General features: G+C 71.4%; 59 protein-coding genes. 6 read left to right on the forward strand and 53 right to left on the reverse strand.

Annotated features, from left to right (window positions below):
* Positions 1–117 precede the first annotated feature (117 nt).
* The 6 genes from ABZ493_RS17755 to ABZ493_RS17780 form a co-directional block, all read right to left on the reverse strand.
* On the reverse strand, positions 118–1017 hold the full coding sequence (locus ABZ493_RS17755) for a sulfurtransferase (protein WP_430583476.1): 900 nt from the start codon (positions 1015–1017) through the stop codon (positions 118–120).
* Positions 1014–1511 carry a ribosomal protein S18-alanine N-acetyltransferase gene (gene rimI, locus ABZ493_RS17760; protein WP_430583501.1) on the reverse strand — a complete coding sequence of 166 codons (498 nt, stop codon included), beginning with the start codon at positions 1509–1511 and terminating at the stop codon, positions 1014–1016. Before rimI ends, ABZ493_RS17755 begins: the two co-directional genes overlap by 4 nt.
* Before the next feature lie 110 nt (positions 1512–1621).
* Complete coding sequence (gene tsaB, locus ABZ493_RS17765) at positions 1622–2356, reverse strand: tRNA (adenosine(37)-N6)-threonylcarbamoyltransferase complex dimerization subunit type 1 TsaB (protein WP_430583477.1); 735 nt, start codon at positions 2354–2356, stop codon at positions 1622–1624.
* A 69-nt stretch (positions 2357–2425) separates the two neighbouring features.
* A complete protein-coding gene (gene tsaE, locus ABZ493_RS17770) occupies positions 2426–2971 on the reverse strand; it encodes a tRNA (adenosine(37)-N6)-threonylcarbamoyltransferase complex ATPase subunit type 1 TsaE (protein ID WP_430583478.1) in 546 nt (181 codons plus the stop codon).
* Entirely contained in the window at positions 2968–4209 is a 1242-nt protein-coding gene (gene alr, locus ABZ493_RS17775; RefSeq protein ID WP_430583502.1) for an alanine racemase, read from the reverse strand. The genes tsaE and alr overlap by 4 nt, the downstream gene beginning before the upstream one ends.
* A gap of 77 nt (positions 4210–4286) precedes the next feature.
* Positions 4287–5270: a pseudouridine synthase gene (locus ABZ493_RS17780; protein ID WP_430583479.1), complete on the reverse strand. Its 984-nt coding sequence runs from the start codon at positions 5268–5270 to the stop codon at positions 4287–4289.
* Between the two features lie 32 nt (positions 5271–5302).
* Between ABZ493_RS17780 and ABZ493_RS17785 the strand changes: the two genes are divergently transcribed.
* On the forward strand, positions 5303–5785 hold the full coding sequence (locus ABZ493_RS17785) for a glutathione peroxidase (protein ID WP_430583480.1): 483 nt from the start codon (positions 5303–5305) through the stop codon (positions 5783–5785).
* A gap of 36 nt (positions 5786–5821) precedes the next feature.
* Here the strand turns inward: ABZ493_RS17785 and ABZ493_RS17790 are convergent, their stop codons facing one another.
* Positions 5822–7423: an NAD(P)H-hydrate dehydratase gene (locus ABZ493_RS17790; RefSeq protein WP_430583503.1), complete on the reverse strand. Its 1602-nt coding sequence runs from the start codon at positions 7421–7423 to the stop codon at positions 5822–5824.
* A gap of 69 nt (positions 7424–7492) precedes the next feature.
* Here ABZ493_RS17790 and ABZ493_RS17795 point away from each other — a divergent pair, with 69 nt between their 5' ends.
* Both ABZ493_RS17795 and ABZ493_RS17800 read left to right on the forward strand, forming a co-directional pair.
* Complete coding sequence (locus ABZ493_RS17795) at positions 7493–8548, forward strand: LLM class F420-dependent oxidoreductase (protein ID WP_430583481.1); 1056 nt, start codon at positions 7493–7495, stop codon at positions 8546–8548.
* Between the two features lie 4 nt (positions 8549–8552).
* Positions 8553–9383 carry an alpha/beta fold hydrolase gene (locus ABZ493_RS17800; protein WP_430583482.1) on the forward strand — a complete coding sequence of 277 codons (831 nt, stop codon included), beginning with the start codon at positions 8553–8555 and terminating at the stop codon, positions 9381–9383.
* A 6-nt stretch (positions 9384–9389) separates the two neighbouring features.
* Here the strand turns inward: ABZ493_RS17800 and ABZ493_RS17805 are convergent, their stop codons facing one another.
* Genes ABZ493_RS17805 through ABZ493_RS17815 form a run of 3 tightly spaced genes read right to left on the reverse strand, consistent with a single transcriptional unit; the run spans position 9390 to position 10716 of the window.
* Positions 9390–9740 carry a holo-ACP synthase gene (locus tag ABZ493_RS17805; protein WP_429727874.1) on the reverse strand — a complete coding sequence of 117 codons (351 nt, stop codon included), beginning with the start codon at positions 9738–9740 and terminating at the stop codon, positions 9390–9392.
* A 26-nt stretch (positions 9741–9766) separates the two neighbouring features.
* A complete protein-coding gene (locus tag ABZ493_RS17810) occupies positions 9767–10114 on the reverse strand; it encodes a pyrophosphatase (protein ID WP_430583483.1) in 348 nt (115 codons plus the stop codon).
* Between the two features lie 32 nt (positions 10115–10146).
* Complete coding sequence (locus tag ABZ493_RS17815; RefSeq protein WP_430583484.1) at positions 10147–10716, reverse strand: 2'-5' RNA ligase family protein; 570 nt, start codon at positions 10714–10716, stop codon at positions 10147–10149.
* Between the two features lie 187 nt (positions 10717–10903).
* Between ABZ493_RS17815 and coaA the strand changes: the two genes are divergently transcribed.
* Positions 10904–11863, forward strand: a complete 960-nt coding sequence (gene coaA, locus ABZ493_RS17820; RefSeq protein WP_430547513.1) for a type I pantothenate kinase — start codon at positions 10904–10906, stop codon at positions 11861–11863.
* Between the two features lie 28 nt (positions 11864–11891).
* Here coaA and ABZ493_RS17825 read toward each other — a convergent pair whose 3' ends face one another.
* From ABZ493_RS17825 to rplM, 5 genes are all read right to left on the reverse strand, one after another.
* A complete protein-coding gene (locus ABZ493_RS17825; protein ID WP_430583485.1) occupies positions 11892–12581 on the reverse strand; it encodes a DedA family protein in 690 nt (229 codons plus the stop codon).
* Positions 12582–12725: 144 nt separating this feature from the next.
* On the reverse strand, positions 12726–13400 hold the full coding sequence (locus ABZ493_RS17830; protein WP_430583486.1) for a peptide deformylase: 675 nt from the start codon (positions 13398–13400) through the stop codon (positions 12726–12728).
* An 11-nt stretch (positions 13401–13411) separates the two neighbouring features.
* Positions 13412–14776 carry a phosphoglucosamine mutase gene (gene glmM / locus ABZ493_RS17835; RefSeq protein ID WP_430583504.1) on the reverse strand — a complete coding sequence of 455 codons (1365 nt, stop codon included), beginning with the start codon at positions 14774–14776 and terminating at the stop codon, positions 13412–13414.
* 183 nt (positions 14777–14959) lie between these two features.
* Positions 14960–15448 carry a 30S ribosomal protein S9 gene (gene rpsI / locus ABZ493_RS17840; RefSeq protein ID WP_429764736.1) on the reverse strand — a complete coding sequence of 163 codons (489 nt, stop codon included), beginning with the start codon at positions 15446–15448 and terminating at the stop codon, positions 14960–14962.
* Positions 15449–15480: 32 nt separating this feature from the next.
* Positions 15481–15930, reverse strand: a complete 450-nt coding sequence (gene rplM, locus ABZ493_RS17845) for a 50S ribosomal protein L13 (RefSeq protein ID WP_429727867.1) — start codon at positions 15928–15930, stop codon at positions 15481–15483.
* Positions 15931–16416: 486 nt separating this feature from the next.
* Between rplM and ABZ493_RS17850 the strand changes: the two genes are divergently transcribed.
* Positions 16417–16830: a DUF5709 domain-containing protein gene (locus ABZ493_RS17850; protein ID WP_430583487.1), complete on the forward strand. Its 414-nt coding sequence runs from the start codon at positions 16417–16419 to the stop codon at positions 16828–16830.
* Between the two features lie 28 nt (positions 16831–16858).
* Here ABZ493_RS17850 and truA read toward each other — a convergent pair whose 3' ends face one another.
* A complete protein-coding gene (gene truA / locus ABZ493_RS17855) occupies positions 16859–17761 on the reverse strand; it encodes a tRNA pseudouridine(38-40) synthase TruA (protein ID WP_430583488.1) in 903 nt (300 codons plus the stop codon).
* A 30-nt stretch (positions 17762–17791) separates the two neighbouring features.
* Between truA and ABZ493_RS17860 the strand changes: the two genes are divergently transcribed.
* Positions 17792–18622, forward strand: coding sequence for an ROK family protein (locus tag ABZ493_RS17860; protein ID WP_430583489.1), 831 nt, complete (start codon positions 17792–17794; stop codon positions 18620–18622).
* Between the two features lie 3 nt (positions 18623–18625).
* Here ABZ493_RS17860 and ABZ493_RS17865 read toward each other — a convergent pair whose 3' ends face one another.
* The 37 genes from ABZ493_RS17865 to rpoB form a co-directional block, all read right to left on the reverse strand.
* Entirely contained in the window at positions 18626–19372 is a 747-nt protein-coding gene (locus ABZ493_RS17865; protein ID WP_430583490.1) for an alpha/beta hydrolase, read from the reverse strand.
* A gap of 128 nt (positions 19373–19500) precedes the next feature.
* Positions 19501–20046 carry a 50S ribosomal protein L17 gene (gene rplQ, locus ABZ493_RS17870; RefSeq protein WP_430583491.1) on the reverse strand — a complete coding sequence of 182 codons (546 nt, stop codon included), beginning with the start codon at positions 20044–20046 and terminating at the stop codon, positions 19501–19503.
* A 76-nt stretch (positions 20047–20122) separates the two neighbouring features.
* On the reverse strand, positions 20123–21139 hold the full coding sequence (locus ABZ493_RS17875; RefSeq protein WP_430560137.1) for a DNA-directed RNA polymerase subunit alpha: 1017 nt from the start codon (positions 21137–21139) through the stop codon (positions 20123–20125).
* Positions 21140–21299: 160 nt separating this feature from the next.
* Entirely contained in the window at positions 21300–21704 is a 405-nt protein-coding gene (rpsK, locus tag ABZ493_RS17880; protein ID WP_380321664.1) for a 30S ribosomal protein S11, read from the reverse strand.
* Between the two features lie 74 nt (positions 21705–21778).
* The gene (gene rpsM / locus ABZ493_RS17885) at positions 21779–22153 is read right to left on the reverse strand and encodes a 30S ribosomal protein S13 (protein WP_380321661.1); all 375 of its coding nucleotides are present in this window, start codon (positions 22151–22153) and stop codon (positions 21779–21781) included.
* Between the two features lie 195 nt (positions 22154–22348).
* On the reverse strand, positions 22349–22462 hold the full coding sequence (gene rpmJ, locus ABZ493_RS17890) for a 50S ribosomal protein L36 (protein WP_003956441.1): 114 nt from the start codon (positions 22460–22462) through the stop codon (positions 22349–22351).
* Between the two features lie 71 nt (positions 22463–22533).
* Positions 22534–22755: a translation initiation factor IF-1 gene (gene infA, locus ABZ493_RS17895; RefSeq protein WP_012867920.1), complete on the reverse strand. Its 222-nt coding sequence runs from the start codon at positions 22753–22755 to the stop codon at positions 22534–22536.
* A gap of 241 nt (positions 22756–22996) precedes the next feature.
* Positions 22997–23881, reverse strand: a complete 885-nt coding sequence (map, locus tag ABZ493_RS17900; protein ID WP_430583492.1) for a type I methionyl aminopeptidase — start codon at positions 23879–23881, stop codon at positions 22997–22999.
* A 13-nt stretch (positions 23882–23894) separates the two neighbouring features.
* Positions 23895–24557 (reverse strand): adenylate kinase, encoded by a 663-nt coding sequence (locus tag ABZ493_RS17905; RefSeq protein ID WP_430583493.1) that lies wholly within the window; start codon positions 24555–24557, stop codon positions 23895–23897.
* Positions 24554–25852, reverse strand: coding sequence for a preprotein translocase subunit SecY (secY, locus tag ABZ493_RS17910; protein ID WP_430583494.1), 1299 nt, complete (start codon positions 25850–25852; stop codon positions 24554–24556). The genes ABZ493_RS17905 and secY overlap by 4 nt, the downstream gene beginning before the upstream one ends.
* Positions 25853–26157: 305 nt before the next feature.
* Positions 26158–26625 carry a 50S ribosomal protein L15 gene (gene rplO, locus ABZ493_RS17915; RefSeq protein WP_429764752.1) on the reverse strand — a complete coding sequence of 156 codons (468 nt, stop codon included), beginning with the start codon at positions 26623–26625 and terminating at the stop codon, positions 26158–26160.
* A 2-nt stretch (positions 26626–26627) separates the two neighbouring features.
* Entirely contained in the window at positions 26628–26810 is a 183-nt protein-coding gene (rpmD, locus tag ABZ493_RS17920) for a 50S ribosomal protein L30 (protein WP_079573239.1), read from the reverse strand.
* The gene (rpsE, locus tag ABZ493_RS17925) at positions 26810–27487 is read right to left on the reverse strand and encodes a 30S ribosomal protein S5 (RefSeq protein WP_430547438.1); all 678 of its coding nucleotides are present in this window, start codon (positions 27485–27487) and stop codon (positions 26810–26812) included. Before rpsE ends, rpmD begins: the two co-directional genes overlap by 1 nt.
* Positions 27488–27530: 43 nt before the next feature.
* Positions 27531–27902, reverse strand: a complete 372-nt coding sequence (gene rplR / locus ABZ493_RS17930; protein ID WP_429764754.1) for a 50S ribosomal protein L18 — start codon at positions 27900–27902, stop codon at positions 27531–27533.
* A complete protein-coding gene (gene rplF, locus ABZ493_RS17935; RefSeq protein ID WP_429764756.1) occupies positions 27902–28438 on the reverse strand; it encodes a 50S ribosomal protein L6 in 537 nt (178 codons plus the stop codon). The genes rplR and rplF overlap by 1 nt, the downstream gene beginning before the upstream one ends.
* Before the next feature lie 20 nt (positions 28439–28458).
* Positions 28459–28857 carry a 30S ribosomal protein S8 gene (rpsH, locus tag ABZ493_RS17940; protein WP_429764758.1) on the reverse strand — a complete coding sequence of 133 codons (399 nt, stop codon included), beginning with the start codon at positions 28855–28857 and terminating at the stop codon, positions 28459–28461.
* Positions 28858–28930: 73 nt separating this feature from the next.
* On the reverse strand, positions 28931–29116 hold the full coding sequence (locus tag ABZ493_RS17945; protein ID WP_013837851.1) for a type Z 30S ribosomal protein S14: 186 nt from the start codon (positions 29114–29116) through the stop codon (positions 28931–28933).
* A gap of 1 nt (position 29117) precedes the next feature.
* Positions 29118–29690, reverse strand: coding sequence for a 50S ribosomal protein L5 (rplE, locus tag ABZ493_RS17950; RefSeq protein ID WP_430583495.1), 573 nt, complete (start codon positions 29688–29690; stop codon positions 29118–29120).
* Positions 29690–30031, reverse strand: coding sequence for a 50S ribosomal protein L24 (rplX, locus tag ABZ493_RS17955; protein ID WP_416342455.1), 342 nt, complete (start codon positions 30029–30031; stop codon positions 29690–29692). The genes rplE and rplX overlap by 1 nt, the downstream gene beginning before the upstream one ends.
* Before the next feature lie 2 nt (positions 30032–30033).
* Positions 30034–30402: a 50S ribosomal protein L14 gene (gene rplN, locus ABZ493_RS17960; protein WP_079572436.1), complete on the reverse strand. Its 369-nt coding sequence runs from the start codon at positions 30400–30402 to the stop codon at positions 30034–30036.
* Positions 30403–30547: 145 nt separating this feature from the next.
* Complete coding sequence (rpsQ, locus tag ABZ493_RS17965; RefSeq protein WP_429764762.1) at positions 30548–30838, reverse strand: 30S ribosomal protein S17; 291 nt, start codon at positions 30836–30838, stop codon at positions 30548–30550.
* Positions 30839–30845: 7 nt separating this feature from the next.
* Entirely contained in the window at positions 30846–31085 is a 240-nt protein-coding gene (rpmC, locus tag ABZ493_RS17970) for a 50S ribosomal protein L29 (RefSeq protein ID WP_079572432.1), read from the reverse strand.
* Entirely contained in the window at positions 31085–31504 is a 420-nt protein-coding gene (rplP, locus tag ABZ493_RS17975; protein WP_429727849.1) for a 50S ribosomal protein L16, read from the reverse strand. Before rplP ends, rpmC begins: the two co-directional genes overlap by 1 nt.
* A gap of 3 nt (positions 31505–31507) precedes the next feature.
* Positions 31508–32341, reverse strand: coding sequence for a 30S ribosomal protein S3 (rpsC, locus tag ABZ493_RS17980; RefSeq protein WP_430547437.1), 834 nt, complete (start codon positions 32339–32341; stop codon positions 31508–31510).
* Entirely contained in the window at positions 32341–32709 is a 369-nt protein-coding gene (gene rplV, locus ABZ493_RS17985; RefSeq protein ID WP_079572426.1) for a 50S ribosomal protein L22, read from the reverse strand. Before rplV ends, rpsC begins: the two co-directional genes overlap by 1 nt.
* Positions 32710–32767: 58 nt before the next feature.
* Complete coding sequence (rpsS, locus tag ABZ493_RS17990; protein ID WP_075829208.1) at positions 32768–33049, reverse strand: 30S ribosomal protein S19; 282 nt, start codon at positions 33047–33049, stop codon at positions 32768–32770.
* 15 nt (positions 33050–33064) lie between these two features.
* A complete protein-coding gene (gene rplB, locus ABZ493_RS17995; protein WP_429764765.1) occupies positions 33065–33901 on the reverse strand; it encodes a 50S ribosomal protein L2 in 837 nt (278 codons plus the stop codon).
* 29 nt (positions 33902–33930) lie between these two features.
* Complete coding sequence (gene rplW / locus ABZ493_RS18000) at positions 33931–34233, reverse strand: 50S ribosomal protein L23 (protein WP_079572420.1); 303 nt, start codon at positions 34231–34233, stop codon at positions 33931–33933.
* Positions 34230–34928 carry a 50S ribosomal protein L4 gene (gene rplD, locus ABZ493_RS18005; protein ID WP_430583496.1) on the reverse strand — a complete coding sequence of 233 codons (699 nt, stop codon included), beginning with the start codon at positions 34926–34928 and terminating at the stop codon, positions 34230–34232. Before rplD ends, rplW begins: the two co-directional genes overlap by 4 nt.
* A gap of 4 nt (positions 34929–34932) precedes the next feature.
* Positions 34933–35586 (reverse strand): 50S ribosomal protein L3, encoded by a 654-nt coding sequence (gene rplC / locus ABZ493_RS18010; RefSeq protein WP_429764768.1) that lies wholly within the window; start codon positions 35584–35586, stop codon positions 34933–34935.
* Between the two features lie 14 nt (positions 35587–35600).
* A complete protein-coding gene (gene rpsJ, locus ABZ493_RS18015) occupies positions 35601–35909 on the reverse strand; it encodes a 30S ribosomal protein S10 (RefSeq protein WP_013837837.1) in 309 nt (102 codons plus the stop codon).
* Between the two features lie 496 nt (positions 35910–36405).
* Entirely contained in the window at positions 36406–37602 is a 1197-nt protein-coding gene (gene tuf / locus ABZ493_RS18020; RefSeq protein ID WP_430583497.1) for an elongation factor Tu, read from the reverse strand.
* Between the two features lie 128 nt (positions 37603–37730).
* A complete protein-coding gene (gene fusA, locus ABZ493_RS18025) occupies positions 37731–39833 on the reverse strand; it encodes an elongation factor G (RefSeq protein WP_430583498.1) in 2103 nt (700 codons plus the stop codon).
* Positions 39834–39945: 112 nt separating this feature from the next.
* On the reverse strand, positions 39946–40416 hold the full coding sequence (gene rpsG / locus ABZ493_RS18030) for a 30S ribosomal protein S7 (RefSeq protein ID WP_429764774.1): 471 nt from the start codon (positions 40414–40416) through the stop codon (positions 39946–39948).
* Positions 40416–40790, reverse strand: a complete 375-nt coding sequence (rpsL, locus tag ABZ493_RS18035; RefSeq protein ID WP_225564431.1) for a 30S ribosomal protein S12 — start codon at positions 40788–40790, stop codon at positions 40416–40418. The genes rpsG and rpsL overlap by 1 nt, the downstream gene beginning before the upstream one ends.
* Positions 40791–41177: 387 nt before the next feature.
* A complete protein-coding gene (locus ABZ493_RS18040; RefSeq protein WP_430583499.1) occupies positions 41178–45059 on the reverse strand; it encodes a DNA-directed RNA polymerase subunit beta' in 3882 nt (1293 codons plus the stop codon).
* 56 nt (positions 45060–45115) lie between these two features.
* Positions 45116–48628 carry a DNA-directed RNA polymerase subunit beta gene (rpoB, locus tag ABZ493_RS18045; RefSeq protein WP_430583500.1) on the reverse strand — a complete coding sequence of 1171 codons (3513 nt, stop codon included), beginning with the start codon at positions 48626–48628 and terminating at the stop codon, positions 45116–45118.
* Between the last annotated feature and the right edge of the window lie 537 nt (positions 48629–49165).

The following is a 49165-nucleotide window of genomic DNA, read 5'->3' on the forward strand; positions in this document are numbered from 1 at the left end:
CCAGCTCCCGCCGTCCCTCGCCGAGCTCACGGAGATCGCGGAGGCGGTCGCCCGGCACGCCGCCGACGACGTCGTCGTTCCGGTGGGAAGAGGGGCCAACCGCCCGCTCACAGCGTCTCAGGGACGTTCGCCCGTGGCCGCCGGGCGAGCGGGGTCGTTCGACCACTGCGACCAGGAGCCCGCGTACAGCGCGGCCGGGATGCCCGCGCACGCGAGCGCGGCGATCTCGTGCGACGCCGTCACGCCCGACCCGCAGTAGACGCCGACGGCGAGCACGTCGTCGCCCGCGCGGGTCGAGCTCAGCCCGAGGTCGGCGAACCGGCGCTGCAGCGCCGCGTCGTCGAGGAACGTGCCGTCCTCGCTGAGGTTCTCCGACGTCGGGGCGCTCAGCGCACCGGGCACGTGGCCCGCGCGCGGGTCCACGGGCTCGCTCTCGCCCCGGTACCGCTCGGCGGCCCGGGCGTCGAGCAGGGTGCCGGTCTCGGCCAGGTCCGCCGCGTCGTCGGCGTCCAGCACCGGCAGGTGCCCCGGACGGGCCACCAGGTCGCCCGGCGCGTGCACGACCTCACCGCTCTCCAGCGCGTAGCCCGCCCGGACCCAGGCGGGCAGCCCGCCGTCGAGGATGCGCACGTCACCGACGCCGAAGTAGCGCAGCAGCCACCACGCCCGCGCCGCGGACGTGCCGCCCACCGTGTCGTACACGACCACGCGCGACGAGCCCCGCAGGCCCCACGCCCGCGCGCTGCGCTGGAACGACGACGCGGAGGGCAGCGGGTGGCGCCCCTCGGCCGGCGACGCCTCCGCGGCCAGCTCGGACTCCAGGTCCACGTAGACGGCGTCGGGCAGGTGGCCCTCGAGGTAGCGCTCGCGACCGTCCGTCATACCCAGCGCCCAGCGGACGTCGAGCAGCACGGGCGCGCCGTCGGCCGGGTCGGGCCCGGAGCTCAGCCGCAGGTCCGCCGCGAGCTCAGCGACCGTCACCAGCACCCGCGAGCGCGGCGTGTCGTCGCGGGTCACGATGCCGTGCCCTGTGGCGCGTGGTCCCGCAGGTCCAGGCGCATCGTGTACGCGTCCACGTCCTCCGGCTGGTAGTACCGCTTGCGCAGGCCGATCCGCTCGAAGCCGTGCCGCTCGTACAGCGCGAGCGCGGGCTCGTTGTCGACCCGTACCTCGAGCAGGACCGCCTCCGCCCTGAGCTTGCGCGCGCGCCCGACGAGCGCCTCCAGCAGCGCACGACCCACACCGTGCCGCTGGTAGTGCGGGTCCACGCCGATCGTCATCACCTGCGCGACGTCGCCGTCGAACCAGAGACCGGCGTACCCGACGACGGGCTTCGGCCCGACCCCGTACACCGCGACGGCGTCCGGGCCGGCGGGCTCGGCCACGACGTACCAGCGGCCGAGCGCGGCCAGCTCGTCGGCGAGCATCCCGTACGTCCACGCCCCGGCGCCGAACAGCACCCGCTCGAGCTGGAGCACCCGGTCGAAGTCCGCGCTGGCCAGCGGGCGCAGCCGGCACGACGGCTCGTAGACCTGCTGCACCGTGCGGGGCAGGCCCGTGCCGGCGGCCGGCGCCGCCGGCCGCTCGGTCGTCGGCTCCTCCGCCGTGGGCTGGTCGGTGGTCACGCCGGGCTCCCGGTGGCGGGCACGAGGCGGGCCGGCGCCGGCTCCTGCACGTCGGGCCGGCGCAGGTACAGCGGCTCGGTGGGCAGCTCCTCGCCGGCGGCGCGGCGCGCGAGCGCGACGCGGGCCAGGACGGCGGCGTCCGGGACGAGCGGGGCGTCCTCGTCGGCGGGCAGGTGCTCCGGGTACAGGGTGGCGCCCTCCCCCACGACGACCAGGCGGCCGCCGTCGGCGGGCGCGTCCGCGAGCCGCGCGGCGACGTCGGCGGCCTTGTCCACCCCTGGACCAGCCAGGGTCTCGACGACGGGGACCCCGTGCGGGCCCTCGTGCGCGACGACGCGGTAGTGGGCCCAGTAGACCTCCTTGCGGCGGGCGTCGGTCGCGACGAGCACCTCGTCGCCCGGCGTCAGCCCGAGGTCGGCGACCGCCTGCACCGCGACGGCGTCCACGCTCGGCACGCCGAGCACGTCGATGCCGAGGGCCAGGGCGAGGGTTCGCGCCGTGACGAGCCCCACGCGCAGGCCGGTGAACGGCGCGGGGCCCGTGCCCACCGCGACGGCGGTGAGGTCGGTGCGCGTCAGGCCGGCGTCGGCGAGCACCGCGTCGACGAGCGGCGCGAGCGACTCGGCGTGCCGGCGGCGCTCGTCCGCCGAGCGCGAGGCGAGTCGGGCGCCGTCGGCGTCCACCAGAGCGACGGCGACGGCTGCGGAGGTATCCAGTGCGAGAACTGCCACGGCCTCAGCCTACGTTTCCCACGAGACAGAGAGGGCACTTCGACGAGATAGAGAGCGCGTGGGCGCTCTCTATCTCGCGGTGAGGGCGGCCAGATCGACGCCGGCCCAGCGGGGGCCGACGCCGCGCAGCGTCGCGTGGCGCGTCCCGGCGCCGGGGTCGGCCTCGTCGTCGTCGGGCGCGCCGGCGGCGGTGCCGCGCGGGCGCTCCAGGTCGATCTCCAGGCGGTCGTCGGTGAGCGCCTCGGCCAACCCGCGGCCCCACTCGACGACGGTGACCGACTCCTCGAGGGACGAGTCGAGGTCGAGCGCGTCCAGCTCCCCCAGGCCGCCGAGCCGGTAGGCGTCCACGTGCACGAGCGCCGGCCCGCGGGAGCCGTCCTCGCGCGGCAGCGGCGGGTGCTCGCGCGCCACGATGAACGTGGGCGACGCCACCTGGCCCCGGATGCCCAGCGCGGCCCCCAGGCCCTGGGTGAGCGTGGTCTTGCCCGCGCCCAGGTCGCCCGTGAGGATCACCAGGTCGCCCGCCCGCAGCACGCCCGCCAGGGCCGCCCCCAGCGCGCGGGTGGCCTCCGCGTCCGGCAGGTCCGTCTCCGTCCGCACGACGACGTCGCTCACTGCTGCACTTCCTTTCCCTGCTCCGTGTGGTCCGCGTCGTCCAGGCCCGTGTACACGCGCACCGCGCGCGCCCCGATGCCCGTGACGATCTCGTAGCTGATGGTGCCCGCCGCGCGGGCCCAGTCCTCGGCGTTCGGCCGTGCCGCGCCGCGCTCGACGCCGTCCGACTCCCCGAACAGCGTGACGACGTCGCCCGCGCGCTCGGTGGCGTCCGGGCCGAGGTCGAGCACGAACTGGTCCATGCACACGCGCCCGGCCACGCGCAGCACGCGGGCGTCGGCGCCCCGGCCGACGCCGACCGGGCCGCCGACGCCGAGGCTGCCGCCCGAGGCGTGCCGCTGGATGCCGTCGGCATACCCGAGCGGCACCACGCCCAGGCGGGTGTCGCGCGGCGTCGTGTAGTGGTGCCCGTAGGACACGCCGTGGCCGGCGGGCACGTCCTTGACGGTCGCGAGCCGGGCCTGGAGCGTCATCGCGCCGCGCAGCCCGTAGTCGCCGGGGGCGCCCAGCTGCGGCACGGGCGAGTGCCCGTAGACGGCGATGCCGGGGCGCACGAGGTCGTAGTGCAGCCGGGGGTCGGTGAGCACGGCGGCCGAGTTCGCGAGGTGCCGCACCTCGAGCGACGCGCCGGAGGCCTCGACGACGGCCACCGCGGCGTCGAACGCCGCCGCCTGGAGGGCGATCGACGGGTGCCCGGGCTCGTCGGCGCACGCCAGGTGCGACATCACGCCCACCACCCGCAGCACGCCCTCGGCCTCGAGCGCGGCCGCCCGCCGCACGACGTCGGGCAGGTCGGCGGGCACGATCCCGCTGCGACCGAGGCCGGTGTCGACCTTGAGGTGGACGCGCGCCGGCTCGCCCGCGGCCCGCGCGCCCGCGGCCGCCTCGTCGAGCGCCCACGGCGCCGCGACGCCGACGTCCACACCCGCCGCGACGAGCCGGTCGAACGGTGCCCCCGGCGTCGCGAGCCAGGTGAGCACCCGGGCGTCAGCGGTCGTGACGCCGCCGGCGCGCAGGGCGAGCGCCTCGGCGGGGACCGCCGTGCCGAGCCAGGTCGCGCCGCCCGCGAGCGCCGCCCGCGCCACCGGCAGCATCCCGTGCCCGTACCCGTCCGCCTTCACCACGGCCATCACCGCGGCGCCGGGGGCGTGGCCCGCCAGCGCGCGCACGTTGTCGCGCACGGCGGACAGGTCGACGACGGCACGCGCCAGCGCGTCGTCGGGGAAGTCGTCAGGCACGGTCAGGTCGGCCGGCGCGGCGGGGATGTCGGTCGGGACCTCGGAGGGGACCTCGGTGCTCACGGTCATCGATTCTCTCACCGTGCGATCTCGCCAGTGCCCTCCGGCCAGGCGGCCAGGCGGCGGCCGGAGCGGAACTCGCGCGGCTCGCCGCTGAGCGGGTCGACGAAGGCGAGCGAGCGGGCGAGCAGCTGCAGCGGCCGGTCCGGGTCGTCGGGCGCGTCCTCGAGCAGCACCGGCCAGAACGGGTCGTGCAGCAGCGGCAGTCCGAGCGACGCCATGTGCAGGCGGAGCTGGTGCGTCTTGCCGGTGTGCGGCTCGAGCCGGTAGAGCCCCAGCCCTCGGGCGTCGTCCCGCGCGAGGAGCGTCACCCGCGACTCCGCGTTCGGCTCCCCCGGCTCCTCCTGGGCGCGCACGACGCCGCGGCGCTTGACGATGCGCGAGCGCACCGTCGTCGTGCCCTCCCGGTCCAGGGCCGAGCCCGACGCCGGCAGCGGGGCGACCGCCTCGTAGACCTTCCGCACCGCGCGGTCCTGGAACGCCGTCTGGTACGCGCCGCGCACCTCGGGCCGCACCGTGAGCACGAGCACGCCGGCGGTGGGCCGGTCGAGCCGGTGCGCGGGCACCAGCTCGGGCAGGTCGAGCGTGGCGCGCAGGTGCACGAGCACCGTGCGGGTCACCCAGCGGCCGCGCGGCATCGTCGCGACCAGGTGCGGCTTGTCCACGACGAGCAGGTCGTCGTCCCGGTGCAGCACCTCCAGCTCCGCGAGCGCGGGCACCTCCGGCTCGTCGGAGGGCGGGTCGCGGTACAGGTAGAGGAAGTCGCGCGGCTCGAACGGCGTCGCCTCGTCGACGACGACGCCCTCCCCCGTCACGACCTCGCCCGCGGCGAGCTTCTCGTGCAGCCGGGCGGCGTCGTGCGCGAACCGCTCGAGCAGGTACTGCGCCGCCGTCGCGTACCGGGCGACGCTGGCCGCGTCGTGGGGCAGCACCAGGCGGGTGGGGTTGAGGCCGTCCCGCACGGGCAGGGGCGGGACGTGCTTGCGCGGACCGGGGGGCACCGGACCATTGTCACGCGCGGCATGATGGCGGCATGAGCCTCTACGACATCCCGTTCGAGCGCATGGACGGCACGACGACGACTCTCGCCGAGCACCGCGACGACGTCGTGCTGGTGGTCAACGTCGCGTCGCGCTGCGGGCTCACCCCGCAGTACGAGACGCTGGAGCAGCTGCAGAAGACGTACGCCGACCGCGGGTTCACCGTGATCGGGTTCCCGTCCAACCAGTTCCTCCAGGAGCTGTCCAGCGACGAGAAGATCGCCGAGTTCTGCTCCACCACCTACGGCGTCACGTTCCCCGTGGTATCCAAGGTCCGCGTGAACGGCCGGCACACCCACCCGCTGTACGCCGAGCTGAAGAAGACGACCGACGCCGGCGGGCACGACGGCCGCATCCGGTGGAACTTCGAGAAGTTCGTCGTGCTGCCCGGCGGCGACGTGCACCGGTTCTCCCCGCAGACCGTCCCCGACTCCCCCGAGATCGTCGGCCTCATCGAGAAGGCCCTGCCGAGGTAGCGCCCGGCACGGCGAGGTCGTACCCGGGGTGGCGCGTCATCGACCGCCCAGCAGCGCGGCGACCTCGCCGGGCACCGAGGCCGCGACGTCGAGCGCCGCCACAGGCCCGCCCGGGTTCGCGCGGTGCGCGGCGCGACCGTGCACCAGCGCCGCCGCGGCGGCGACCTCGGCCGCGAGCGCCGGCTCCTCGACGACGTCGCGCGACCGGGCGGCGAGCATCGCGCCCAGCACCCCGGCGAGCACGTCCCCCGCGCCCGCAGTGGCGAGCCAGCCCGGGCCGTCGGCCTGCGCCCACGCACCGCCGGGTCCGACGACGACGGTCACGCCGCCCTTGAGCAGCACGGTCGCGCCCGTGAGCTCGTGCGCACGGCGCGCCCACCGCAGCGGCTCGGCCTCGACGTCGGCGCGGCGCACGTCCTCGCCGCGCGAGCGCAGCAGCGACGTCAGCTCGCCGGCGTGCGGGGTGAGGACGAACCACGGCGGGACGCGCTCGTCGAGCAGGCCCAGCCCGCCGGCGTCGACGACCGCGGGCACGGGCCCGCCCGCGGTCCCGGCGAGCCGGCCGGCCGCCGCGGCGAGGCAGGCCCGCCCCCGCTCGTGCTGGCCGTCGTCCAGGCCGTCGGACTCCCCCTCGTGCGCGGCCTCCGGCCCCCCGGGGACGCCCGGTCCCACCACCCACGACTGCACGCGGCCAGGAGCGGTGACCACCTCGGGGCGGGCGGCCAGCACCGACCGCCCGACGGCCTCGGAGCCCCGGTAGCGCACCATCCCGGCCCCGGTCCGCACCGCGGCCGTGGTGGTGAGCACCGCGGCCCCGGGGTACGTCGCCGTGCCCGCGACGACGCCGACCACCCCGCGCGTGTACTTGTGGTCCGCGGGACCGGGCACGGGCCACGACGCGGCGACGTCGGCGGGCTCCAGCCGCCGCACGGCCGGCCCGCCGGCGAGGCCGAGGCCGATGTCGACGACGCTCACCTCGCCCGCGAGCCCCGACGCCGGCGGCAGCAGCAGCCCGGGCTTGGCCGCGCCGAACGTCACCGTGCGGCCCGCCGGCAGCACCGGGCCGGGCACCGCGCCGTCGTCCACGCCGACCCCCGACGGCACGTCCACCGCCACCACCCACGGCCGCCCCAGCCCCGACGCTGTGAGCGGGCGATCGGCCCCGACACGCCGGTCGATGCGGGCCAAGAGCCCGCTCACCACATCCTGGGCGAGGCCACGCAGCGGGCCGCGCGCTCCGATGCCGACGAGGCCGTCGAGCACGACGTCGGCGCGGGCGGCGCCGTCGGCCGCGGCGTCCAGGCCCTCGGGCGCGGCGAAGAGCTCGACGACGCGGCCCCCGGCACGCTCCAGCGCCGCCCGGCCGCCCGCATGGAACCTCTCGGCGACCAGCACCGCCGTCACCGCTAGCCCGCGCCGCGCCAGCACCGCGCCCGCGTGCAGCGCGTCGCCGCCGTTGTGGCCCGCCCCCGCGAGCACCACGACCCGCGCGCCCCGCACCGGGCCCCGGCGGGCGGCGACGTCCCGGAGCACGTGCATCGCGAGCGCGAACGACGCCCGCTCCATCAGCGGCACGCCCGCCATGAGCAGCGGCTCCTCGGCGGCACGGACGTCGGCGGCGGACCAGGCGGAGATCATGGGACGCATGATGCCGCGCGCCGCCGCGCCCCGCAGCGTCGCCGCAGGTCCGGGCATAGGCTCGAGCCCATGCGATTCGGACTCTTCATCCCGCAGGGCTGGCGCCACTCGCTCACCGACGTCCCCCCGGAGCAGCACTGGGAGACGATGCTGTCCCTGCTCCACTACGCCGACAACGCCGCGGCCGGCGAGCCGATCCCCGGCGGTCCCTGGGCCTGGGACTCGGTCTGGGTGTATGACCATTTTCATACGGTTCCGGTCCCCAGCACCGAGGCGACGCACGAGGCGTGGACGCTGATGGCGGCGTTCGCGGCGGCGTCCCAGCGCGTGAAGCTGGGCCAGATGTGCACGTGCATGTCGTACCGCAACCCCGCCTACCTGGCGAAGGTCGCCTCCACGGTGGACGCGATTTCCGGCGGCCGCGCGCAGCTCGGCATCGGTGCCGGCTGGTACGAGCACGAGTGGCGCGCCTACGGCTACGGCTTCCCCCGCGCGGGCGAGCGCCTGCGCGCCCTGGACGAGGGCCTGCAGATCATCACCCAGATGTGGCGCACCGGGTCGTCCGGAAAGTTCGACGGCGAGACGTACCAGGTGGACGGCGCGCTGTGCTATCCGCAGCCGCTGCAGCAGCTCCCCGTGGGCGACGGCGGCGCCGAGGTGCCGAGCATCCCCGTCTGGGTGGCGGGCGGCGGCGAGAAGAAGACGCTGCGCATCGCCGCACGGTTCGCGCAGTACACGAACTTCGCGGGCGACGCCGAGACGTTCGCGCACAAGTCGTCGATCCTGGAGCAGCACTGCCGCGACCTGGGCCGCGACTTCGGCGCGATCACGCGCTCGGCCGACTACAACGTCGTGATCGGCGAGAACCAGGCGGAGGTGGACGACCGCTTCGCCTGGATCGAGTCGCACTTCCGCAAGCACGCCCCCGGCGAGCGGGGCGAGCAGGAGATCGCGAACTGGCGCAACGCCCCACTGGTCGGGACGCCCGAGCAGATCGTGAAGAAGCTCTCGGGGCTGCGCGACCTGGGCATGACCTACGCCATCACGTACTTCCCGAACGCCGCCGGGGACCGCGACCAGATCGAGCTCTTCCAGCGGCAGGTCATCCCCGCGCTGCAGGACTGACGGGATGCCGCGGCACGAGCTCGACCTGCCCGACGGCCGACGACTGGTCGTGCACGAGGACGGCCCGCCGTCGGCGGACACGCTCGTCTGGCACCACGGCTCGCCGCAGTCCGGCGAGCTGCTGCCCCCGGTCGTCGACGCCGCACGGTCGCGCGGGCTGCGGGTGGTCTCCGCGGCCCGCGCGGGGTACGGCGGGTCCACCCCTCGACCCGGGCGCACCGTGGCGGACGCCGCGTCGGACGTGGCGCACGCCCTGGACGCCCTCGGCGTGGCCCGATGCCTCGCCGTCGGCGCCTCGGGCGGCGGCCCGCACGCCCTCGCCCTCGCCGCGCTCCGGCCCGACCTGGTGATGGGCGCGGTCACCCTCGCCGGCGTCGCGCCGTACCCCGGCCGCGGCCGCGACAGCCTCTGGTTCGCCGGGATGGCCGACGACGGCGGCCTGCGCTCGGCCCTCGACGGCCCGGAGGCCCGCGCGCGGCACGCCGAGACTGCCGAGTTCGACGAGTCGAGCTTTACCGCGGACGACTACGCGGCGCTGGCGGGGACGTGGGCGTCGCTCGGCGCCGACGCCTCGCGGTCCGGCGACGCGTGGCCGGGCGGGCAGGTCGACGACGACCTCGCGTTCGTGCGGCCGTGGGGCGTCGCGCTGGGCGACGTCGCGCCCCCGACCCTGGTCGTGCAGGGCGGCGCCGACCGGGTGGTGCCCCGCCACCATGCCGACCTGCTGGTGGACGCCCTGCCCGCCGCGGAGCTGTGGCTGCGGCCCCGAGCCGGGCACGTCAGCGTGCTCACCGCGCTGCCCGTCGCGCTCGACTGGTGGCGTTCCGCCGCCTGACCGTCGTCAGCCCTCCGCCACGACCATGGCGGACGCGATGCCCGCGTCGTGGGAGATGGACAGGTGCCACGCCTTCACGCCGAGCTCGTCGGCGCGGGCCTGCACGGTGCCGCGCAGCTCGACCTCGGGCGGTCCGCCGACCGTGCGGTGCACGGTCGCGTCGTGCCAGTGCAGGTTCCCGGGGGCGCCGAGCGCCTTGGCGATGGCCTCCTTGGCCGCGAAGCGCGCCGCGAGGGACGACGCCGGCAGGTCCCGCTCGGCCTCGGTGAAGAGCTTCTCGCGCAGGCGCGGCACCCGCTCCACCGTCGCCATGAACCGGGCGACGTCCACCACGTCGATGCCCACGCCGATGATCATGCGCCCCACTCTAGGTGGGGCGCCGATCAGTCCCCGGCGCGCACGCCCGCCTCGTCAGCCGGCTCCACCAGGTGCCGCCAGCGGAACCACTTGCGCTCGAGCTCCGCCTCGAGGTCGACGTCGAACCGGCGCGCCACGAGCAGCACCTGCGCGAGCACGTCGGCGAGCTCGGCGCGGAACGCCGCGTCCACCTCGCCGGGGCCCGCCCCACGGTCCCGCGACCGCCCCGACCGCGCGAGGTACGCCTGCGTGAGCTCCCCGACCTCCTCGTGCAGCTTGAGCACGAGCCAGTCGTCGGTGCGCGGCACACCGAACCGACGCTCGTACACCCGCGAGATGATCTCGACCTCGTCGCCCAGCTCCGTGAGTTCCACACGCCCACCCTAGGGACGACGACGGCACGCCGTCAGGGCCCGGCGGCGTCGGCGTCGGGCGACAGCGGGAAGTCCGCCCGCCGCCGCCAGCGCTCCCCGTCGAACACCAGCAGCGTGACCTCGCGCACCCTCGTGCGGACGGGCAGGCGGGGCGCGACCGCGGCCGCCGCACCGTCGAGGACGTCGGGATCCTGGCCGTCCGCCACGGTGAGGTGGGGCACCACGTCGTCGAACGCCCCGCCGTACGGCGGCGCCTCGGGGAACCGTGCGGCCACCGCGGCGAGCAGCGCCCGCCACGAGGCGTCCGGCTCCGGGACGAGGTACAGGACGCCGGGGAAGCGTCCGCACCCCGCGAACGTCGCGTCGAACGGCGCGTGGGCACCGACGACGTCTCGCAGGGCCTCGAGCACCGTGGCGTCGAGCGCCTCCGCGGGAAGGAACGGGAACAGCACGGTGACGTGCGCGGGCACGCCGTACGCGGCGGCCTCGTCGAGGTCGCCCCGCAGCCAGCCGACGACGGGCTCGGCCTCGGGCACCACGACGACCAGCGCCGTCTGCCCCGTGCCGAACCGCGCGGAGGGGTCGCGCGTCGCGTCGGTCATCGCCTCGGCCCCTTCCCTGACGGTGCCGCGCACGGTCGCGGCGCACCCGGCGGCGAGCCTACCGACGGCGACGTCCCGCGTCGCCCGAGTTGCAGGTCGAACCCATGACTCGGGCAGAATCGTGCAGGTGGCACCGCAGTCCCCCGACACCGCACCCGGCACAGCACCCGGCACGGCACCCCAGCCCCTGGGCGAGCACCTCACCCGGCTGGCGCCCGCGTCCCCGTACGTCGACCTCGACCGCGCGGCGTGGAGCCGCCTGTCGGCGTCGACCCCGCTCCCGCTGACGGATGCCGACGTCGAGCGGCTGCGCGGCCTGGGCGACCCGATCGACCTCGCCGAGGTGGACGCCGTCTTCCGCCCGCTGTCGCGGCTGCTCAACCTGTACGTGGCCGCGAGCGCCGGGCTGCACCGCGCCACGTCGACGTTCCTGCACGAGGAACCGCCGCGCACCCCGTACGTCATCGGCGTCGCGGGCTCGGTCGCGGTCGGCAAGTCGACGACGGCGCGCATCCTGCGCGAGATGATGGCGCGCTGGCCGGACACGCCGCACGTCGAGCTGATCACGACGGACGGCTTCCTGTACCCGAACGCGGAGCTGCAGCGCCGCGGGATCATGGACCGCAAGGGCTTCCCCGAGTCGTACGACCGGCGGGCCCTCATCCGCTTCCTGTCGCGCGTGAAGGCCGGGCAGGCTGAGGTCCGCGCTCCGGTGTACTCGCACGTCGTCTACGACATCGTGCCCGGCGAGGAGGTCGTGGTGCGCAAGCCGGACGTCCTCATCGTCGAGGGCCTCAACGTGCTGCAGCCGGCGCGGCCGTCGGCGATCGACGAGTCGACGGTGGCGGTCAGCGACTTCTTCGACTTCTCGATCTACGTCGACGCCCGCACGCGCAACATCCGCCAGTGGTACGTGGAGCGCTTCCTGCAGCTGCGCCGCACGGCGTTCAGCCGCCCGGAGTCGTACTTCCGGCGCTATGCGGACCTGTCGGACGCCGAGGCGACGGAGCGGGCGCTGTCGATCTGGGAGTCGATCAACGCGCCGAACCTGGAGCACAACGTGCTCCCCACCCGCGGGCGCGCCACCCTCGTGCTCACGAAGGGGTCGGACCACTCCGTGCAGCGCGTGCGGCTGCGCAAGCTCTGAGGTCGGTCCCCACCGGTCAGGCGGTCCGTCAGGCCGCGCGGCTCGTGGGCTCGGCGTCGGCCTCGTCGCCCTCGTCGTCCTCGTCGGCGGGCACCGGCTCCGCCTGGGGCGGCCCGGCGATGCGCTGCACCACCTGGTCCACCAGGACGCCGAGCAGGATGCCCGCGACCACACCGACGGCCATGGCGAGCAGCGTGTTGTGGCCGAGCCAGGACGCGGCGGCGAGACCGATGAGCATCGAGTAGATGCCCCACGTCACGGCGGCGATGCCCGAGTAGAGCATGAACCGGTGGCGCGGGTACCCCACGGCGCCGGCGGTCATGTTGACCGCGACCCGCCCGATGGGCACGTACCGTGCGGCGAGGATGAACGACGCCCCCCGGTGCTCCAGGGCGTGCCGCGCCCAGTCGACGGCCTTGCGGCCGCGGGCGGAACGGAGGAACGCGAAGCGCTCCGTGCCGACGGCGCGGCCGATCTGGTAGGCGATCTGGTCGCCCGTCCATGCGCCGGCGATGGCCAGGGCGAGGACACCCGGCAGCCACGGCTCGCCCTCGGAGTGGGCGAGCACGGTGAGGGTGATGACCACGGACTCGCTGGGGATCGGCGGGAAGAACCCGTCGATCGTCGCGAAGACGTACATGGCCGGGTAGATCCACAGGGACGCGCCCAGGTCGAGGACCCAGCCCTCGAGCTGTGCCAGCATCGTCGACAGGTTCACCAGGTCGGTCCCTCGGTTCGTCGGCCGGGAGGCGGGCCTCCGGCGGTCGCACGACGCCGGGTGGCGTCACGGCACCAGCCTAGACAGAACCAGGGCACCGGCTGCATGGGGAATTCCCCCGGTTCCACCCTGAGTGCCGAATATTCACCCCAGATCCACGAGTTCCGGGTCCACGACCTGGCCGTAGCGCACGAGGTTCTCGTTCGTGGTCAGCGTGCGCAGGCGCGCGTGGTCGAGGTAGAGCTCCCCCGCCAGGTGGTCCGTCTCGTGCTGCACGATGCGTGCCGGCCAGCCCGCGAGGACCTCGTCGATCGGGGCGCCGTTCTCGTCGCGCCCGGTGAGACGGACGCTGCGGTGGCGCGCGACGACGGCCTGCCAGCCGTGCACGGACAGGCAGCCCTCGTGGAACGCGGCCCGCTCCGGCTCCCCGTCCGGTCCGGGCAGGGGCTCGTAGCGGGGGTCGATCAGCACCCGGTACGGCAGCGGCGTCCGCTCCCGCGGGTCGTCGGCCCCGGCGTCGGGCGAGATGCCGGCGTCCTCGACGACGGCGACCGCCAGCCCGATCCCGACCTGCGGCGCCGCGAGCCCCACGCCCGGCGCGGCGTGCATGGTGCGGCGCATCGCGTCGAGGAGCCGCGGCAGCACGTCACCGAGCTGCCCGGTGTACGGGGCGGCGGGGGTGCGCAGCACCGGCGCGCCCGCCTGCACGATCGGCAGCAGGCCGGCGCCCGGCGCGTCCGCGGCGGCGTCCGCCCGGTCCAGCAGGTCGACGACGGCCGCCCGCAGGGCCTCGTCCACGCCCGTTCCCGGGCCGGTCACGTGGCCGTCGGTCACAGGGCGAGCCGGTCGCGCACGACGGCGGCGAGCGTGTCCGCCACACTGTCGGCCTGCGTCTGGGTGGCCGCCTCGACCATGACCCGCACGAGGGGCTCGGTGCCCGACGGGCGCAGCAGCACCCGCCCGGTCTCCCCCAGCGCCGCCTCCGCGCTCACGACGGCGGCGCGCACGCCCTCGTCGTCGGCCGCGCGGGCCTTGTCCACGCCCTTGACGTTGACGAGGGTCTGCGGCAGCCGCGGCACGTCGGCGGCGAGGTCGGCCAGGCGGCGCCCGCTGGCCTTCACGCGCGCGGCGAGGTGCAGCGCGGTGAGGACGCCGTCGCCCGTCGTGGCGTGGTCGGCCAGGATGATGTGGCCGGACTGCTCGCCGCCGAGACCGTACCCGTGCGCGCGCATCTCCTCGAGCACGTACCGGTCGCCGACGCCCGTCTGGATGGTGGTGATGCCCGACTCGCGCATCGCGAGCAGCAGGCCCAGGTTGCTCATCACGGTGACGACCAGGGTGTCCGACGGCAGCCGGCCCTCGTCCTTGAGCGCGCGGGCGAGGATGCCGAGGATCTGGTCGCCGTCTACCAGCACGCCGCCGTGGTCGACGGCGAGGCAGCGGTCCGCGTCGCCGTCGAACGCGACGCCGAAGTCGGCCTCCGCGGCCACGACGACGGCCTGCAGCTGCTCCGGGTGGGTGGAGCCGGCCTTCTCGTTGATGTTGCGCCCGTCGGGGCTGGCGTTGATGACGACGACGTCGGCGCCGGCCTCGCGCAGCGCCTCCGGGCCGACCTGGCTCGCGGCGCCGTTCGCGGCGTCGACGGCGATGCGCAGGCCCTCCAGGGGCCGCACGTCCGGCGTCGTGCCGATGCTCGCCACGAGGTGCTCCACGTACTGCTGCGCGGCGATGCCCGTGTCGGAGCGCATGCGCCCGACGTCGGCGCCGGTCGGCCGCTCCCAGTCCTGGCCGAGCCGGGCCTCGATCTCGTCCTCGACGTGGTCGGCCAGCTTGAGGCCGCCGCGCGCGAAGAACTTGATGCCGTTGTCCGGCATCGCGTTGTGGGAGGCGGAGATCATCACGCCGAGATCCATGTCCATCGCCCCCACGAGGTGGGCGAGCGCGGGCGTGGGCAGCACCCCGAGGTTCACGACGTCCACGCCCGAGCTGGCGAGGCCGGCGCCGACCGCGGCGGACAGGAACTCGCCCGACGCGCGCGGGTCGCGCCCGACGACGGCGCGCGGGCGGTGCCCGGAGAACTCGCCCGACGTGCCGAGCACGTGGGCCGCCGCGCTGCCGAGCCCGAGGGCCAGGTCCGCGGTGACGTCCCGGTTGGCCAGCCCACGGACCCCGTCGGTGCCGAACAGTCGCACGATGTCTCCTCCTCCGGGTGCGGCGGCAGGTCCGCGCTGGCACCCCACGGCGCCCCACGCGGACGCCGCACCGATCGTAGCCGGACGTGCGGACGGCCCCGCCGGAAGAGTTCCGACGGGGCCGTCCGTGACGCTGACGCTCCTGTCGTCGCCCGAGGGCAGTGCCCGCGAGCGAGGAGCGCTCGATCAGCGCTTCGAGTACTGCGGCGCCTTGCGCGCCTTCTTGAGACCGGCCTTCTTGGACTCGACCGCACGCGGGTCACGCGTGAGGTAGCCGGCCTTCTTCAGCGCGGGGCGGTTCGCCTCGGCGTCGATCACGTTGAGCGCACGGGCGATGCCCAGGCGCACCGCGCCGGCCTGGCCCGAGGGGCCGCCGCCGGTGATGCGGACGATGACGTCGAAGCGGCCCTCGACCTCGACCAGCTTCAGCGGCGAGTTCACGAGCTGCTGGTGCACCTTGTTCGGGAAGTAGTCCTCGAGGGTGCGACCGTTGATCTTCCACGTCCCGGTGCCGGGGACGAGGCGCACGCGCGCCACGGCCTCCTTGCGGCGACCGACGGCCGCGCCGGGAGCGGTGATGGACTGGCCGCCGTCCGCGACGGGCGCGGCGGACTCAGAGGTGTAGGTGCTGGGCGTGTTCTCGTCCAGCTCGGTGTCGACGGTGGTCTCGGCCACAGTGATTCCTTCGCTTTGCATCCGGCAGCGGCTCAGGCCTGCTGCGAAACCTGGGTGATCTCGAACGGCTTGGGCTGCTGCGCCGCGTGCGGGTGCTCCGCGCCGCGGTAGACCTTCAGCTTGCCCAGCTGGTCACGACCGAGGGACGTCTTCGGGAGCATGCCGCGCACGGCCTTCTCCACGGCCCGCTCGGGGTTCTTCTCGAGAAGCTCGCCGTAGTTGACCGAGCGGAGACCGCCCGGGTAGCCGGAGTGGCGGTAGGCCAGCTTGGTCTCCCGCTTGTTGCCGCTCAGGGCGACCTTGTCCGCGTTGATGACGATGACGAAGTCACCGCCGTCGACGTGCGGGGCGAAGGTCGGCTTGTGCTTCCCGCGCAGGAGGGTGGCGACCTGGCTCGCCAGGCGGCCGAGGACGACGTCGGTCGCGTCGACGACGTACCAGTCGCGCTGGACGTCGCCGGGCTTGGGGGTGTAAGTACGCACGGTTGCGTCACCTTTTCGTGTTCGGTGTCGTCGGGCGGAAGCGGCGCCCGATGAGTCAGGTGTTGTGCGCGGGTGCTCCGGTGGCGTCCTGGCCGAGGCATCGTCGGGTGCGAGTGGGCGCGCTGACGACGCGGGACGCCGGAGGCATAGCACAACGAGCAGCCAGTTTAGCGGGCGGGCCGTACGAGGGTCAAAGCGACGCCGGTCACGCCCGGTGAGCCGTGCCCCGCGTCCCGACGCCGGGTCCGCGCCGACCGCCGCCCCAGCAGCCCGCCCAGGCCACCCAGGACGCTGCCGACGTCGATCCCGCCCTCGACGAGCGGGGGTCGTGCTGGCACAGGAGGCCCCCGAGCGACGCCGTGCCGGCGGCGCGCCCGGCGGGCGCACCTGCCCGCCACGGTAGCGAGCCGGGATCCCCTCGCAACCGCACCGGCCGGCGCCCGCGCCCTCGTTGCAGCGGCACCCGCGCGGGTGCACCGTGGTGACATGACCCAGGAGACACCCGGCACCAGCCCGGACCCCGAGACCGGCGCCGAGGGCGACGAGGACCAGCTGCCCCAGGAGGACACGCTCCTCGACCCTGAGCTCGACGACGTCCTCGACGAGGGCTACTCGCCCCTGGAACGCTCGCGCTCGAACCACTGGGGCGAGACGGCGTGGGAGGAGTCCGCCGGCGAGCCCCTGGACCGGCGCCTCGCCGAGGAGCAGCCCGACGTCTGGGAGCGCGACCCGCTGGACCGACCGGACACGACCCGCGCGGGTCGGCTCGCGGAGGACCCGTTCGCGGACCCCGGCGAGGACGGCGACCGCGAGAACGACGTCTACGGCGAGGACGCGGGGATCGACGGCGCGGGTGCCAGCGCCGAGGAGGCCGCCGTCCACTGGGTCGAGGAGCCGTAGGCGCGCGACCCGGTGGTCGCCCGGCGGGTCACCCGGCGTCGACCTCGCCCGGGTCGCGCCGCGCGCGGACGCGCTCGGCGCGCGCGGCGAGCCCGTCGTCGTCCGGGTAGGCGACGTGCTCGAGCGTCAGCCCGCGCGCGGCGACCACGCCGGCCGCCGCCGACCGGGACCGGCCGGCGAGCACCGCGGCGGGGTCGTCCTGGCCGCGCCGCCCCTCCCCCACGGCCAACGACATCCCGACCAGCGCGCGCACCATCGAGTGGCAGAACGCGTCGGCCTGCACGGTCGCGACGACCAGCCCGGCGTCCGGCCCGTCCTCAGGACGCTTCCACGACAGGTGCGTGAGCTCGCGGATGGTCGTCGCGCCCTCACGGGGCTTGCAGAAGGCGGCGAAGTCGTGCAGGCCGACCAGGGGCTGCATCGCCCGGTGCATCGCGTCGACGTCGAGCGGGCGCCGGTGCCACAGCACCCAGTCCCGGCGCAGGGGGTCGCGCAGGTCCGGGCGGTCGGCCACCCGGTAGGCGTAGCGCCGGTGCAGCGCGGAGAACCGCGCGTCGAACCCTTCAGGGGCCTCGGCAGCCCGGTGCACGACGACGTCGGGCGGCAGCACGCCGGCCAGCCGGTCGGCGAGCGCGACCCCCGGCTCCCGGTCGGAACGACCGGGCATCTCCTCCCAGCGCTCGCGCGCCACGTCGACGTGCGCGACCTGGCCGCGCGCGTGCACCCCCGCGTCGGTGCGACCGGCCACCGTCAGCCGCGGCCGGGGCAGGCCGAGCGGCTCCGTGCGGAGGATGGTCGCGAGGGCATCCTCCAGCACCCCCTGCACGGTGCGCAGCCGCGGCTGGGTGGCCCAGCCTGCGAAGTGGGTACCGTCGTAGGCGAGGTCGAGCCGGACCCGGAGGGTGTCGGCGGGAGGTGTCGGCGTGCTCACCGACCCATTGTGGCCGGATGATGTCCCGTGATGGTCGACCCAGGCGCCTCGGCGCGCACCCCCGCTCCCCGCCCCGACGACGGCATCTCCCGGACGCCGGCGCCCTCCGACGTGCTCACCCTCGCCGTCGACTGCGGCGGCGGGGGCATCAAGGCGGCGGTCCTCGACTCCGCAGGCACCGCGCACGCGTCGCCGGTGCGGGTCCCCACGCGCTACCCGCTGCCCCCGCAGCTGCTCCTGGACACCGTGGCCGGCATCGCGGACCGCCTCCCCGCCGCGCAGCGCGTGACGCTCGGGATGCCCGGCATGATCCGGCACGGCGTCGTCGTCCACACCCCGCACTACGTCACCCGCGCGGGTCCGCGCTCGCGGGTGCTGCCCGAGCTCGTCGAGGCGTGGGCCAGCTTCGACGTCCGCGGCGCGCTCGCGCGCCGGCTCGGCGTGCCCGCCCTCGTGCTCAACGACGCCGAGGTGCACGGTGCGGGCGTCGTGGCGGGCTCCGGCGTCGAGCTGGTGCTCACGCTCGGCACGGGGCTGGGCTCCGCGCTGTTCGACGGCGGCCTGCTCGCGCCGCACCTGGAGTGGTCGCACGCCCCCGTACGGCGCGGCGCGACGTACGACCAGTACATCGGGGAGCCGGAGCGTCGCCGGCTGGGCGACGGCCTCTGGTCGCGGCGGGTCGTGGCGATGGTCGACGGACTGCGCCCGGTGTTCCTCTGGGACCGCCTGTACCTGGGCGGCGGCAACTCCCGCCGCATCACGCCCGCCGCACTCGACCGCCTGGGCGACGACGTCGTCGTCGTGCCCAACTCCGCCGCGCTGGTCGGCGGCGCGCGGGCGTGGGACCTGACGCTGTCCTGACCGTCACCGGTGGACGGGTGACGCCACGCCTGCCTCCTCGGACGTGACGACGGTCTCGGCCTCGAGGAGCGCCCGCGTGAACGCGACCGGCGCGTCGAGGCTGACGAGGTGCCGGGCGTGCGGCACGACGACCAGCCGCGCAGGGGCGCCCCCGGCCCGGGCCGCGGCGACGAACGCGCGCTCCTGGGTGCGGAAGTGGTCGTAGCGCCCGTTGACGAACCACACCGGGCTGCGTGCCGCGGCGAGGGCGCCGAGCGTGTCGGTGGGCCCGAGCTCGCGCAGGACCTGGGCCATGGCGGTGAGCGCGTAGCCGCCGGCCCCCAGGTCCCGTGCCCCGTCGTCGTCGAGGGCGAGGCGCACGAACGCGTCGTTCAGGCGCGCGCCGTGGTCGGGCCAGCCCTCGATCCACCGGGCGAGCGACAGCCACGCCGGCCGCAGCGACGAGGAGGACTCCGTGCAGCAGGATGCCGCGACGAGGCCCGCGCTCTGCTCGGGGTGGCGCGCGCGGTGCTCGATGGCGACGTAGCCCCCGAGGGACAGGCCCGCGACGATGGCCCGCCCGCCGAGCCCCTCCACGGCGTCGTGCACGGTGTCCACCGCGCGGTCGAGGGTGAACGGCTCGCCGCGGCGCGATCCGTGGCCCGGCAGGTCGGTCGCCACGGCGGGAACCCCGGCCCGTTCCAGCGCCTCGAGCTGGCGCCGCCACATCGTCGCGGACGTGCGCGAGCCGTGCACGAGGACGACAGGCACGGGTTCCCGAGGTCTGGGCGGCTCTTCGGCGCGGGCGGCCATGGTCCCCAGCCTAGGAACGACGAGGCCCCGCGCCACCTCGGGAGGTGGCACGGGGCCTCGTCGTGGTCGCGAGGGGACGCAGGAGGTCAGGCCTCCTTGGTCTCCTCGGCCTTGTCCTCAGCCTTGTCCTCGGCGGGCGCCTCGGCCGGAGCCTCGGTGGCCTCCTCGGTCGCCTCGACGGCGGCCTCGTCCTTGGCGGGCTTCTCGTCCTCGGCCTTGGCAGCCTTCTCGGCGGCCTTCGTGGCCTCCTTGACGACGGCCTGCTTCGGGCTCACCGGCTCGGTGACGAGCTCGATGACCGCCATGGGGGCGTTGTCGCCCTTGCGGTTGCCGATCTTGGTGATGCGCGTGTAGCCACCGTTGCGCTCGGCCATGGCCGGGGCGATCTCGGTGAACAGCGTGTGCACCACGGACTTGTCGCGGACGACGGTCAGCACCCGGCGACGGGCGTGCAGGTCGCCGCGCTTCGCGAAGGTGATGAGGCGCTCGGCCAGGGGACGCAGGCGCTTCGCCTTCGTCTCCGTGGTCGTGATGCGGCCGTGCTCGAAGAGCGACGTCGACAGGTTCGCGAGGATCAGTCGCTCGTGAGCCGGGCTGCCACCGAGCCGCGGACCCTTGGTGGGGGTAGGCATTTCTGGTTCTCCTTGAGGGTGGTTCCGCACCGCGCGGCCCGGTCAGGTCGAGCGGGCTGCTGCGGGCGCGGAGACGTCAGTACGACTGCTCGTCCGAGTACGTGGCCTCATCGTCCCCACCGCTGAAGTACGCGGCGCTGGACGGGTCGAAGTCGAGGGGCGAGTCCTTCAGCGAGAGGCCCAGCTCGGCGAGCTTCTCCTTGACCTCGTTGATGGACTTCGCACCGAAGTTGCGGATGTCGAGCAGGTCGGCCTCGCTGCGAGCCACGAGCTCACCCACCTGGTGGATGCCCTCGCGCTTGAGGCAGTTGTACGAGCGGATCGTGAGGTTGAGCTCCTCGATCGGCAGCGCCAGGTCCGCGGCCAGCGCGGAGTCCGTCGGCGACGGGCCGATCTCGATGCCCTCGGCCTCGACGTTCAGCTCGCGGGCGAGACCGAACAGCTCGACGAGCGTCTTGCCGGCCGAGGCGAGCGCGTCGCGGGGGGCGATCGCGGCCTTCGTCTCGACGTCGACGATCAGCTTGTCGAAGTCCGTGCGCTGCTCGACACGCGTGGCCTCGACCTTGTAGGTGACCTTGAGGACCGGCGAGTAGATCGAGTCGACGGGGATCCGACCGATCTCGGCCTCGTCGTTCTTGTTCTGCGCCGCGGACACGTAGCCACGACCGCGCTCGACGGTGAGCTCGATCTCGAGCTTGCCCTTGTCGTTGAGCGTGGCGACGTGCAGGTCCGGGTTGTGCACCTCGACGCCCGCCGGCGGCACGATGTCCGCGGCGGTGACCACGCCCGCACCCGTCTTGCGCAGGTACATCACGACGGGCTCGTCGTTCTCCGAGGAGACGACGAGGTTCTTGATGTTGAGGATGATCTCGGTGACGTCCTCCTTCACACCCGGCACGGTGGAGAACTCGTGGAGCACTCCGTCGATGCGGATGGAGGTGACGGCCGCGCCCGGGATGGACGACAGGAGGGTCCGGCGCAGCGAGTTGCCGAGCGTGTAGCCGAAGCCAGGCTCGAGCGGCTCGATGGAGAAGCGCGAACGGTACTCCGAGATGACCTCTTCGGTCAGGGAGGGGCGCTGTGCGATCAGCACGGTCAGGTCCTTTCAGTGTGCGTCCGCCATATGACGCATCACGGATCCGCGAGTACTCGCGGCCCCGGGCGGGACTCGGTCCACCCGCCCGGGCAGGCTGCGGCGTCGTACGGACCCGGGGCCGATCCCTCGGCCCCGGGGCCCGACGACGTCGGGAGGGTCAGACGCGGCGGCGCTTCGGGGGACGGCAGCCGTTGTGCGCCTGGGGCGTCACGTCCTGGATCGAGCCGACCTCGAGGCCGGTCGCCTGCAGGGAGCGGATCGCGGTCTCACGACCGGAACCCGGGCCCTTGACGAAGACGTCGACCTTCTTGACACCGTGCTCCTGGGCGCGGCGGGCGGCCGACTCGGCGGCGAGCTGCGCGGCGTACGGCGTGGACTTGCGGGAGCCCTTGAAGCCGACGTGGCCGGCCGACGCCCACGAGATCACGGCGCCCGACGGGTCGGTGATCGAGACGATCGTGTTGTTGAAGGTGCTCTTGATGTGCGCCTGGCCGAGCGGGACGTTCTTCTTGTCCTTGCGGCGCGGCTTGCGCGCGGCCGTGGCACGAGTCTTGGGAGGCATGTGTTCTCTGATCTCCTGGTCTGATCGGACCGGGGCGGTTCAGCTCGGGGAGCCGACCGCACCACGGACTGCTATCAGCGGGCCTTCTTCTTGCCCGCCACGGTGCGCTTCGGACCCTTGCGGGTACGCGCGTTGGTCTTGGTGCGCTGACCGCGCACCGGGAGGCCGCGGCGGTGACGCAGGCCCTGGTAGGTGCCGATCTCGACCTTGCGGCGGATGTCGGCGGCGACCTCGCGGCGCAGGTCGCCCTCGAGCTGGAAGTTGCCCTCCAGGTAGTCGCGGAGCGCGACGAGCTGGTCGTCGCCGAGGTCCTTGACCCGCAGGTCCGGGTTGATCCCGGTCGCGGCCAGCGTCTGCTGGGCGCGGGTACGGCCGACGCCGTAGATGTAGGTGAGCGCAACCTCGAGCCGCTTCTCGCGGGGGAGGTCGACGCCGATCAGACGTGCCATGTGCCTTCCGGCTCCTGTACTTCTTCCAGAGGTCTGCCGCACCGCCCTCCCGCGAAGACCGCGGGCCCCGGCCCCTGGACCGGAGGTTCCCCTCGACGTGCTCCCTCAGGAGCTTCGCTCCGAAAGAGCGGGTCGAGGTTCGTGGTGGTGCGCTGTGTCCGACGGCGAGCGCGTGCCGTCAGCAGGTGGCTGCGATCAGCCCTGGCGCTGCTTGTGGCGCAGGTTGTCGCAGATCACCATGACGCGACCGTGCCGGCGGATCACCTTGCACTTGTCGCAGATCTTCTTGACGCTCGGCTTGACCTTCATCAGTGGTTCCTCCGCCGCCGTACGCACGCCGGCGGGTGCCGGCGCCACGACGGCGCTCGATGGGGTGGTGGTTACTTGTAGCGGTAGACGATCCGACCGCGGGACAGGTCGTACGGGCTGAGCTCGACCACGACGCGGTCCTCCGGGAGGATCCGGATGTAGTGCTGACGCATCTTGCCCGAGATGTGCGCGAGGACCTTGTGGCCGTTCGCCAGCTCCACACGGAACATCGCGTTCGGCAGGGCCTCGACCACGCTGCCCTCGATCTCGATGACGCCGTCCTTCTTTGCCATGTCCTCCGCTAACTCTCGTCTGTCCCCGGGCGCCCGTCAGCAACGTGACGGAGGTCCGGATGTCGTGCGTGCCGCCTGCTCACCCTCGTCCCGACCGGCCGACCTGACGTCGAGCCGGTGCTGGTCTGCAGCGCCACCAACTCGCGCCTGCATCTCGAGGAACTGCCGAACGGACTACACCCGACAGACCATCGTACTCCATGGTTCCAGCAGCTGCGAACGTGGGGCCGAGGGTCGTCGGTCACACGTCGAGAGTCACCGGCACGACCTCGAACGGGGCGAGCCCCGCACGCCCGCCGTCGGCGGCCGTCAGCACGCTGATGCCGTCCTCGAGGAGGGCGACGCTGTGCTCCCAGTGGGCGGCGCGGGAGCCGTCCTGCGTCACGACCGTCCAGTCGTCCGCGAGAACACGGGTCGCCCCGCTCCCCCGCGTGACCATCGGCTCGATGGCGAGGCACATGCCCGCGCGCAGCCGCGGGCCGCGGTCCGACGTCCGGAAGTTCACGACGTCGGGCGGCTGGTGCATCGCCGTGCCGATGCCGTGGCCGACGTAGTCCTCGACGATCCCGTACTCGACGCCGGCGACGCCGCCCGCCAGCTCCACGGCCGTCTCGACGGCCGTCCCGACGTCGTTCAGGCGCTTGCCGCCCGCCAGCGCGGCGATCCCGGCCCACATGGCCGTCCGCGTGGCGCGGACGAGGTCGAGGTCCGCCGCGTCGACGCCGTCCACGGCCCCGGTGGCCTCGACGTCCAGCGCCCCGTCCGGGCCCAGCACGAGGCTGATCGCCGAGTCGCCGTGCCAGCCGTCCACGATGGCGCCGCAGTCGATCGACACGACGTCGCCGACCTCGAGCACACGTCCGCCGGGGATGCCGTGGATGACCTCCTCGGACACGGAGACGCAGATCGTCGCGGGGTAGCCCTCGTAGCCGAGGAACGACGGGGTCGCCCCCGCCTGGGCGATGACGCGCGCCGCGACCGCGTCGAGGTCCGCCGTCGTCATCCCCGGACGCGCCGCCGTGCGCACCGCGTCGAGCGCCGACGCGACCACCAGGCCCGCACGTCGCATGACGCGCACCTGGTCGGGCGTCTTGAGCTCGACGCGCTCACGCGAACCGAAGATCATGCCGTCGCGGACCTCAGCCGAGCTCGGCGGCCAGCGCCTGGACGATGCGCTCGGTGACCTCGGAGACGTCGCCGATGCCGTCCACCTTCGCGAGGAGGCCCCGCTCGGAGTAGGCGGCGGTCAGCGGCGCGGTCTGCTCGTCGTAGATGTCGAGCCGGCGCGCGATCGCCTCCGGGGTGTCGTCCTCCCGGCCCTCGATCTCGGCACGCTTCGAGATCCGCGACAGGAGCTCTTCGCGCTCCGCGGTGAGCTCGATGACGCCGTCCAGCTCCCAGCCGAGGTCGGCCAGGATGCCGTCCAGCGCCTCGACCTGGTGGGCGTTGCGCGGGTAGCCGTCGAGCAGGAAGCCCGCCTTCACGTCGTCCTCGCCGAGGCGCGAGCGCACCATCTGGTCAGTGACCTCGTCGGGGACCAGCTCGCCCTTGGCGCTGTACTCCTGCGCGAGCTTGCCCAGGTCCGTACCGCCCTTGATGTTGGCGCGGAAGATGTCGCCCGTCGAGATGGCGGGGATGCTGAAGAGCTCGGCGAGGCGTGCGGCCTGCGTGCCCTTGCCCGCACCCTGCGGCCCCATGATCACCAGGCGCGTCACCCGCGCCTCGGCGCTGGGGGCGCCGTGGAGCTCGCGGCGGGTGGTCGGCGTGGCAGCGGCAGGGCCGCCTTCGGTCGTCTCGGTCAACGGAGGAACCCTTCGTAATGACGCTGCTGGAGCTGGGAGTCGATCTGCTTCACGGTCTCGAGCCCGACGCCCACGATGATGAGGATCGACGTGCCGCCGAACGGGATGTTCGTGGTGACTCCCAGCACCACGAGCACGATCGTGGGGATGAGGGCCACGATCGCCAGGTAGATCGATCCGGCGGACGTGATGCGGGTGATCACGTAGTCGAGGTACTCGGCCGTGGGTCGGCCCGCGCGGATGCCCGGGATGAAGCCGCCGTACTTCTTCATGTTGTCCGCGACCTCGTCCGGGTTGAACGTGATCGACGTGTAGAAGAACGCGAAGAAGATGACCATCAGCACGTACAGCACGATGTACAGCGGGTCCGACTGCTGGACCAGGTTGTCGGAGATCCACACGACCCAGCCCGCGGTCGGCTCGCCGAACTGGGCGATCAGGCCGGGGATCGCGAGGATCGACGCCGCGAAGATGACCGGGATGACGCCGGCCATGTTGATCTTGATCGGGATGTAGGTGCTGGTGCCGCCGTACATGCGGCGACCCACCATGCGCTTCGCGTACTGCACCGGGATGCGGCGCTGGGACTGCTCGACGAAGACGACCAGGCCGACGACGAGCACGATCACCAGGATCATCACGATGAAGTTCAGGGGCCCGTTCGAGCCGCCCGCGATCGACCAGAGGGCCGACGGGAAGCTGGCCGCGATCGAGGTGAAGATCAGCAGCGACATGCCGTTGCCGACGCCGCGCTCGGTGATCATCTCGCCGAGCCACATCACCAGACCGGTGCCGGCCGTCATCGTGACGACCATCAGCGTGGCGGTCATGAAGCTGTCGTCGGCGATCACGTCCACCGGGCAGCCCTGGAAGAGCATCCCCGTGCGCGCGGTCGTGATGATCGTCGTCGACTGCAGGATCGCGAGGGCGATCGTCAGGTAGCGCGTGTACTGCGTCAGCTTCGCCTGACCCGACTGGCCCTCCTTGTGCAGGGCCTCGAAGCGAGGGATCACCACGCGGAGCAGCTGCACGATGATGCTCGCGGTGATGTACGGCATGATGCCGAGCGCGAAGATCGACAGCTGCAGCAGCGCGCCGCCGCTGAAGACGTTGACGAGGCCGAGCAGAGAGGTGCTGCCCTCGAGGGCCGCGACGCACTGCTGCACGTTGCCGTAGTCGACGCCGGGCGTGGGTACGAGCGACCCCACCCGGAAGAGCGCCATGATCGCGATCGTGAACAGCAGCTTGCGCCGCAGGTCCGGTGTCCGGAAAGCCCGGCCGAATGCGCTGAGCACCTATCCTCCTGGCCCGCCGCGGCGGGTTGTCGTGTCGCCGGGGACCGGCGAGGTGTGGCGCGAGCTCCCGACATCGCGGCCCGTGGGCCACGCCGCCGTCACGCCGACTCGGTCAAGGTCCGACCGGGGAGACCCCGGCTCGCCGGCACCCGGATCAGGTGCGTGGCGCGGACCGTGACGGATTCTACGTGCCCCGGACCAGTGATCCAGACCACACGCCGTCACGCGGACCTGGCCGGCCGAAGCACCCCGGGAGCACACAGGGCCGGCAGCGCGTGTCTGCGCCGCCGGCCCTGATGCGGATGTCAGTCCTCGGAGACCGTGCCGCCGGCCGCCAGGATCTTGTCCTTGGCGGAGCCGGAGACGCGGTCGACCGTGACGTCCAGCTTGACGGTGATCTCGCCGTTGCCGAGCACCTTCACCGGCTGCCCCTTGCGGACCGCGCCCTTGGCGACGAGGCCCTCGACGGTGACGGAGCCACCCTCGGGGTACAGCGCGGCGAGCTTGTCCAGGTTGACGACCTGGTACTCGACGCGGAACGGGTTCTTGAACCCGCGGAGCTTCGGGAGGCGCATGTGCAGAGGCATCTGCCCACCCTCGAAGCCGGCGGGAACCTGGTAGCGAGCCTTCGTGCCCTTGGTACCGCGACCCGCCGTCTTACCCTTCGACGCCTCACCACGACCCACACGGGTCTTGGCGGTCTTGGCGCCGGGGGCCGGACGCAGGTGGTGGACCTTGAGCGGCTGACCCGCCTTCTCGGTGTTGTCGGCCATGCTCACTCGACCTCCTCGACGGTGACGAGGTGCGCCACCGTGGTGACCATGCCACGGATCTCCGGACGGTCCTCCTTCACGGCGGTGTCGCCGATCCGCTTGAGGCCGAGGGTCCGCAGCGTGTCACGCTGGTTCTGCTTGCCGCCGATGGCGGACTTGACCTGGGTGACCTTCAGTCGAGGCATCACGCACCCACCTTCTCGTCAGCCTTGGCCGCCTTCTCGGCGAGCCCGGCGGCCTGCGCACGCAGGAGCGCGGCCGGGGCCACGTCCTCGAGCGGCAGACCACGGCGGGCGGCCACGGCAGCCGGCTCCTCGAGGCCCTTGAGGGCCGCGACGGTGGCGTGCACGATGTTGATCGAGTTCGACGAGCCGAGCGACTTGCTCAGCACGTCGTGGATGCCGGCGCACTCCAGCACGGCGCGCACCGGACCACCGGCGATCACACCGGTACCCGGCGAGGCCGGACGCAGGAACACGACGCCGGCGGCCTCCTCACCCTGGACGGGGTGCGGGATGGTGCCCTGGATGCGAGGGACGCGGAAGAAGTTCTTCTTCGCCTCCTCGACACCCTTGGCGATCGCCGCGGGCACCTCCTTGGCCTTGCCGTAGCCGACACCGACGGTGCCGTCGCCGTCGCCCACCACGACCAGCGCGGTGAAGCTGAAGCGACGACCGCCCTTGACGACCTTCGAGACGCGGTTGATCGTCACCACGCGCTCGAGGAAGGCGTTCTTGTCGGCCTGGTCGCGGCCACCGCCACGGCGGTCGTCACGACGACCGCCACCGCCGCCGCGGCGGCCGTCGGTCTTGTTGGACTCGTTGGCGCCCTGGGGGGCGCCGGTGCGCTGCCCTGCAGCCATCAGAGGATCCTCATCTTCCGTGCGAAATCGCGGACGTCGGCCATCACAGCTCCAGCCCCGCTTCCCGGGCGCCGTCGGCGACCGCAGCCACCCGACCGTGGTACTTGTTGCCACCGCGGTCGAAGACCACGGTCTCGACGCCGGCGGCCTTGGCACGCGCGGCGACGAGCTCGCCGACCTTGCGGGCCTTCGCCGTCTTGTCGCCGTCGAGGGCGCGCAGGTCGGCCTCGAGGGTCGAGGCCGAGGCGACGGTCTTGCCGACCGTGTCGTCGACGATCTGCGCCACCATGTGGCGCGAGGAGCGGGTCACGACGAGGCGCGGACGCGCCGCGGTGCCCTTGATCTTCTTGCGCAGGCGCAGGTGACGGCGCTGACGAGCGACGGCCTTGCCCTTGCCCAGAACCTTGAGAGCCATCACTTACCAGCCTTTCCGACCTTGCGGCGGACGACCTCGCCGGCGTAGCGCACGCCCTTGCCCTTGTAAGGCTCGGGCTTGCGGATCTTGCGGATGTTCGCTGCGACCTCGCCGACCTGCTGCTTGTCGATGCCCGCGACCGAGAACTTGGTCGGGCTCTCCACCGCGAAGGTGATGCCCTCGGGTGCGGTCACGGTGACCGGGTGCGAGAAGCCGAGAGCGAACTCCAGGCTCTGCCCCTTGGCCGCGACGCGGTAACCGGTACCGACGATCTCGAGCTTCTTCTCGTAGCCCTGGGTCACACCGGTGACGATGTTGGCCAGGAGGGTGCGGGTGAGGCCGTGCAGCGCACGGGACTCACGCTCGTCGTCCGGGCGCGACACCACGAGGGAGCCGTCGTCCTGGGCGACCGTGATAGGGGCGGGCACCGCGTGCTCCAGGGTCCCCTTGGGGCCCTTGATGGTCACGAGCGCACCGCTGATGGTGACGTCCACGCCGGCCGGGACCGGAACGGGGAGCTTGCCGATTCGAGACATGGCGATATCTCCTTTCCGGATTACCAGACGTAGGCGAGGACTTCGCCGCCGACGCCCTTGGCCTGGGCCTGGCGGTCGGTCAGCAGGCCGGAGGACGTGGACAGGATCGCCACGCCGAGGCCGCCGAGGACCTGGGGCAGGTTGGTGGACTTCGCGTAGACGCGGAGGCCGGGCTTCGACACGCGGCGGACGCCGGTGAGGGCGCGCTCGCGGCTCGGGCCGTACTTGAGGGTCAGGGTGAGGGACTTGCCGACCTTCGCGTCCTCGACGCTCCAGCCGGTGATGTACCCCTGCGCCTGCAGGATCTCCGCGATGTTCGACTTCAGCTTCGAGTGCGGCATGGTGACCGTCTCGTGGTGCGCCGAGTTCGCGTTACGCAGACGCGTGAGCATGTCTGCGATGGGGTCTGTCATGGTCATTGGGCTCCAGCCCTTCCTCGCCGGGGTATCCAGTCAGTGCGTGCGCACCGCCCGGACCTGCGGCGTAGTGGTTTTACCAGCTGCTCTTGGTGACGCCGGGGAGCTCGCCGCGGTGGGCCATCTCCCGCAGGCAGATCCGGCACAGGCCGAACTTGCGGTAGACCGAGTGCGGACGGCCGCAGCGCTGGCACCGGGTGTAGGCGCGGACGGCGAACTTCGGCTTGGCGTTCGCCTTGTTGATCAGGGCCTTCTTCGCCATGTCAGTTCTCCTTGAAGGGGAAGCCGAGACGGCGCAGCAGGGAGCGGCCCTCGTCATCGGTCGTCGCCGTGGTCACGACCGTGATGTCCATGCCGCGGACGCGGTCGATCTTGTCCTGGTCGATCTCGTGGAACATCGACTGCTCCGTGAGACCGAAGGTGTAGTTGCCGTGCCCGTCGAACTGCTTCGGGCTCAGCCCGCGGAAGTCGCGGATACGGGGCAGCGCGATCGACAGCAGCCGGTCGAGGAACTCCCACATCCGGTCGCCGCGCAGCGTGACGTGCGCACCGATCGGCATGCCCTCGCGCAGCTTGAACTGCGCGATGGACTTCTTGGCCCGGGTCACCTGGGGCTTCTGCCCCGTGATCGCCGTGAGGTCGCGGATCGCGCCCTCGATGAGCTTGGAGTCCTTGGCGGCGTCACCGACACCCATGTTGACGACGATCTTGGTCAGACCGGCGACCTGCTGGATGTTCTGGTGGCCGAACTCCTCGCGCAGCGCCGCGATGATCTCCTCGCGGTACGTCTGCTTGAGGCGCGGGGTGGCCGGGGCCTCGAGAGTGGTCTCGGTCATCAGATGTCCTTCCCGGAACGCTTGGCGACGCGCACGCGGACGGTGCGGGTACGGCCGTCGCGCTCGACCTGCTCGGTACGGAACCCGACGCGCGTGCCCTTCTTGGTCTCCGGGTCGACGACCATCACGTTCGAGACGTGGATCGACGCCTCGACGGTCTCGATGCCGCCCGTGCGGGTGCCGCGAGCCGTCTGGCCGGCCTTGACGTGCTTGGTGACGCGCTGCACGCCCTCGACCACGATGCGGTCGGAGTCCTTGAGGACCTCGAGCACGCGGCCCGTCTTGCCCTTGTCGCGACCGGCGATGACGATCACCTGGTCGCCCTTCTTGATCTTCGCCATGGTCAGAGCACCTCCGGCGCCAGCGAGATGATCTTCATGAACCGCTTGTCGCGCAGCTCGCGCCCGACCGGGCCGAAGATGCGGGTGCCACGGGGCTCACCGTCGTTCTTGAGGATCACGGCGGCGTTCTCGTCGAACTTGATGTAGGAACCGTCGGGACGACGGCGCTCCTTGGCGGTCCGGACGATGACGGCCTTGACCACGTCGCCCTTCTTCACGTTGCCGCCGGGGATCGCGTCCTTGACGGTGGCGACGATCGTGTCGCCGATACCGGCGTAGCGACGGCCGGATCCACCGAGAACACGGATGCAGAGAATCTCCTTGGCACCCGTGTTGTCGGCGACCCGAAGTCGCGACTCCTGCTGGATCATCGATTGATCTCCTGTCGTCGAGCCGGTTCTCGTCCCAGGCTGTCCCGGGCGAGCCTTGCCGAACGGATAGTTGCTGTGGTGGCCGGGGCGGGCCGCATACGTGTGTCACGGCCTGCCCCGGCCGAAGGTCAGAAGACCTTCTGGATCACTTGGCCTTCTCGAGGATCTCCGTCAGGCGCCACCGCTTGGTCGCGGACAGCGGACGGGTCTCCATGATCTCGACCAGGTCGCCGATACCGGCGGAGTTCTGCTCGTCGTGCGCCTTCACCTTGGTGGTGGTGCGCAGGACCTTGCCGTACAGGGGGTGCTTCTTGCGGTCCTCGACCTCGACGACGATGGTCTTCTCCATCTTGTCGCTGACGACGTAGCCACGACGGACCTTGCGCGTGCTGCGCTCGGTCGTCTCAGCGGCCACCGCGTTGGTGTTCTCGCTCATCGATGCCTCACTCACTCACGCTCGGGGCCGTGCGGATACCGAGCTCGCGCTCGTGCAGGACCGTGTAGATCCGCGCGATGTCGCGCTTGACGGCCTTGATCCGACCGTGGGACTCCAGCTGGCCGGTGGCCGACTGGAAACGGAGGTTGAAGAGCTCCTCCTTGGCCTTCTTCAGCTCGGCGACCAGCTTCTCGTCGTCGAACCCGTCGAGGTCAGCGGGGGCCATGCCCTTGGTTCCGACTGCCATCAGTTCGCACCACCCTCGCGCACCACGAAACGGCACTTCATCGGGAGCTTGTGGATCGCGCGGCGCATGGCCTCACGGGCCAGCTCCTCGTCGACACCGGCCAGCTCGAAGACGATGCGGCCGGGCTTGACGTTGGCGACCCACCACTCGGGCGAGCCCTTGCCGGAACCCATGCGGGTCTCGGCGGGCTTCTTGGTCAGGGGACGGTCCGGGTAGATGTTGATCCAGACCTTGCCGCCACGCTTGATGTGGCGGGTCATCGCGATACGAGCAGCCTCGATCTGGCGGTTGGTGACGTAGGCGGGCTCGAGGGCCTGGATGCCGTAGTCGCCGAACGCGATCGTGGTGCCACCCTTGGCCGCGCCGGAGCGCTTCGGGTGGTGCTGCTTGCGGTGCTTGAGCCTGCGGGGGATCAGCATGACTCAGGCCTCCGTTCCGGACTCGGGGGCCGCAGCCTGCTCCGGCGCCGGGGCCGCGTCGGACGCGGGGGCGCTCTCGGCGGCCGGCTGGGCCTGACGCTCGGGGCGACGACCGCCACCGCGGCGCTCCCCGCGCTCCGGACGACCACCACGACCCCCGCGGGGGGCGGCAGTCGCCTGCTGCGCGGCGAACTCCTTCTCGGTCATGTCGCCCTTGTAGATCCACACCTTCACGCCGATACGGCCGAAGGTGGTGCGGGCCTCGAAGAAGCCGTAGTCGATGTTCGCGCGCAGCGTGTGCAGCGGCACACGACCCTCGCGGTAGAACTCCGAACGGCTCATCTCGGCGCCGCCGAGGCGACCCGAGACCTGCACGCGGATGCCCTTGGCACCGGCGCGCTGCGCGGACTGGATGCCCTTGCGCATGGCGCGACGGAACGAGACGCGGCTCGCGAGCTGCTCGGCGATGCCCTGCGCGACCAGCTGCGCGTCGATCTCCGCGTTCTTGACCTCGAGGATGTTGAGCTGGACCTGCTTGCCCGTGAGCTTCTCGAGCTCGCCGCGGATGCGGTCGGCCTCGGCACCCCGGCGACCGATGACGATGCCCGGACGCGCCGTGTGGATGTCCACGCGGACGCGGTCGCGGGTGCGCTCGACCTCGACCTTGGAGATGCCGGCCCGCTCGAGACCGGTGCTCATGAGCTTGCGGATCGCCACGTCCTCGCGGACGTAGTCGCGGTACCGCTGACCAGGCTTGGTGCTGTCGGCGAACCAGCGCGACCGGTGGTCGGTGGTGATGCCGAGGCGGTACCCGTGCGGGTGAACCTTCTGCCCCACTATCGGGCCCCTTCCTTCTGCTCACGCGGTGCGACGACCACGGTGATGTGGCTGGTGCGCTTGAGGATCTGGCTCGCACGCCCCTGCGCCCGCGGACGGAACCGCTTGAGCGTCGGCCCCTCGTCGACGAACGCCGCCGAGACGAAGAGCTCCGTCTCGTCGAAACGCTCGCTGGCGCGGTCGGCCTTCACCCGGGCGTTCGCGACGGCGCTCTCCACAACCTTGCGGATCGGCTCGCTCGCCGCCTGCGGCGCGAACTTCAGCACCGCGACGGCCTCGGCGGCCTGCTTGCCACGGATGAGGTCCACGACGCGCCGGGCCTTCTGGGGCGTGACACGGACGAACCGCGCCTGCGCCTTGGCTTCCATTGCTGTCCTGCTTCCTTTTCTCAGACCGTCGGGGCCTGTCGTCCGGCTGACCCGGGGGTCAGCGGCGACGGCCCTTCTTGTCGTCCTTCACGTGGCCGCGGAAGGTTCGCGTGGGAGCGAACTCGCCGAGCTTGTGGCCGACCATCGCCTCGGTGACGAAGACCGGGGTGTGCTTCCGGCCGTCGTGCACGGCGAAGGTGTGACCGAGGAAGTCGGGCGTGATGACCGACCGACGGGACCAGGTCTTGATGACGTTCTTGGTCCCCTTCTCGTTCTGAGCGTCCACCTTCTTCTGCAGGTGGTCGTCGACGAAGGGGCCCTTCTTCAGGCTACGAGGCATCTGTCAGGCTCCTTTTCAGCGCTTCTTGCCGGTGCGGCGACGGCGGACGATCAGCTTGTCGCTCGGCTTGTTCGGGCGGCGGGTCCGGCCCTCGGGCTGGCCCCACGGGCTGACCGGGTGGCGACCACCGGAGGTCTTGCCCTCACCACCACCGTGCGGGTGGTCGACCGGGTTCATGACCACGCCACGGACGGTCGGGCGGACGCCCTTCCACCGCTTGCGGCCGGCCTTGCCCCAGTTGATGTTCGACTGCTCGGCGTTGCCCACCTCGCCGACCGTGGCGCGGCAGCGCAGGTCGACGTTGCGGATCTCGCCGGACGGCATGCGCAGCTGCGCGTACGGGCCGTCCTTCGCGACGAGCTGCACGGAGGCACCCGCGGAGCGGGCGATCTTCGCGCCGCCACCGGGGCGGAGCTCGACGGCGTGGATGACCGTACCGGTCGGGATGTTGCGCAGCGGCAGGTTGTTGCCGGGCTTGATGTCGGCGCCGGCACCGGCCTCGACGACGTCGCCCTGCGACAGCTTGTTCGGCGCGACGATGTAGCGCTTCGTGCCGTCCGCGTAGTGCAGGAGCGCGATCCGAGCCGTGCGGTTCGGGTCGTACTCGATGTGCGCGACCTTGGCGGGCACGCCGTCCTTGTCGTGGCGACGGAAGTCGATCACGCGGTAGGCACGCTTGTGGCCACCGCCCTTGTGACGGGTCGTGATGCGACCGGAGTTGTTGCGCCCACCCGTCTTGGACAGCGGACGGACCAGAGACTTCTCCGGCTGCGAGCGCGTGATCTCGACGAAGTCGGCGACGCTGGAGCCGCGGCGTCCGGGCGTCGTCGGCTTGTACTTACGGATTCCCATGGGTTAGTCCTCGATCTGCTCTCTGCGCCTCAGGAAGCCGGACCGCCGAAGATGTCGATCGTGCCCTCACGGAGGGTCACGATCGCGCGCTTCGTGTCCTTGCGCTTGCCCAGGCCGAAGCGCGTGCGACGCGCCTTGCCCTTGCGGTTGATCGTGTTGACCGAGTCGACCTTGACGCCGAAGACCTGCTCGACCGCGATCTTGATCTCGGTCTTGTTGGCCCGCGGGTCCACGACGAAGGTGTACTTGCCCTCGTCGAGGAGGTTGTAGGACTTCTCGGAGACGACCGGCGCGATCAGGATGTCGCGCGGGTCCTTCGTCACGGCGGTCACTTGGTGGCCTCCTCGGTCTCGGCCGCCTCGGACTCCGTGGCGACAGCCTTCACGCTCTTGCCCGTGGCCGGGCCGGCGAGGAACGCGGCGAGCGCGCCCTCGGTGAAGACGACGTCGTCGGAGACGAGCACGTCGTAGGTGTTGAGCTGGTCCGCGGTCAGCAGGTGGACCTGCTCGACGTTGCGGAGCGACAGGATCGTCAGCTCGTCCGAGCGCTCGGTGACCACGAGGACGTGCGTGCGCTCGGTGAGCGCCGCGATCGTCTTGACGGCGGTCCGGGTCGACGGCGCACCGTCGAGGCCGAAGCCGGAGACCACGTGGACGCGGCCGGCGCGAGCCCGGTCGGAGAGGGCACCGCGGAGCGCGGCGGCCTTCATCTTCTTCGGGGTCCGCTGGTCGTACTTGCGCGGCTGCGGGCCGTGGACGGTGCCACCGCCGGCGAACTGCGGGGCGCGGGTCGAGCCCTGACGGGCGCGGCCGGTGCCCTTCTGCTTGTACGGCTTCTTGCCACCACCGCGGACCTCGCCGCGGGTCTTGGTGGCGTGCGTCCCCTGGCGGGCGGCGGCGCGCTGCGCCACGACCACCTGGTGGATCAGCGGGACGTTGGTGACGGTGTCGAACACCTCGGCGGGAAGCTCGGCGGTGCCGGCCTTCTTGCCCTGGGCGTCGAGCACGTCGACGGTCTGGTTGGCCATGGGGTCACGCACCCTTCGCAGCGGTACGCACGACGACGACGCCACCCTTGGGACCGGGAACCGCGCCCTTGACGAGCAGCAGACCCTTCTCGGCGTCGACCGCGTGGACGGTCAGGTTCTGGACGGTCATGCGCTCGTGGCCCATGCGACCGGCCATCCGCAGACCCTTGAACACGCGCGACGGCGTCGAGGCGCCGCCGATCGAGCCGGCCTTGCGGTGGTTGCGGTGGGCACCGTGGGAGGCGCCGACTCCGGAGAAGCCGTGGCGCTTCATGACACCGGCGGTGCCCTTGCCCTTGGTGGTGCCGACGACGTCGACCACGGCACCGGCCTCGAAGGCCTCGGCGGTGATCTCCTGGCCGAGCGTGAACTCGGCGGCGTCCTCGGTGCGGACCTCGGCGACGTGACGACGCGGCGTGACGCCGGCCTTCTCGAAGTGGCCCTTGAGCGGCTTGGTGACCTTGCGCGGGTCGATCTGGCCGGCGGCGAGCTGCACGGCCGCGTAGCCGTCGGCGTCCGCGGAGCGGACCTGCGTCACGACGTTGGTCGGGACGGCCACGACGGTGACGGGGACGAGGCGACCCGCGTCGTCCCACAGCTGCGTCATGCCGAGCTTCGTGCCGAGCACCGCGGTCACGTTCTTCTGCTGGTTGGTCATGTTGTCCCCCAGCCTCAGAGCTTGATCTCGATGTTCACGTCGGCAGGCAGGTCGATACGCATGAGCGAGTCGACGGCCTTCGGCGTGGGATCGATGATGTCGATGAGCCGCTTGTGCGTGCGCATCTCGAAGTGCTCGCGGCTGTCCTTGTACTTGTGAGGCGACCGGATGACGGTGAAGACGTTCTTCTCCGTCGGCAGCGGCACCGGACCCACGACCGTCGCACCAGCGCGCGTCACCGTGTCGACGATCTTGCGCGCCGAGCTGTCGATGACCTCGTGGTCGTAGGACTTGAGCCGGATGCGGATCTTCTGTCCCGCCATGGCGTCGTCTGACTCTCTCTCTCGAACCGCTACTGTCCGACCCCCGCGCTCGGGCGTGTCGCGCTAGGCGACGTACCCGGGCGCACACCGAACCGGCGTGGGGCCGTTGATTGTGGTCCGCGGGGCGGACCACGACGTTTGTCTGGCCTGTCGAGACATGTGTCCCGCGGGGCGCTCAAGCGCGTCGACAGCCGGCAACCCCGCGACCCCTCTCCGGGAGGGGACCCGCTCCAGGTGACGAGAACCGTTCCGGAGATCCGGACCGGCACGCGCACCGTGGTGCTACACACTGTTCGACACGAGAAAGAACGCGCCCGTGACAGGCAACCTGAACATCTTGCCACAGGGAGCCCCGTGATTCCAAGCCGGAACCGGGGAGAACCGCTGTGACGCCGGACGCAATCCCGCGTCCGGACGTGCCGGAGGCCCGAACCCTCGTCGGGCCCGGGCCTCCGGACGATCAGCCGAGCTTCAGCCGACCAAGATCAAGCGATGATCACTTGTTGATCTTGGTGACACGGCCGGAACCGACCGTGCGGCCACCCTCACGGATGGCGAAGCCGAGGCCCTCCTCCATGGCGATGGGCTGGATCAGCTCCACCGACATCTCGGTGTTGTCGCCGGGCATGACCATCTCGGTGCCCTCGGGCAGCGTGATGACGCCGGTGACGTCCGTGGTCCGGAAGTAGAACTGCGGACGGTAGTTCGAGTAGAACGGGTTGTGACGGCCGCCCTCGTCCTTGCCCAGGATGTAGACCTGCGCCTCGAAGTTCGTGTGCGGGGTGATCGAACCCGGCTTCACGACGACCTGGCCACGCTCGACGTCCTCGCGCTTGATGCCGCGCAGGAGCAGACCGGTGTTGTCGCCGGCCTGAGCCTGGTCCATCTGCTTGTGGAACGTCTCGATACCGGTGACCGTGGTCTTCTGGGGCGCACGGATGCCGACGATCTCGACCTCGGAGTTGACGTCGAGCGCACCGCGCTCCACCTTGCCGGTCACGACGGTGCCGCGGCCGGTGATGGTGAAGACGTCCTCGATCGGCATGAGGAACGGCTTGTCGAGCTCGCGGACCGGGTCGGGGACGTTCTCGTCCACGGCCTCCATGAGCTCCAGGACCGACTTGGTCCACTCGGGGTCACCCTCGAGGGCCTTGAGGCCGGAGACGCGGACGACGGGCGCGTTGTCGCCGTCGAACTCCTGCGACGACAGCAGCTCGCGGACCTCCATCTCGACGAGCTCGAGGATCTCCTCGTCGTCGACCATGTCGGCCTTGTTCAGCGCGACCAGCAGGTAGGGGACGCCCACCTGGCGGGCCAGCAGCACGTGCTCGCGCGTCTGGGCCATCGGGCCGTCGGTCGCCGCGACCACCAGGATCGCGCCGTCCATCTGGGCGGCACCGGTGATCATGTTCTTGATGTAGTCGGCGTGACCCGGCGCGTCGACGTGCGCGTAGTGACGCTTCGGCGTCTCGTACTCGATGTGCGCGATGTTGATCGTGATACCGCGCTGCTTCTCCTCCGGCGCGGCGTCGATCTCGTCGAAGTTGCGCTGCGTGTTCGCCGGCAGGTCGGGGTACGTGTCCGCAAGCGTCTTCGAGATCGCGGCGGTCAGCGTCGTCTTGCCGTGGTCGACGTGCCCGATCGTGCCGATGTTGACGTGCGGCTTGGTCCGCTCGAACTTGGCCTTAGCCACTGGGGTCCTCCTGGGACTTGGGTAGATGTTCCCGAACGTTGCGAGACTCGGCGAGAGAGCCTACATCCCGCGGGGCGACGGGGTTTCCTACAGGTTGATGGTTGTGCTGGTCGTCGACCTGTGGGGACTCACTCGCCCCGGGTCTTCTTGATGATCTCTTCAGCAACGTTACGAGGAACCTCGGCGTAGCTGTCGAACTGCATCGAGTACACCGCACGGCCCTGCGTCTTGGAACGCAGGTCACCGATGTACCCGAACATCTCGCTCAACGGTACCTGGGCGCGCACGACCTTGACACCGGTCGCGTCCTCCATGGACTGGATCATCCCACGACGCGAGTTGATGTCACCGATCACGTCGCCCATGTACTCCTCGGGCGTCCGGACCTCGACGGCCATCACGGGCTCGAGGATGACCGGGTCGGCCCGCTTGATGCCCTCCTTGAAGACCATCGAGCCGGCGATCTTGAACGCCATCTCCGAGGAGTCGACGTCGTGGTACGCGCCGTCGAGCAGCGTGGCCTTGACCCCGACCACGGGGAACCCGGCCAGCACGCCCTGCTGCATCGCCGACTGGATACCGGCGTCCACGGACGGGATGTACTCGCGCGGGATGCGACCACCGGTGACGGCGTTGGCGAACTCGTAGAGCTCACCCTCCGCCGTCTCGAGCGGCTCGAAGGTCACCTGGACCTTGGCGAACTGGCCCGAGCCACCGGTCTGCTTCTTGTGCGTGTAGTCGATCTTCTCCGCGGTGCGGCGGATCGTCTCGCGGTACGCGACCTGCGGCTTGCCGACGTTCGCCTCGACCTTGAACTCGCGACGCATGCGGTCGACGAGGATGTCGAGGTGGAGCTCGCCCATGCCGCCGATGACGGTCTGGCCGGTCTCCTCGTCCAGCTTGACGCGGAAGGTCGGGTCCTCCTGGGCGAGCTTCTGGATCGCCGTGGAGAGCTTCTCCTGGTCGGCCTTCGTCTTCGGCTCGATGGCCACGTCGATGACCGGCTCCGGGAAGGTCATCGACTCGAGGATGACCGGGTTCGCCGGGTCGCACAGGGTGTCACCGGTGGTGACGTCCTTGAGCCCGATGAAGGCGTAGATGTGCCCGGCGTGGGCCTCCTCGACCGGGTTCTCCTTGTTGGAGTGCATCTGGAAGAGCTTCCCGATGCGCTCCTTCTTGCCCTTGGTCGAGTTCTGGACCTGGGCGCCCTGCGCGACCTTGCCCGAGTAGACGCGGACGTAGGTGAGCTTGCCGAAGAACGGGTGCGTGGCGACCTTGAACGCCAGGGCCGAGAACGGCTCCGTCTCGTCCGGGCGACGCTCGATGAGCTTCTCCGCGTCCTTGACGTCGTGGCCCTGGACGGCCGGGACGTCGAGCGGGGACGGCAGGTAGTCGATCACGGCGTCGAGCATGGGCTGCACGCCCTTGTTCTTGAACGCCGAGCCGCACAGGACCGGGAAGGCCTCGGAGCGGATGACGAGCTTGCGGATGCCGGACTTGATCTCGGCGATCGTGAGCTCCTCGCCACCGAGGAACTTCTCGAGCAGGTCGTCGTCGGCCTCGGCGACGGCCTCGACGAGCTCGGCCCGGTACTGCTCGGCCTTCTCGACGAGGTCGGCCGGGATCTCCTCGACCGCGTACTCCTCACCCATCTTGGTGTCACCGCGCCAGGTGAGCGCCTTCATCTCGAGCAGGTCGACGACGCCCTCGAAGTCGTTCTCGGCGCCGATCGGCAGCTGGATGACCAGCGGCTTCGCCTTGAGGCGGTTGACGATCGTGTCGACCGTGAAGTAGAAGTCGGCACCCAGCTTGTCCATCTTGTTGACGAAGCAGATGCGCGGGACGTCGTACTTGTCGGCCTGGCGCCACACGGTCTCCGACTGGGGCTCCACGCCCTCCTTGCCGTCGAACACCGCGACGGCACCGTCGAGCACGCGCAGCGAGCGCTCGACCTCGACGGTGAAGTCCACGTGACCCGGGGTGTCGATGATGTTGATCTGGTTGTTCTTCCAGTAGCAGGTCGTCGCGGCGGACGTGATCGTGATGCCGCGCTCCTGCTCCTGCTCCATCCAGTCCATCGTCGACGCACCGTCGTGCGTCTCACCGATCTTGTAGTTCACACCGGTGTAGAACAGGATGCGCTCGGTGGTGGTGGTCTTGCCGGCATCGATATGGGCCATGATGCCGATGTTGCGGACCTTGTTCAGGTCGGTCAGCACGTCGAGTGCCACGGTGTCTTACCCCTTGTCGGTGGAAGGTCGGAAGCCGGGCCGGAGGGCCGGCTGCCGGCCGGTTCCGGATCCTCGGACGGCCCCGGGGGTTACCCGGAGCCGTCCGTGCGCATCACCAGCGGTAGTGCGCGAAGGCCTTGTTCGAGTCGGCCATCTTGTGCATGTCCTCGCGGCGCTTCACCGCGGCACCGAGGCCGTTGGAGGCGTCGAGGATCTCGTTCATGAGGCGCTCGGTCATCGTCTTCTCGCGACGGGCGCGCGAGAAGTCCGTGAGCCAGCGCAGCGCGAGCGTCGTGGAACGCACGGGGCGCACCTCGACCGGCACCTGGTAGGTGGCGCCACCGACACGGCGGGAGCGGACCTCGAGGGCCGGGCGGACGTTCTCCAGCGCGCGCTTGAGCACGACGACCGGGTCCTGGTCCGTCTTGGCACGGACGCCCTCGAGGGCGCCGTAGACGATCGCCTCGGCGGTGGACTTCTTGCCGTCGAGCAGGACCTTGTTGATCAGCTGCGTGACGACGGGCGACCCGTAGACGGGGTCGACGATGAGCGGCCGCTTGGGGGCCGGACCCTTGCGAGGCATCAGGCCTTCTCCTTCTTCGCGCCGTACTTGCTGCGGGCCTGCTTGCGGTTCTTCACGCCCTGCGTGTCGAGCGCGCCGCGCACGATCTTGTAGCGGACACCCGGGAGGTCCTTCACACGGCCGCCGCGGACGAGCACGATCGAGTGCTCCTGCAGGTTGTGGCCGACACCGGGGATGTACGCCGTGACCTCGGTACCCGAGGACAGCTTGACGCGCGCGACCTTGCGGAGCGCGGAGTTCGGCTTCTTGGGGGTGGTGGTGTACACGCGCGTGCACACGCCGCGCCGCTGGGGGGAGGCCTTGAGGGCGGGCGTCTTCGACGCCACGGCCTTCGTGCTCCGGCCCTTGCGGACGAGCTGCTGGATCGTAGGCACTACGTCTCCGTCGTCTTCTCGAGCTCTCGAGGGCCGGCCGGCCCCCGACGGTGGTCTGTCTGGCTGGTGCGCGCCGATCGCATGCGGCACCCGCGGCCCTCACGGACCGCAACGCCACTTACCACCGGCTCGATGGCCCGGGTCAGCTCCCCCGTCCTGACGGACAGTCCGAGCGATGTTCCCGGGGTACCTGTGCGCTCAGGTCGGCGGCGCCTCCGGCAGCCGGCCCGAGCGTTGAGGCTCTGGGCTGACAGCGAGATGCGCGCGCGACGGCACGGGCACGGCTTCCAAGATTACCCGCGGAAGCAAGCGGGGTCAAAGGAACGGGAGGGACGCACGCTGTGACGTGCGCCCCTCCCGGACTACCTCGTGGTGAGGATCAGCGGATCAGCGGAAGTCGCCGAAGTCCAGGTCCTCCAGCGGGATCGCCTCGCCCGAACCCATACCGAGCGTCGGGAAGTCGATCTCGTCGTATCCGAAGCTCGGGTAGAGCTCGGCCTTGGCCTGCTCGGTCGGCTCGACCTCGATGTTCCGGTAGCGGGGCAGGCCCGTGCCGGCGGGGATGAGCTTACCGAGGATGACGTTCTCCTTGAGGCCCAGCAGCGGGTCACGACGGCCGCTCATCGACGCCTCGGTCAGCACGCGGGTCGTCTCCTGGAAGGAGGCGGCCGAGAGCCACGAGTCGGTGGCGAGCGAGGCCTTCGTGATGCCCATGAGCTCCGGACGGCCGGAGGCCGGCTGGCCACCCTCCGCCACGGCACGACGGTTCGCGTCCTCGAAGCGGACGCGCTCCGCGAGCTCACCCGGCAGCAGGTGCGAGTCACCCGAGTCGAGCACGGTCACGCGACGCAGCATCTGCCGCACGATGACCTCGATGTGCTTGTCGTGGATGTCCACACCCTGCGAGCGGTAGGTCTCCTGGACCTCGTCCACCAGGTGCTTCTGCGTGGCACGCGGGCCGAGGATGCGCAGCACCTTCTTCGGGTCGACGGCGCCCTGGACCAGCTGCGTACCGACCTGGACCTGCTCGCCGTCGGCGATCAGGAGGCGGGCACGCTTGGTCACCGGGTAGCGGATCTCCTCGCCGCCGTCGGCCGGCGTGAGGACCAGGTGGCGCGTGCGCTCCGTGTCCTCGATCGCCACGGTGCCGGTGTACTCCGCGATCGGGGCCTCACCCTTGGGGGTGCGGGCCTCGAACAGCTCGGTGACACGGGGCAGACCCTGCGTGATGTCCTCCGCGGAGGCGACACCACCGGTGTGGAAGGTACGCATCGTCAGCTGCGTGCCCGGCTCACCGATCGACTGCGCCGCGATGATGCCGACGGCCTCGCCGATGTCCACCAGCTTGCCGGTGGCCAGGGAGCGGCCGTAGCACTTGGCGCAGGTGCCGACGCGCGACTCGCAGGTCAGCACGGACCGGACCTTGACGTTCTCGATGCCGGCGGCGATCACCTTGTCGATGATCACGTCGCCCGCGTCCGAGCCCGCCTCGGCCACGACGTTGCCGTCGCCGTCCACGACGTCCGTCGCGAACGTGCGCGAGTAGATGCTCGTCTCGACGCGCGGGTGCGGCACCAGCACGTCACCGATGCGCTCGGCGACGGGCAGCGTGAGGCCGCGCTCGGTGCCGCAGTCCTCCTCGCGGATGATGACGTCCTGCGACACGTCGACGAGTCGACGGGTCAGGTAGCCGGAGTCCGCGGTACGCAGCGCCGTGTCCGCCAGACCCTTGCGGGCACCGTGCGAGGCGATGAAGTACTCGAGGACGGACAGGCCCTCGCGGTAGTTGGACTTGATCGGGCGGGGGATGATCTCGCCCTTCGGGTTCGCCACGAGGCCGCGCATACCGGCGATCTGACGGACCTGCATCCAGTTACCACGGGCGCCCGAGGACACCATGCGGTACAGCGTGTTCCGCGAGTTGCTCTCGAGGTTCTCGCGCATGACCGACGCGATCTTGTCGGTGGCCTGCGTCCAGATCTCGATGAGCTCCTGGCGACGCTCGTCGTCGGTGATCAGACCCTTGTCGAACTGGTCCTGCACCTTGAGCGCACGCTGCTCGTGCTCGTCGAGGATCGTGTCCTTGACGGCCGGCATCGCCACGTCGGAGATCGCGATCGTGACGCCCGAGCGCGTGGCCCACCGGTAGCCGGCGTCCTTCAGCGCGTCGAGCGACGTCGCGACGTCGACCTTCGGGTAGCGCTCCGCCAGGTCGTTGACGATCGTCGAGAGCTCCTTCTTGCCGACGACGCCGTTCTGGAACGGGTAGTCGATCGGGAGCGCCTCGTTGAAGATCGTGCGGCCCAGGGTGGTCTCGAACAGCAGCGCCTGCCCGGGCTCCCAGCCCTCGGGGGCCTCGAAGCCGCTGGTCGGCGGAACGAGGTCCGACATCCGCAGCTTGATCGTGGCGTTGAGGTCCAGCTCGCCACGGTCGAGGGCCATGATCGCCTCGGCCTGCGAGGAGAACACGCGCCCCTCCCCCGTCGCGCCGGGGCGGTCCGAGGTGAGGTGGTGCAGACCGATGATCATGTCCTGCGAGGGCATGGTCACCGGACGGCCGTCCGACGGCTTGAGGATGTTGTTGCTCGAGAGCATGAGGATGCGGGCCTCGGCCTGCGCCTCGGCGCTCAGGGGCAGGTGGACCGCCATCTGGTCGCCGTCGAAGTCCGCGTTGAACGCGGCGCACACGAGCGGGTGCAGGTGGATGGCCTTGCCCTCGACGAGCTGCGGCTCGAACGCCTGGATGCCGAGGCGGTGCAGGGTGGGGGCACGGTTCAGCAGCACCGGGTGCTCCTGGATGACCTCCTCCAGCACGTCCCACACCTCGCCGCGGGTGCGCTCGACCATGCGCTTGGCGCTCTTGATGTTCTGCGCGTGGTTGAGCTCGACCAGACGCTTCATGACGAACGGCTTGAACAGCTCGAGCGCCATCTGCTTGGGCAGGCCGCACTGGTGCAGCTTGAGCTGCGGGCCGACCACGATGACCGAACGGCCCGAGTAGTCGACGCGCTTGCCGAGCAGGTTCTGGCGGAACCGGCCCTGCTTGCCCTTGAGCATGTCGGAGATCGACTTCAGCGGGCGGTTGCCCGGGCCCGTGACCGGACGGCCGCGGCGACCGTTGTCGAACAGCGAGTCCACGGCCTCCTGGAGCATCCGCTTCTCGTTGTTGACGATGATCTCCGGCGCGCCCAGGTCGAGCAGACGCTTGAGCCGGTTGTTGCGGTTGATCACGCGGCGGTACAGGTCGTTGAGGTCCGACGTCGCGAAGCGGCCACCGTCGAGCTGCACCATCGGGCGCAGGTCCGGCGGGATGACCGGGACGGCGTCGAGCACCATCGCCGTGGGCGAGTTCGTCGTCGTGAGGAACGCGTTGACGACCTTCAGGCGCTTGAGCGCGCGCGTCTTGCGCTGGCCCTTGCCGGTGCGGATGGTCTCGCGCAGCGACTCGGCCTCGGCCTCCAGGTCGAAGCTCTCGAGGCGCTTCTGGATCGCCGCGGCGCCCATCGAGCCCTCGAAGTACGTGCCGTACCGGTCGACGAGCTGGCGGTACAGCATCTCGTCGCCCTCGAGGTCCGCGACCTTGAGGTTCTTGAAGCGGTCCCAGACCTGCTCGAGGCGGTCCAGCTCCTGGTCGGCACGCTTGCGCAGCTGAGCCATCTCGCGCTCGGCGGAGTCGCGCACCTTGCGGCGCGCGTCGGCCTTGGCGCCCTCGGCCTCCAGCTCGGCCAGGTCGGCCTCGAGCTTGGCGGCGCGGGTGTTGATGTCGTTGTCGCGGCGGTCCGAGATCTCCTTCTTCTCCAGGTCGATCTCGTTCTGGAGGTTCGGGAGGTCCTCGTGACGGGCCTCGTCGTCGACCCACGTGACCATGTAGGCCGCGAAGTAGATGACCTTCTCCAGGTCCTTCGGGGCCAGGTCCAGCAGGTAGCCGAGGCGCGACGGCACACCCTTGAAGAACCAGATGTGCGTGACCGGGGCGGCGAGCTCGATGTGGCCCATGCGCTCACGGCGCACCTTCGAGCGCGTCACCTCGACGCCGCAGCGCTCGCAGATGATGCCCTTGAAGCGCACGCGCTTGTACTTGCCGCAGTAGCACTCCCAGTCCCGGGTGGGGCCGAAGATCTTCTCGCAGAAGAGCCCGTCCTTCTCCGGCTTCAGGGTGCGGTAGTTGATGGTCTCGGGCTTCTTGACCTCTCCGTGCGACCAGGCACGGATGTCGTCGGCCGTGGCCAGGCCGATACGCAGCTCGTCGAAGACGTTGACGTCGAGCAAGATGTCCTACTTCCTCAAAGCTTTCGAATGTCCGTGGAGTTCAGCTGGTCGCTGGATCAGATCTCGTCGACCGTGGCGGCCGAGTTGGGGCGGCGCGACAGATCGATGCCCAGCTCCTCCGCGGCGCGGTACACCTCGTCGTCGGACTCCTTCATCTCGATGGAGGTCCCGTCGCTCGAGAGCACCTCGACGTTCAGGCACAGCGACTGCATCTCCTTGAGGAGCACCTTGAAGGACTCCGGGATGCCCGAGTCGGGGATGTTCTCGCCCTTGACGATCGCCTCGTAGACCTTCACGCGGCCCGGGACGTCGTCGGACTTGATGGTGAGCAGCTCCTGCAGCGTGTAGGCCGCGCCGTACGCCTCGAGGGCCCACACCTCCATCTCGCCGAAGCGCTGGCCGCCGAACTGCGCCTTACCACCCAGCGGCTGCTGCGTGATCATCGAGTACGGGCCGGTCGAGCGCGCGTGGATCTTGTCGTCGACCAGGTGGTGGAGCTTGAGGATGTACATGTAGCCCACCGACACCGGGTCCGGGAACGGCTCGCCGGAGCGGCCGTCGAACAGCCGGGCCTTGCCGTCCGTCGCGACCATGCGGTCGCCGTCGCGGTTCGGCAGCGTCGTGGAGAGCAGGCCGCGCAGGCCCGACTCCTCGAGGCCGTCGAACACCGGCGTCGCCACCGGCGTCCCGGGCTCGGACTTCGACGCGACCTCGGGCAGGGTCTCCTTCCAGGAGAGGTCCTCGCCCTCGGCCAGCTCGATGTCCCAGCCGCGGCTCGCGACCCACCCGAGGTGCGTCTCGAGGACCTGGCCGACGTTCATGCGGCCGGGCACGCCCAGCGGGTTGAGGATGACGTCGACCGGCGTGCCGTCGGGGAGGAACGGCATGTCCTCCTGCGGCAGGATCTTCGAGATGACGCCCTTGTTGCCGTGGCGGCCGGCGAGCTTGTCGCCGACGGTGATCTTGCGGCGCTGGGCGATGTAGACGCGGACCAGCTGGTTCACGCCGGCGGGCAGCTCGTCGCCGTCCTCGCGGTTGAACTCGCGGACGCCGATGACGGTGCCCTGCTCGCCGTGGGGCACCTTGAGGGACGTGTCGCGCACCTCGCGGGCCTTCTCGCCGAAGATGGCGCGCAGCAGGCGCTCCTCCGGGGTCAGCTCGGTCTCGCCCTTCGGGGTGACCTTGCCGACCAGGACGTCGCCCGCGCCGACCTCGGCACCGATGCGGATGACACCGCGCTCGTCGAGGTCCGCCAGGACGTCCTCGGAGACGTTCGGGATGTCCCGCGTGATCTCCTCGGGCCCGAGCTTGGTGTCGCGGGCGTCGACCTCGTGCTCCTCGATGTGGATCGAGGACAGGACGTCGTCCTCCACGAGGCGCTGCGACAGGATGATCGCGTCCTCGTAGTTGTGGCCCTCCCACGACATGAACGCGACGAGCAGGTTGCGGCCGAGCGCGAGGTCGCCCTCGTCGGTCGCCGGGCCGTCGGCCAGCACGGAGCCGACCTCGACCCGCTGGCCCTCGTCCACGAGCACGCGCTGGTTGTAGCTGGTGCCCTGGTTCGAGCGGCGGAACTTGGCCGCACGGTACGAGCCCGTGGTGCCGTCGTCGTTCGCGACGAGGACCAGGTCCGCGGACACCTCGGTGACCACGCCGGGCTTGGTCGCCACGATGACGTCGCCGGCGTCGACCGCCGCGCGACGCTCCATGCCGGTGCCGACCAGCGGCGCCTCGGAGCGCACCAGCGGCACGGCCTGGCGCTGCATGTTCGCGCCCATGAGCGCGCGGTTCGCGTCGTCGTGCTCGAGGAACGGGATGAGCGCCGTCGCGACGGACACCATCTGGCGCGGCGAGACGTCCATGTAGTCGACCTCGGCCGGCGGCAGGTCGTCGGTCTCGCCGCCCTTGGTGCGCACCAGGACGCGGTCGTTGAGGAACGTGCCGTCCACGGCGAGCTCGGTGTTCGCCTGGGCGATGATGTGCCGGTCCTCGTCGTCGGCGGTCAGGTAGACGATCTCGTCCGTGACCTTGCCGTCGGTGACCTTGCGGTACGGCGTCTCGATGAAGCCGAACGGGTTGATGCGACCGAACGACGCGAGCGAGCCGATGAGGCCGATGTTCGGACCCTCAGGGGTCTCGATCGGGCACATGCGGCCGTAGTGCGACGGGTGGACGTCACGGACCTCCATGCCGGCGCGGTCGCGGGACAGACCACCCGGGCCGAGGGCGTTCAGACGACGCTTGTGCGTCAGGCCCGCGAGCGGGTTGTTCTGGTCCATGAACTGCGACAGCTGCGAGGTGCCGAAGAACTCGCGGATCGACGCCACCACGGGGCGGATGTTGATCAGCGTCTGCGGCGTGATCGCCTCGACGTCCTGCGTCGTCATGCGCTCGCGGACCACGCGCTCCATGCGGGACAGGCCCGTGCGCACCTGGTTCTGGATGAGCTCGCCGACGGCGCGGATGCGGCGGTTGCCGAAGTGGTCGATGTCGTCCGTCTCGACGCGGACCTCGGTCGGCTGGCCGTCACGGGTGCCGGGGATGGTCTCCCGGTCGGCGTGCAGCGCGGCCAGGTACTTGATCGTGGCGACGACGTCGGTCACGGACAGCGTGGAGTCGGCCAGCGGCGCGTCGACGCCCAGCTTCTTGCTGATCTTGTAGCGGCCGACCTTCGCGAGGTCGTAGCGCTTCGGGTTGAAGTAGAAGTTCTCGAGCAGCGCGCGACCGGCCTCGACCGTGGGCGGCTCGCCCGGGCGGATCTTGCGGTACAGGTCGACGAGGGCCTCGTCCTGCGTGTGGACGTGGTCCTTCTCGAGCGTGTCGAGCACGGACGGGAAGTCGGCGAACTCCTCGCGGATCTCCGCCTCGGTGAGGCCGAGCGCCTTCAGCAGGACGGTGACGGGCTGCTTGCGCTTGCGGTCGACGCGCACGCCGACGGCGTCGCGCTTGTCGATCTCGAACTCGAGCCAGGCGCCACGCGACGGGATGACCTTCGCCGAGAAGACGTCCTTGTCGCTCGTCTTGTCGGGGGTGCGCTCGAAGTAGACGCCCGGGGAACGGACCAGCTGCGAGACGACGACGCGCTCGGTGCCGTTGATGATGAACGTGCCACGCGCGGTCATGAGCGGGAAGTCGCCCATGAACACCGTCTGGCTCTTGATCTCACCGGTCGTGTAGTTCACGAACTCGGCCGTCACGAACAGCGGGGCGGCGAAGGTGAAGTCCTTCTCCTTGCACTCGTCCGCGGTGTACTTCGGCGGCTCGAAGCGGTGGTTCGAGAAGGAGAGGGACATCGACTGGCCGAAGTCCTCGATCGGCGAGATCTCCTCGAAGATCTCCTCGAGGCCCGACGTCGCGGGGACGTCGGAGCGGCCGGCGGCGGTGGCCGCCTCGACCCGGGCCTGCCAGGCGGGGCTGCCGAGGAGCCAGTCGAAGCTCTCGGTCTGCAGCCCGAGGAGGTCGGGGACCTCGAGCGGCTCGTAGATCTTGGCGAAGGAGACGCGGCGGGAAGCGGTGCGGTTCGCGATGGCGTCGGCGGACGGAACAGAAGGGGTGCGCGAGGCAGCCAAGAGGGGTCCTTCCCTGCAGTTCGATGGCACGCTGTACGCTCTGCGAGGGCTGGAGGCGCCGGACCGCGGGAGTGGACCGCCCCAGGGGTCACGAAGACGTGATCACGGAGGGCGGGGCATCGTCGGCGGGGAGGCGTCGGGGCACAAGCGAGCGCAAAGCGCTAGCGTAGCCAGAACTTCATCGTTTGTCCAACTCGCGCGGGCACACGAGCGGACGCCCTCGGTTCTGGGTCTTAGAGGACGTTGTCTCGGTGGCCGCCATATGCCGCCCAAGAAACGGTTGTCGAACCAGCCTAACCCGTGGTAGGCGGCCGCGGCCAGGCGCCGGCGCGCGACGTCGGTCACGACACCACACCTCCACAACCGGTTCCCCTCCCCCACGACGCGGCCCCGCCCCGCGCGCTCGGCGCGGCAGTTCGTGCTCGGCGCGGCACTTCGAACTGCCGGGAGTTCGACAGGGAGTCGTTCGTCCGGCTGAACCGCGACTACCCGGGCTCGTGGCGGTTCGAGCACGAGGACGTCGTCGACGGCGGCGAC

The sequence above is a fragment of the Isoptericola sp. NPDC019482 genome (assembly GCF_040632295.1).
GTDB lineage: Bacteria > Actinomycetota > Actinomycetes > Actinomycetales > Cellulomonadaceae > Isoptericola.

Excerpts from the sequence above, each read along its gene's own strand:
- ABZ493_RS17785 (WP_430583480.1), top strand. The coding sequence starts at position 5,303 with ATGAGCCTCTACGACATCCCGTTCGAGCGCATGGACGGCACGACGACG.
- ABZ493_RS17790 (WP_430583503.1), bottom strand. The coding sequence starts at position 7,423 with ATGATCTCCGCCTGGTCCGCCGCCGACGTCCGTGCCGCCGAGGAGCCG.
- ABZ493_RS17795 (WP_430583481.1), top strand. The coding sequence starts at position 7,493 with ATGCGATTCGGACTCTTCATCCCGCAGGGCTGGCGCCACTCGCTCACC.
- ABZ493_RS17800 (WP_430583482.1), top strand. The coding sequence starts at position 8,553 with ATGCCGCGGCACGAGCTCGACCTGCCCGACGGCCGACGACTGGTCGTG.
- ABZ493_RS17805 (WP_429727874.1), bottom strand. The coding sequence starts at position 9,740 with ATGATCATCGGCGTGGGCATCGACGTGGTGGACGTCGCCCGGTTCATG.
- ABZ493_RS17815 (WP_430583484.1), bottom strand. The coding sequence starts at position 10,716 with ATGACCGACGCGACGCGCGACCCCTCCGCGCGGTTCGGCACGGGGCAG.
- ABZ493_RS17850 (WP_430583487.1), top strand. The coding sequence starts at position 16,417 with ATGACCCAGGAGACACCCGGCACCAGCCCGGACCCCGAGACCGGCGCC.
- ABZ493_RS17860 (WP_430583489.1), top strand. The coding sequence starts at position 17,792 with ATGGTCGACCCAGGCGCCTCGGCGCGCACCCCCGCTCCCCGCCCCGAC.
- rplQ (WP_430583491.1), bottom strand. The coding sequence starts at position 20,046 with ATGCCTACCCCCACCAAGGGTCCGCGGCTCGGTGGCAGCCCGGCTCAC.
- rpsK (WP_380321664.1), bottom strand. The coding sequence starts at position 21,704 with ATGCCTCCCAAGACTCGTGCCACGGCCGCGCGCAAGCCGCGCCGCAAG.
- rpsM (WP_380321661.1), bottom strand. The coding sequence starts at position 22,153 with ATGGCACGTCTGATCGGCGTCGACCTCCCCCGCGAGAAGCGGCTCGAG.
- rpmJ (WP_003956441.1), bottom strand. The coding sequence starts at position 22,462 with ATGAAGGTCAAGCCGAGCGTCAAGAAGATCTGCGACAAGTGCAAGGTG.
- infA (WP_012867920.1), bottom strand. The coding sequence starts at position 22,755 with ATGGCAAAGAAGGACGGCGTCATCGAGATCGAGGGCAGCGTGGTCGAG.
- map (WP_430583492.1), bottom strand. The coding sequence starts at position 23,881 with ATGATCTTCGGTTCGCGTGAGCGCGTCGAGCTCAAGACGCCCGACCAG.
- rplO (WP_429764752.1), bottom strand. The coding sequence starts at position 26,625 with ATGGCCGACAACACCGAGAAGGCGGGTCAGCCGCTCAAGGTCCACCAC.
- rpmD (WP_079573239.1), bottom strand. The coding sequence starts at position 26,810 with ATGCCTCGACTGAAGGTCACCCAGGTCAAGTCCGCCATCGGCGGCAAG.
- rpsE (WP_430547438.1), bottom strand. The coding sequence starts at position 27,487 with ATGGCTGCAGGGCAGCGCACCGGCGCCCCCCAGGGCGCCAACGAGTCC.
- rplR (WP_429764754.1), bottom strand. The coding sequence starts at position 27,902 with ATGGCTCTCAAGGTTCTGGGCAAGGGCAAGGCCGTCGCTCGTCAGCGC.
- rplF (WP_429764756.1), bottom strand. The coding sequence starts at position 28,438 with ATGTCTCGAATCGGCAAGCTCCCCGTTCCGGTCCCGGCCGGCGTGGAC.
- rpsH (WP_429764758.1), bottom strand. The coding sequence starts at position 28,857 with ATGACCATGACAGACCCCATCGCAGACATGCTCACGCGTCTGCGTAAC.
- ABZ493_RS17945 (WP_013837851.1), bottom strand. The coding sequence starts at position 29,116 with ATGGCGAAGAAGGCCCTGATCAACAAGGCGAACGCCAAGCCGAAGTTC.
- rplE (WP_430583495.1), bottom strand. The coding sequence starts at position 29,690 with ATGACCGAGACCACTCTCGAGGCCCCGGCCACCCCGCGCCTCAAGCAG.
- rplX (WP_416342455.1), bottom strand. The coding sequence starts at position 30,031 with ATGGCGAAGATCAAGAAGGGCGACCAGGTGATCGTCATCGCCGGTCGC.
- rplN (WP_079572436.1), bottom strand. The coding sequence starts at position 30,402 with ATGATCCAGCAGGAGTCGCGACTTCGGGTCGCCGACAACACGGGTGCC.
- rpsQ (WP_429764762.1), bottom strand. The coding sequence starts at position 30,838 with ATGAGCGAGAACACCAACGCGGTGGCCGCTGAGACGACCGAGCGCAGC.
- rpmC (WP_079572432.1), bottom strand. The coding sequence starts at position 31,085 with ATGGCAGTCGGAACCAAGGGCATGGCCCCCGCTGACCTCGACGGGTTC.
- rplP (WP_429727849.1), bottom strand. The coding sequence starts at position 31,504 with ATGCTGATCCCCCGCAGGCTCAAGCACCGCAAGCAGCACCACCCGAAG.
- rplV (WP_079572426.1), bottom strand. The coding sequence starts at position 32,709 with ATGGAAGCCAAGGCGCAGGCGCGGTTCGTCCGTGTCACGCCCCAGAAG.
- rpsS (WP_075829208.1), bottom strand. The coding sequence starts at position 33,049 with ATGCCTCGTAGCCTGAAGAAGGGCCCCTTCGTCGACGACCACCTGCAG.
- rplB (WP_429764765.1), bottom strand. The coding sequence starts at position 33,901 with ATGGGAATCCGTAAGTACAAGCCGACGACGCCCGGACGCCGCGGCTCC.
- rplD (WP_430583496.1), bottom strand. The coding sequence starts at position 34,928 with ATGGCCAACCAGACCGTCGACGTGCTCGACGCCCAGGGCAAGAAGGCC.
- rplC (WP_429764768.1), bottom strand. The coding sequence starts at position 35,586 with ATGACCAACCAGCAGAAGAACGTGACCGCGGTGCTCGGCACGAAGCTC.
- rpsJ (WP_013837837.1), bottom strand. The coding sequence starts at position 35,909 with ATGGCGGGACAGAAGATCCGCATCCGGCTCAAGTCCTACGACCACGAG.
- rpsG (WP_429764774.1), bottom strand. The coding sequence starts at position 40,416 with ATGCCTCGCAAGGGTCCGGCCCCCAAGCGGCCGCTCATCGTCGACCCC.